General features: G+C 60.9%; 52 protein-coding genes, 1 tRNA gene and 2 pseudogenes (2 of these 55 only partly in view). 22 read left to right on the forward strand and 33 right to left on the reverse strand.

The annotated features are described in order from the left end of the window. The 3 genes in view from CAG25_RS06095 to zwf are tightly spaced (at most 17 nt apart) and all read right to left on the reverse strand, a layout consistent with a single transcriptional unit that may run on beyond the window. Positions 1–574, reverse strand: partial view of a bifunctional 4-hydroxy-2-oxoglutarate aldolase/2-dehydro-3-deoxy-phosphogluconate aldolase gene (locus CAG25_RS06095; protein ID WP_064598929.1) — the 5' portion only. Its footprint begins 92 nt before the window's first position; the window shows 574 of its 666 coding nt (coding positions 1–574); the start codon lies at positions 572–574; its stop codon lies off the left edge, out of view. A gap of 17 nt (positions 575–591) precedes the next feature. Beyond that, positions 592–1,305, reverse strand: a complete 714-nt coding sequence (pgl, locus tag CAG25_RS06100) for a 6-phosphogluconolactonase (protein WP_085610783.1) — start codon at positions 1,303–1,305, stop codon at positions 592–594. Further along, positions 1,292–2,758, reverse strand: coding sequence for a glucose-6-phosphate dehydrogenase (gene zwf, locus CAG25_RS06105; protein WP_085610784.1), 1,467 nt, complete (start codon positions 2,756–2,758; stop codon positions 1,292–1,294). The genes pgl and zwf overlap by 14 nt, the downstream gene beginning before the upstream one ends. A gap of 226 nt (positions 2,759–2,984) precedes the next feature. Between zwf and CAG25_RS06110 the strand changes: the two genes are divergently transcribed. After that, entirely contained in the window at positions 2,985–3,845 is an 861-nt protein-coding gene (locus CAG25_RS06110) for a MurR/RpiR family transcriptional regulator (protein ID WP_169842436.1), read from the forward strand. A gap of 137 nt (positions 3,846–3,982) precedes the next feature. Here the strand turns inward: CAG25_RS06110 and CAG25_RS06115 are convergent, their stop codons facing one another. The 11 genes from CAG25_RS06115 to edd all read right to left on the reverse strand — a co-directional run bounded on the left by CAG25_RS06115 (position 3,983) and on the right by edd (position 17,318). Next, positions 3,983–4,837, reverse strand: coding sequence for a D-hexose-6-phosphate mutarotase (locus CAG25_RS06115; protein WP_085610785.1), 855 nt, complete (start codon positions 4,835–4,837; stop codon positions 3,983–3,985). A 116-nt stretch (positions 4,838–4,953) separates the two neighbouring features. Then, entirely contained in the window at positions 4,954–6,300 is a 1,347-nt protein-coding gene (locus CAG25_RS06120; protein ID WP_085610786.1) for a carbohydrate porin, read from the reverse strand. A gap of 132 nt (positions 6,301–6,432) precedes the next feature. Then, on the reverse strand, positions 6,433–7,593 hold the full coding sequence (locus tag CAG25_RS06125; protein ID WP_085610787.1) for an ABC transporter ATP-binding protein: 1,161 nt from the start codon (positions 7,591–7,593) through the stop codon (positions 6,433–6,435). A gap of 2 nt (positions 7,594–7,595) precedes the next feature. Then, a complete protein-coding gene (locus tag CAG25_RS06130; RefSeq protein WP_007951164.1) occupies positions 7,596–8,441 on the reverse strand; it encodes a carbohydrate ABC transporter permease in 846 nt (281 codons plus the stop codon). Next, the gene (locus CAG25_RS06135) at positions 8,434–9,342 is read right to left on the reverse strand and encodes a carbohydrate ABC transporter permease (protein WP_011335609.1); all 909 of its coding nucleotides are present in this window, start codon (positions 9,340–9,342) and stop codon (positions 8,434–8,436) included. Before CAG25_RS06135 ends, CAG25_RS06130 begins: the two co-directional genes overlap by 8 nt. A gap of 142 nt (positions 9,343–9,484) precedes the next feature. Then, positions 9,485–10,786: an ABC transporter substrate-binding protein gene (locus tag CAG25_RS06140; RefSeq protein WP_085610788.1), complete on the reverse strand. Its 1,302-nt coding sequence runs from the start codon at positions 10,784–10,786 to the stop codon at positions 9,485–9,487. Between the two features lie 118 nt (positions 10,787–10,904). Then, positions 10,905–12,164, reverse strand: coding sequence for an AGE family epimerase/isomerase (locus CAG25_RS06145; RefSeq protein ID WP_085610789.1), 1,260 nt, complete (start codon positions 12,162–12,164; stop codon positions 10,905–10,907). Between the two features lie 104 nt (positions 12,165–12,268). Continuing rightward, positions 12,269–13,696: an ATP-binding protein gene (locus CAG25_RS06150; protein WP_178076449.1), complete on the reverse strand. Its 1,428-nt coding sequence runs from the start codon at positions 13,694–13,696 to the stop codon at positions 12,269–12,271. A gap of 31 nt (positions 13,697–13,727) precedes the next feature. Then, a complete protein-coding gene (locus tag CAG25_RS06155; protein ID WP_085610791.1) occupies positions 13,728–14,459 on the reverse strand; it encodes a response regulator in 732 nt (243 codons plus the stop codon). Positions 14,460–14,538: 79 nt separating this feature from the next. Then, positions 14,539–15,495 (reverse strand): glucokinase, encoded by a 957-nt coding sequence (locus CAG25_RS06160; RefSeq protein WP_085610792.1) that lies wholly within the window; start codon positions 15,493–15,495, stop codon positions 14,539–14,541. Then, on the reverse strand, positions 15,492–17,318 hold the full coding sequence (edd, locus tag CAG25_RS06165) for a phosphogluconate dehydratase (RefSeq protein ID WP_085610793.1): 1,827 nt from the start codon (positions 17,316–17,318) through the stop codon (positions 15,492–15,494). The genes CAG25_RS06160 and edd overlap by 4 nt, the downstream gene beginning before the upstream one ends. 220 nt (positions 17,319–17,538) lie before the next feature. Here edd and gap point away from each other — a divergent pair, with 220 nt between their 5' ends. From gap to CAG25_RS06205, 9 genes and pseudogenes are all read left to right on the forward strand, one after another. Further along, positions 17,539–18,540: a type I glyceraldehyde-3-phosphate dehydrogenase gene (gene gap, locus CAG25_RS06170; RefSeq protein ID WP_064598953.1), complete on the forward strand. Its 1,002-nt coding sequence runs from the start codon at positions 17,539–17,541 to the stop codon at positions 18,538–18,540. 189 nt (positions 18,541–18,729) lie between these two features. After that, positions 18,730–19,248 carry an RNA polymerase sigma factor gene (locus CAG25_RS06175; protein WP_085610794.1) on the forward strand — a complete coding sequence of 173 codons (519 nt, stop codon included), beginning with the start codon at positions 18,730–18,732 and terminating at the stop codon, positions 19,246–19,248. A gap of 124 nt (positions 19,249–19,372) precedes the next feature. Further along, entirely contained in the window at positions 19,373–20,338 is a 966-nt protein-coding gene (locus CAG25_RS06180; protein WP_085610795.1) for a FecR domain-containing protein, read from the forward strand. A gap of 122 nt (positions 20,339–20,460) precedes the next feature. Beyond that, the gene (locus tag CAG25_RS06185) at positions 20,461–23,046 is read left to right on the forward strand and encodes a TonB-dependent receptor (RefSeq protein WP_085610796.1); all 2,586 of its coding nucleotides are present in this window, start codon (positions 20,461–20,463) and stop codon (positions 23,044–23,046) included. Between the two features lie 111 nt (positions 23,047–23,157). Continuing rightward, positions 23,158–23,754, forward strand: coding sequence for a biliverdin-producing heme oxygenase (locus CAG25_RS06190; RefSeq protein ID WP_085610797.1), 597 nt, complete (start codon positions 23,158–23,160; stop codon positions 23,752–23,754). Positions 23,755–23,916: 162 nt separating this feature from the next. Next, on the forward strand, positions 23,917–24,312 hold the full coding sequence (locus CAG25_RS06195; RefSeq protein WP_085610798.1) for a YbaN family protein: 396 nt from the start codon (positions 23,917–23,919) through the stop codon (positions 24,310–24,312). A gap of 453 nt (positions 24,313–24,765) precedes the next feature. Continuing rightward, positions 24,766–25,773 (forward strand): annotated as a pseudogene (locus tag CAG25_RS29060) (HAMP domain-containing protein); the annotation flags it as partial. Between the two features lie 102 nt (positions 25,774–25,875). After that, positions 25,876–26,631 carry a methyl-accepting chemotaxis protein gene (locus tag CAG25_RS29065; RefSeq protein WP_371320921.1) on the forward strand — a complete coding sequence of 252 codons (756 nt, stop codon included), beginning with the start codon at positions 25,876–25,878 and terminating at the stop codon, positions 26,629–26,631. 107 nt (positions 26,632–26,738) lie between these two features. Then, complete coding sequence (locus CAG25_RS06205) at positions 26,739–28,088, forward strand: CoA transferase (RefSeq protein ID WP_085610799.1); 1,350 nt, start codon at positions 26,739–26,741, stop codon at positions 28,086–28,088. 13 nt (positions 28,089–28,101) lie between these two features. On the opposite strand, the gene CAG25_RS06210 is transcribed toward CAG25_RS06205, so the two are convergent. Together CAG25_RS06210 and arcD (CAG25_RS06215) are read right to left on the reverse strand one after the other, a co-directional pair. Continuing rightward, positions 28,102–28,953, reverse strand: coding sequence for a DNA-3-methyladenine glycosylase (locus tag CAG25_RS06210; RefSeq protein WP_085610800.1), 852 nt, complete (start codon positions 28,951–28,953; stop codon positions 28,102–28,104). Next, on the reverse strand, positions 28,950–30,377 hold the full coding sequence (gene arcD, locus CAG25_RS06215; RefSeq protein ID WP_064598968.1) for an arginine-ornithine antiporter: 1,428 nt from the start codon (positions 30,375–30,377) through the stop codon (positions 28,950–28,952). The genes CAG25_RS06210 and arcD (CAG25_RS06215) overlap by 4 nt, the downstream gene beginning before the upstream one ends. A 449-nt stretch (positions 30,378–30,826) precedes the next feature. On the opposite strand from arcD (CAG25_RS06215), the gene arcD (CAG25_RS06220) reads away from it, so the two are divergent. From arcD (CAG25_RS06220) to CAG25_RS06245, 6 genes are all read left to right on the forward strand, one after another. Continuing rightward, the gene (gene arcD, locus CAG25_RS06220; RefSeq protein WP_039766045.1) at positions 30,827–32,254 is read left to right on the forward strand and encodes an arginine-ornithine antiporter; all 1,428 of its coding nucleotides are present in this window, start codon (positions 30,827–30,829) and stop codon (positions 32,252–32,254) included. Positions 32,255–32,288: 34 nt separating this feature from the next. Beyond that, entirely contained in the window at positions 32,289–33,545 is a 1,257-nt protein-coding gene (arcA, locus tag CAG25_RS06225) for an arginine deiminase (protein WP_064598972.1), read from the forward strand. A gap of 69 nt (positions 33,546–33,614) precedes the next feature. After that, a complete protein-coding gene (locus CAG25_RS06230) occupies positions 33,615–34,625 on the forward strand; it encodes an ornithine carbamoyltransferase (RefSeq protein WP_039766039.1) in 1,011 nt (336 codons plus the stop codon). Positions 34,626–34,805: 180 nt separating this feature from the next. After that, the gene (gene arcC / locus CAG25_RS06235) at positions 34,806–35,735 is read left to right on the forward strand and encodes a carbamate kinase (RefSeq protein ID WP_085610801.1); all 930 of its coding nucleotides are present in this window, start codon (positions 34,806–34,808) and stop codon (positions 35,733–35,735) included. A 62-nt stretch (positions 35,736–35,797) separates the two neighbouring features. Beyond that, on the forward strand, positions 35,798–36,160 hold the full coding sequence (locus CAG25_RS06240) for a DUF5064 family protein (protein ID WP_039766036.1): 363 nt from the start codon (positions 35,798–35,800) through the stop codon (positions 36,158–36,160). A 139-nt stretch (positions 36,161–36,299) separates the two neighbouring features. Continuing rightward, on the forward strand, positions 36,300–37,808 hold the full coding sequence (locus CAG25_RS06245; protein ID WP_064598978.1) for a sigma-54-dependent transcriptional regulator: 1,509 nt from the start codon (positions 36,300–36,302) through the stop codon (positions 37,806–37,808). A gap of 20 nt (positions 37,809–37,828) precedes the next feature. Here the strand turns inward: CAG25_RS06245 and CAG25_RS28780 are convergent. Beyond that, positions 37,829–37,915: pseudogene (locus CAG25_RS28780) on the reverse strand (metal ABC transporter ATP-binding protein); the annotation flags it as partial. Positions 37,916–38,244: 329 nt separating this feature from the next. Here CAG25_RS28780 and gcvH point away from each other — a divergent pair. The 6 genes from gcvH (at position 38,245) to CAG25_RS06275 (ending at position 45,495) form a co-directional block, all read left to right on the forward strand. After that, complete coding sequence (gcvH, locus tag CAG25_RS06250; protein ID WP_074688335.1) at positions 38,245–38,628, forward strand: glycine cleavage system protein GcvH; 384 nt, start codon at positions 38,245–38,247, stop codon at positions 38,626–38,628. Between the two features lie 10 nt (positions 38,629–38,638). Next, positions 38,639–41,491, forward strand: coding sequence for an aminomethyl-transferring glycine dehydrogenase (gene gcvP, locus CAG25_RS06255; protein ID WP_085610802.1), 2,853 nt, complete (start codon positions 38,639–38,641; stop codon positions 41,489–41,491). A 206-nt stretch (positions 41,492–41,697) separates the two neighbouring features. Next, entirely contained in the window at positions 41,698–43,074 is a 1,377-nt protein-coding gene (locus CAG25_RS06260) for an L-serine ammonia-lyase (RefSeq protein WP_085610803.1), read from the forward strand. A 93-nt stretch (positions 43,075–43,167) separates the two neighbouring features. Then, a complete protein-coding gene (gene gcvT, locus CAG25_RS06265; protein WP_085610804.1) occupies positions 43,168–44,292 on the forward strand; it encodes a glycine cleavage system aminomethyltransferase GcvT in 1,125 nt (374 codons plus the stop codon). Positions 44,293–44,696: 404 nt separating this feature from the next. Further along, positions 44,697–44,909 carry a cold-shock protein gene (locus CAG25_RS06270; protein WP_003237709.1) on the forward strand — a complete coding sequence of 71 codons (213 nt, stop codon included), beginning with the start codon at positions 44,697–44,699 and terminating at the stop codon, positions 44,907–44,909. Positions 44,910–45,006: 97 nt separating this feature from the next. Next, the gene (locus tag CAG25_RS06275; protein ID WP_085610805.1) at positions 45,007–45,495 is read left to right on the forward strand and encodes an RDD family protein; all 489 of its coding nucleotides are present in this window, start codon (positions 45,007–45,009) and stop codon (positions 45,493–45,495) included. 58 nt (positions 45,496–45,553) lie between these two features. Here CAG25_RS06275 and nadA read toward each other — a convergent pair whose 3' ends face one another. The 16 genes from nadA to aspS all read right to left on the reverse strand — a co-directional run. After that, positions 45,554–46,612 carry a quinolinate synthase NadA gene (nadA, locus tag CAG25_RS06280; RefSeq protein ID WP_064383746.1) on the reverse strand — a complete coding sequence of 353 codons (1,059 nt, stop codon included), beginning with the start codon at positions 46,610–46,612 and terminating at the stop codon, positions 45,554–45,556. A gap of 270 nt (positions 46,613–46,882) precedes the next feature. Next, positions 46,883–46,958 (reverse strand) — tRNA-Lys (locus tag CAG25_RS06285). A gap of 62 nt (positions 46,959–47,020) precedes the next feature. Further along, positions 47,021–47,713, reverse strand: a complete 693-nt coding sequence (queC, locus tag CAG25_RS06290; protein WP_007951197.1) for a 7-cyano-7-deazaguanine synthase QueC — start codon at positions 47,711–47,713, stop codon at positions 47,021–47,023. Between the two features lies 1 nt (position 47,714). Beyond that, entirely contained in the window at positions 47,715–48,362 is a 648-nt protein-coding gene (gene queE / locus CAG25_RS06295; RefSeq protein ID WP_085610806.1) for a 7-carboxy-7-deazaguanine synthase QueE, read from the reverse strand. 164 nt (positions 48,363–48,526) lie between these two features. Continuing rightward, positions 48,527–49,366, reverse strand: coding sequence for a tol-pal system protein YbgF (gene ybgF / locus CAG25_RS06300; protein ID WP_085610807.1), 840 nt, complete (start codon positions 49,364–49,366; stop codon positions 48,527–48,529). Positions 49,367–49,372: 6 nt separating this feature from the next. After that, positions 49,373–49,870: a peptidoglycan-associated lipoprotein Pal gene (pal, locus tag CAG25_RS06305; protein ID WP_003178634.1), complete on the reverse strand. Its 498-nt coding sequence runs from the start codon at positions 49,868–49,870 to the stop codon at positions 49,373–49,375. A 52-nt stretch (positions 49,871–49,922) separates the two neighbouring features. Next, positions 49,923–51,203: a Tol-Pal system beta propeller repeat protein TolB gene (gene tolB, locus CAG25_RS06310; RefSeq protein WP_166742344.1), complete on the reverse strand. Its 1,281-nt coding sequence runs from the start codon at positions 51,201–51,203 to the stop codon at positions 49,923–49,925. A 17-nt stretch (positions 51,204–51,220) separates the two neighbouring features. After that, complete coding sequence (tolA, locus tag CAG25_RS06315) at positions 51,221–52,300, reverse strand: cell envelope integrity protein TolA (RefSeq protein ID WP_064383749.1); 1,080 nt, start codon at positions 52,298–52,300, stop codon at positions 51,221–51,223. Then, entirely contained in the window at positions 52,300–52,752 is a 453-nt protein-coding gene (gene tolR / locus CAG25_RS06320; RefSeq protein WP_162130475.1) for a protein TolR, read from the reverse strand. The genes tolA and tolR overlap by 1 nt, the downstream gene beginning before the upstream one ends. 23 nt (positions 52,753–52,775) lie before the next feature. Further along, the gene (gene tolQ / locus CAG25_RS06325) at positions 52,776–53,471 is read right to left on the reverse strand and encodes a protein TolQ (RefSeq protein ID WP_039766018.1); all 696 of its coding nucleotides are present in this window, start codon (positions 53,469–53,471) and stop codon (positions 52,776–52,778) included. Continuing rightward, on the reverse strand, positions 53,461–53,928 hold the full coding sequence (ybgC, locus tag CAG25_RS06330) for a tol-pal system-associated acyl-CoA thioesterase (protein ID WP_007951203.1): 468 nt from the start codon (positions 53,926–53,928) through the stop codon (positions 53,461–53,463). The genes tolQ and ybgC overlap by 11 nt, the downstream gene beginning before the upstream one ends. A 127-nt stretch (positions 53,929–54,055) precedes the next feature. Further along, complete coding sequence (ruvB, locus tag CAG25_RS06335; protein ID WP_085610808.1) at positions 54,056–55,117, reverse strand: Holliday junction branch migration DNA helicase RuvB; 1,062 nt, start codon at positions 55,115–55,117, stop codon at positions 54,056–54,058. Beyond that, positions 55,118–55,726, reverse strand: coding sequence for a Holliday junction branch migration protein RuvA (ruvA, locus tag CAG25_RS06340; protein WP_007951205.1), 609 nt, complete (start codon positions 55,724–55,726; stop codon positions 55,118–55,120). A gap of 114 nt (positions 55,727–55,840) precedes the next feature. Beyond that, positions 55,841–56,368: a crossover junction endodeoxyribonuclease RuvC gene (gene ruvC, locus CAG25_RS06345; RefSeq protein WP_007962095.1), complete on the reverse strand. Its 528-nt coding sequence runs from the start codon at positions 56,366–56,368 to the stop codon at positions 55,841–55,843. Positions 56,369–56,525: 157 nt separating this feature from the next. Continuing rightward, complete coding sequence (locus CAG25_RS06350) at positions 56,526–57,272, reverse strand: YebC/PmpR family DNA-binding transcriptional regulator (RefSeq protein WP_003227527.1); 747 nt, start codon at positions 57,270–57,272, stop codon at positions 56,526–56,528. 125 nt (positions 57,273–57,397) lie between these two features. Next, on the reverse strand, positions 57,398–57,671 hold the 3' end of the coding sequence (gene aspS, locus CAG25_RS06355; RefSeq protein WP_064599001.1) for an aspartate--tRNA ligase. Its footprint extends 1,502 nt past the window's final position; 274 of the gene's 1,776 nt are visible here — the last part of the coding sequence; the start codon falls outside the window, past its right edge; its stop codon occupies positions 57,398–57,400.

Below are 57,671 nucleotides of genomic sequence, written 5' to 3' on the forward strand. Positions count from 1 at the left end.
CGCCCACGCACATGACGTTTTTCAGCGCCATGTAGCTCTTGATGTTGGCCGGGCCGACGCCGCCGGTCGGGCAGAATTTCACTTCGCCAAACGGGCCGCCGAGGGCCTTGATTGCCGCTACGCCACCGCTGACTTCAGCCGGGAACAGCTTGAAGCGGCGATAACCCAGGCCATAACCTTCCATGATGCCGGAGGCATTGCTGATGCCCGGCAGCAGCGGGATCGGGCTTTCGACACTGGCTTCCAGCAGGTCACGGGTGATGCCCGGGGTGACGATGAATTGCGAACCGGCGGCTTCGGCCGCGGCCAGCATGTTGCGGTCGAGCACGGTGCCGGCACCGGTCACCAGTTCCGGGCGCTGTTCGCGCAGGATCTGGATCGCCTTGAGGCCGAACTGCGAACGCAGGGTCACTTCCAGCGCGGTCAGACCGCCGGCAGCCAGAGCGTCGGCCAACGGCAGCACGTCCTGTTCACGGGCGATGGTGATCACCGGCAGGATCCGCGCCTTGGCGCAGAGACTGTCGATCAGGGCAACTTTGTCCGCCATGGAAACGGTCGGGGATGGAATTGTCATAGCGGCTGTTCCTTGGCTCATGGGCACCAGTAAATCTCTAACGTAGGTTGCAGAAACGCGCGAACCGGCATGGCGGCGACGTCGTTGGATGCCAGTGCGGCATTCAGGGTGGTCAGTTTCGACTGACCGGAAATCGACAGAATCTTGTGCCGCGCCGAGGCCAGCAGCGCCCGGCTCATGGTCAGGCGCTGGCGTGGCACGCTTGGCGCCAGCATCGGCCAGCAGCGACGGGTGCCGTCGGCTTGCAGGGCTTCGGCCAGGTTCGGGCTGTCCGGGAACAGCGACGCGGTGTGACCGTCATCGCCCATGCCCAGTACCAGCACGTCGATGGGCGGCAATTCGGCGAGCAAACGATCAGCCTGGTCCGCAGCCTGCTCGACGTTGGCCGCCGCACTGTAAAGGCTGAGGAACTGCGCCTTGGCCGCCGGGCCCTTGAGCAGATATTGCTTGAGCAGACCGGCGTTGCTGTCGGCATGTTCGACCGGCACCCAGCGCTCGTCGGCCAGGGTCACGACGACCTTCGACCAGTCCAGTTCCTGCTTGGCCAGGTGCTGGAAAAACGCCACCGGGCTACGACCGCCGGACACCACCAGCACGGCGTTGCCACGCGCGGCCAAAGCCTCGCTCAACTGCTTGGCGACATTCAGCGCCAGGCCTTCGGCGAGCAGCACCGGGCTCTTGAATTCGCGGGCATTCACGCCCTCGGGCAGTTTCACATCAGATATCGCCATACCACGACCTCCCGTCCCGCGTGATCAATGCAATGGAGCTCATCGGCCCCCACGACCCGGCCGCATACGGCTTGGGCGCGTCACCGGATTTTTTCCACCCGGCGATCAGCTGGTCACACCATTTCCACGCGGCTTCGATTTCATCTTTACGGACAAACAGGTTCTGATTGCCGTTCATCACTTCCAGCAACAAACGCTCGTAGGCATCGGGGATCCGAGCGCTGCGCCAGGTGTCGGAAAAATTCAGTTGCAGCGGACCGCTGCGCAGTTGCATGCCCTTGTCCAGGCCTTGCTCCTTGGTCATGACCCGCAAGGAAATGCCTTCGTCCGGTTGCAGGCGGATGATCAGTTTGTTGCTGATCTGCAGGCGCTGTTCGGGGGCGAAGATGTAGTGCGACGGTTCCTTGAAGTGGATGACAATCTGCGACAGTTTCTGCGGCATGCGCTTGCCGGTGCGCAGGTAGAACGGCACGCCGGCCCAGCGCCAGTTGCGGATGTCGGCACGCAGGGCAACGAAGGTTTCGGTGTCGCTCTGGGCGTTGGAATTCGGTTCTTCGAGGTAGCCCGGCACGGACTTGCCTTCGCTGTGCCCGGCGATGTACTGGCCGCGCACCACCTGCGTGGTGAGGCCTTCCGGGCTGATCGGCGCCAGGGCCTTGAGCACCTTGACCTTCTCGTCGCGGATGCTATCGGCGGACAGGTCGGCCGGCGGATCCATGGCGATCAGGCAGAGCAGTTGCAGCAGGTGGTTCTGGATCATGTCCCGCAGTTGGCCGGCCTTGTCGAAGTAACCCCAGCGGCCTTCGATGCCGACCTTTTCGGCCACGGTGATTTCCACGTGGGAGATGTAGTTCTGGTTCCACTGGGTTTCGAACAGGCTGTTGGCGAAACGCAGGGCGATCAGGTTCTGGACGGTTTCTTTGCCCAGGTAGTGGTCGATGCGGTAGGTGCGGTTCTCCGGGAAGAACTGCGCCACGGCGTCGTTGACCTTGCGCGAGGATTCGAGGTCGGAGCCGATCGGTTTTTCCAGCACCACGCGGGTGTTTTCCGCCAGACCGACGTTCGCCAGGTTCTCGCAGATCGCGCCGTACACCGCCGCCGGAGTGGCGAAGTAGGCAATCATGCGCTGCGTGCTGCCGGCCAGTTCGGCCAGCGCCACATAATCTTCAGCCTTGAGGAAGTCGACGTGCAGATAAGTCAGGCGCGTCAGAAAGCGCTCGGCCACGGCCTCGTCCAGTTCCTTGCCCACGTAACGGCGCAGCTCGGCGGCGATGAACGCCAGGTGCTGCTGCTCGCTGCCCGCCTCACGGGCCAGTGCGATAATGCGCGTGTCCTCGTGCAGCAGGCCGGCGCCATCAAGGTGATAAAGGGCAGGAAACAGCTTGCGCAGGGCCAGATCGCCCAAGGCGCCGAACAAGGCGAAGGTGCACGGTTCAACCGTAATCGAAGGCATGATGTTTGTTCTTTTATCAAGTTAAGCTACAAATACCTTTTTTCAAGGCATCACTCAAGGGAAAATGTAGTAATAACCACAACATTTTCGCAAAATACAGATTCCGAGTGGTGGTCGGTCGGAGCCATCAGTAGGATAGGCCACCGTCACGGGCCACATCAAAGGCCCAATTTGCATAGCCGCGCGCTTATCGGCGCCGGTGAATCTAGGAATTCTTATGGACCGCGTGCGAAATTTACTGGAACAGATCCAGAGTCGCCTTGAAGAGCTGAACAAGGCCGAACGCAAAGTCGCCGAAGTGATCCTGCTCAACCCACAGCAGGCCACCCGCTTCAGCATCGCCGCCCTCGCCCAGGCAGCGTCGGTCAGTGAACCGACGGTCAACCGTTTCTGCCGTTCGTTCGGCGTCAGCGGCTACCCCGAACTCAAGTTGCAACTGGCGCAGAGCCTGGCCAGCGGCGCGGCCTATGTCAGCCGCGCAGTGGAAGCTGACGACAATCCCGAGGCCTACACGCAGAAGATTTTCGGCAGTGCGATCGCCTCGCTGGACAGCGCGTGCCAGGCACTGGACCCGAACCTTATCAGCCGCGCCGTCGACCTGTTGATCCAGGCCCGGCAGATTCACTTCTTCGGCCTCGGTGCTTCGGCTCCGGTGGCGCTGGATGCGCAGCATAAATTCTTCCGCTTCAACCTGGCGGTGACTGCTCACGCCGATGTGCTGATGCAACGGATGATTGCTTCGGTGGCGCACACCGGCGAGCTGTTCGTGATCATTTCCTACACCGGCCGCACCCGCGAACTGGTGGAGGTGGCGCGCATCGCCCGCGAGAACGGCGCTTCGGTACTGGGCCTGACGGCAGAGAATTCGCCGCTGGCCAAGGCCAGTACGCTGAGCCTGAATATTCCGCTGCCGGAAGACACCGACATCTATATGCCGATGACTTCGCGGATCATTCAGTTGACCGTGCTGGATGTGCTGGCGACGGGGATGACGCTGCGTCGCGGGGTGGATTTCCAGCCGCATCTGCGCAAGATCAAAGAGAGCTTGAATGCGAGCCGGTATCCGGTGGGTGACGAGTTCAACTGATCCGAATTTTGGGCTGAATTGTCCGGCCTATTCGCGAGCAAGCCCGCTCCCACATTCGACTGTATTTCTCCAGATGGAATGCAGTCACCTGTGGGAGCGGGCTTGCTCGCGAAGGCGTCAGCCAACTCACCGCAAATCTAGGCCGCAGCCCACGCCTGCAAACTCAAATGCGCCTTCTCCCCCGGCGCCAGATGCAGGCTGTCGGTGCCACCCGCCGCCGCTTCAACACACACAAACTCCGAGATCTCATCCCAGGTCACGCCCAGCAACGGCCGCGCGCCCGGATGCCACACCACGGTGTCCGCGCTGTCACCGGTATCGATGCACAACTCGCGCTGCCAGGCGTGATCCTTGAGCTGTAATTCGCCGTCGTGCTGGAACACTCGCTGACAGCCACCATCGACCCGCAACTCGCCTTCCTGCTGGCAAACCTCACGGTTCAACTGGTCGTAACCCTGCGCCCCTTCGAGCCCAGACAGCGCTATCTCACTCACGTCACCAATACGCCAGTACGCGTGCAAAGCCTGGCTCAACTGGCACGGCATGTCGTCCTGATGCTCGGTGCTCAGGCGCAATTCCATGCGTTCGCCCAGGTGTGCGTGCAGGTCCACCTGCCAGTCGCACAGCTGCAATTGCCAATGCAGGCGCACGCCGTCCTCGGCGCTGCTGCTGTCGAGCAGTTTCCAGTCCAGCAGGCGTGCCCAGCCATGGGATGGCCATGCGTTTTCGCTCGGGTGACGGCCATACCATGGCCAGCACACCGGCACGCCGCCACGAATCGCGCCGACATGCGGCCATTTCGCCGCGCACCACAACCACGGCTTTTGCCCGCGCGGTTGAAAATGCAGCAATTGCGCGCCCTGGCGACTGAACACCGCCTGACACAGCGGATGATCGATCACCAGCACATCGCGCATCTGATAGCGCTCCCAGGCGAACACCGGACGTTCGCGCAAGGATTTGAAGAAGCGTTGCAGCGGATGCTCATGCATGGGCCACGGTTCCAGATTCAACTTTCATGGGCTGCGACACCCCTGTCCAAAAAAAAGCGGACAGCCTTGGCTGTCCGCAAATATGCGCACATAGAGAGGAGCTTATCGCAGACGCGTCAGAACGTAGACTGAATTTTCAGGCCAGCGACCAAAGCGTTATCCACTTCATCCACACCGCCCGGATGAGTGATGTATTGCAGGTTCGGGCGCACGGTCAGCCAGTTGGTCACGTGGAAGCCGTAGTTGATCTCGTAGTTGTATTCGGTTTCACGAATCGGCGAGAACACCGGATTGTCGTAATCCGAAACGCCATTGGAGACGTTAAGCAGTTCGGCGTTTTTCTTCACGTCATCGTTGACGTGAATACGCGCAGCACCGATACCGAAGTCATCCTTCGGACGCGCATCGAACAGACCTTTGTACACAAACATCACGGACTGATAGTTGTCGATGAAGTTGGTGTCCTTGTCGTGGAACGTGGCGTTGGCGGCGATGCTCAGACCACGGCTCTTGTCACCGTTGTGGCTGGTGAGTTGTTGCTGTGCAACGAACCAGTAACCGTGCTTGCTGCTGTGGGTACGGTAGGCATCACCGGTGGTCGCCGCGTCGAAACCGTTGACGTCTTCGCGAACGTCGTCGGCATCGGCCGTGCTCTTGTAATAACCGACACGGTATTCGCCCGGCAGGCTGTTCGGGTTAGGCAACCAGACCAGTTCCACTGGCAATACGGTGCCTTTGGTGCCACTGCCGCTCAACTTGAAGCCGTTGCCATGTTCCAGCTGCGACGGGTTCTGGTTGTACGCACCGATCTGCGCGTAGAGCTCGTCGTTGATGTTGTATTTGACGCGAATGGCCGCCTGGCTGACCGGCCAGTTGTACCAGATGTTGGTCGCCCAGTTACCCACTTGCGAGCCGCAGAACGCCAGGTTCTGGAACTCGCACGGGAAGGTGTTGAAGTCTTCGCCTTCGCCGAAGTAACCGGCCTTGACGTCGAGTTTGTTGTCGAAGAACTGGTGTTTGATCCACAACTGGGTCAGCCGCACCATGTGGCCACGACCGTAGACTTCCTGCGAGGAGCTGAGTGTGCCGGCACGCGGATCGCCAACACGGTCGTTGGAAATGTTTTCGCCATTACGGTTGGTCAGCTGGATCTTGGCCTGGGTGTTGTCCCAGCCCCACAGTTTTTGCAGGTCCAGCGCCACGCCCAGACCGAACTGGTCGGAGTAGCGCGCCGTCTTGTCGTTGTTGTAGCCGCCGTGAAGGTTGCCGCCCACCTCACCGACGTAGTCCATCTTGATGTCGATGCCCTGCTCGATCAGCTTGGTCCGCTCGCCACCCCAGTCCCCGGTCAACCACTCCGAATCGGAGCTGAACGCGTCAGCCGCGTGGACGCTGCCGGCCAGCATCATTGCCGCAACTGCTGACAACTGGCCGATTCGCTGAGCGTTGTTGTTCTTCTTCATCCCTACATCCTCGTTTTATTGTTATTAACTGTTCTTCTTATTTAACGCGGTTTACATCTGATGCGGCGCGCGACAGGCCACGCACCGCGTGCTCCCTGCGGGAACGGGCCTGCCCGCTCCCGCCTGTGTTCATCAGCGACCCTTGAACTGGGCCACGTTGGCGCTGTGCGGTTCGGCTTTCGGCAGGCCCGCAATCCCCAGGCGTTCGCCGGACTGGGCGTCGAACAGCAGCACTTTCGACGGATCGAACTGCAGGGTCAGGGTTTCGCCCACCTGCGGTGCCACGTCCGGCGCCAGACGGCAGCAGACCTTGGTGTCGTTGAGGTTGACGAACACCAGGGTGTCCGGACCGGTCGGCTCGGTGACCTGCACTTCAGCCTTGATGCTCGGCAGGCCATTGCCCTCGCCGTTCGCCAGCGCGATCTGCTCCGGGCGCAGGCCGAGGATCACTTCGCGGTCTTCGAGACCGGCGTCCTGCATTGCCATCGGCAATTCGCACCGGGCCTGGCCGCTGTCGAGCAGCGCCACCAGACGGCCGTCCTTGCGTTGCAGGCGCAGTGGAATGAAGTTCATCGGCGGCGAACCGATGAAGCTCGCCACGAACAGGTTGGCCGGGTCGTTGTAGATCTCTTTCGGCGTACCGAACTGCTGGATGATCCCGTCCTTCATCACCGCCACTTTATCGCCCAGGGTCATTGCTTCGATCTGGTCGTGTGTCACGTAGACCGTGGTGGTTTTCAGGCGCTGGTGCATCAGTTTCATTTCGGTACGCATCTCGACGCGCAGCTTGGCGTCGAGGTTGGACAGCGGTTCGTCGAACAGGTAGATCTTCGGACGACGCGCCAGCGCACGACCCATCGCCACGCGCTGCTGCTGACCGCCGGAGAGCTGGCCCGGCTTGCGATTGAGCAGGTGCTCGATCTGCAACAGCTTGGCCACGCGGGCGACTTCTTCGTCGATCGCCGACTGGCTCATCTTGCGGATCTTCAGACCGAACTCGATGTTCTCGCGCACGCTCATGGTCGGGTACAGCGCGTAGGACTGGAACACCATGGCGATGTCGCGATCCTTGGGGCTCATGCCGCTGACGTCCTGGTCACCGATCATGATCGCACCGCCGGTGATGGTTTCCAGGCCGGCGATGCAGTTCATCAGGGTCGACTTGCCGCAGCCCGAAGGCCCGACGAGGATCAGAAACTCACCGTCCTTGATCGACAGTTCGATGTTCTTCAGGGTGTCCGGCAGGCCGGCACCGTAGGTCTTGTTTACATTGCGAAGTTCGAGCGTAGCCATGATTACCCCTTGACTGCGCCGGCCGTCAGCCCGCGCACGAAATACTTGCCTGCGACCACATAGACCAGCAGGGTCGGCAGCCCGGCGATCATCGCCGCCGCCATGTCCACGTTGTATTCCTTGGCCCCGGTGCTGGTGTTGACCAGGTTGTTCAGCGCCACCGTGATCGGTTGCGAATCACCACTGGAGAACACCACGCCGAACAGGAAGTCGTTCCAGATCTGGGTGAACTGCCAGATCAGGCAGACCATGATGATCGGCGTCGACATCGGCAGGATGATCTGGCGGAAGATCGTGAAGAAGCCCGCGCCATCGAGACGCGCCGCCTTGATCAGCGCATCCGGAATGCTCACGTAGTAGTTACGGAAAAACAGCGTGGTGAACGCCAGACCGTAGACCACATGGATGAACACCAGGCCGGTGGTGGTACTCGCCAGGCCCATTTTGCCGAGGGTGAACGAGGCCGGCAGCAGCACGGTCTGGAACGGCAGAAAGCAGCCGAACAGCAACAGGCCGAAGAACAGCTGCGAACCGCGAAAGCGCCAGAACGACAGCACGTAGCCGTTCAATGCACCGATGGCGGTGGAGATGATCACGGCCGGCACGGTGATCTTGATCGAGTTCCAGAAGTAGCCGTCAACGGTGGCCCAGGCTTTCACCCAGCCAATGCCGCTGACCACGGTCGGCCAGCTCAGCAGGTTGCCGGTGGAGATGTCTTCCGGGGTCTTGAAGCTGGTCAACAGCATGACCACCAGCGGTACCAGGTACAGCAGGACCGCGAGGATCAGCACCGCGTAGATCGCGATGCGACTCAGGCTGATGGCAGGTTTCGAAGCGAGACTAGTCATGACGCTTGGTCCTCAGCTCGGAGTACAGGTAAGGCACGATGATCGCGAGGATCGCACCGAGCATCAGGATTGCACTGGCCGAGCCCATGCCCATCTGTCCACGGCTGAAGGTGAACGAGTACATGAACATCGCCGGCAAATCGGAGGAATACCCCGGGCCGCCGGCCGTCATGGCCGCCACCAGGTCGAAGCTCTTGATCGCGATGTGCGCCAGAATCATCACCGCACTGAAGAACACCGGACGCAGGCTTGGCAGCACCACTTTCCAGTAGATGCGCGGCATGCTCGCGCCGTCGATCTGGGCAGCGCGGATGATCGATTGATCGACGCCACGCAGACCGGCGAGGAACATCGCCATGATGAAGCCCGAGGCTTGCCAGACCGCCGCGATCACCAGGCAGTACACCACGCGATCCGGGTCGATCAGCCAGTCGAGACGGAAGCCTTCCCAGCCCCAGTCCCGCAGCAATTTGTCCAGGCCCATGCCCGGGTTGAGCAGCCATTTCCACGCAGTACCGGTGACGATCATCGAGAGCGCCATCGGGTACAGGTAAATGGTGCGGATAAAGCCTTCGCGACGGATGCGCTGGTCGAGGAACACTGCCAGCAGCACGCCGATCACCAGGGTGATGCCGATGAACATGCCGCCGAACACGGCCAGGTTCTTGCTCGCCACCCACCAGCGGTCGTTGTCGAACAGGCGCTCGTATTGCGCCAGCCCTGCCCACTTGTAGTTCGGCAGGAAGGTCGACGTGGTGAACGACAGGACAAACGTCCAGAGGATATAGCCATAGAAGCCCACCAGAACGATGAACATGCTAGGCGCCAGCACCAGTTTCGGTAGCCAGCGCTGCAATGCGTCGAACGGCGAGGCCTTGCTGAACACAGCAACAGAACTCATGGGAAGATCCAGTAGAAGGATTAAGAATTACGGATGCGATCCCTGTGGGAGCCAGCCTGCTGGCGATTGCGTTGTGTCAGTTCACACTTTCGGTGGCTGACGGTCCGCTATCACGAGCAGGCTCGCTCCTACAGGCCAAGCATTACTTGGCAGCCTTGATGGCAGTGCCGAGTTTCTTGGCAGCGTCGGCCGGGTCGGCTTTCGGGTCGTTGATGAAGTTGGTCACGACATCAAAGAACGCACCCTGCACGGCCAGCGTGGTCGCCATGTTGTGCGCCATGCTCGGTTGCAGGCCGCCGCTCTTGGCGTCTGCCAGGAAGTCCTTGGCAGCGGTCTGGGCGCAGGAATCGAAACCGTACTTGCCCATGTCGGCGAGCATGTCGTTGCGCACCGGAATCGAGCCCTTGTTGATGCTGAAGACTTTCTGGAAGTTTTCACCCAGCACGACTTTGGCGATGTCCTGCTGACCGGCCGCGGTGCCCGCGTCCTTCTGCTTGAACACGGCCAGCGAGTCGATGTTGTAGGTGAACGCCTTGTCGGTGCCCGGGAACGCTACGCACTCGTAGTCCTTGCCGGCGACTTTCTTGGCGGCGGTCCATTCGGACTTGGCCCAGTCACCCATGATCTGCATGCCGGCCTTGCCGTTGATGACCTTGGCCGCTTCCAGGTTCCAGTCCTGGCCTTTGCCGTCCTGGTCCATGTAGGTCGCGACTTTCTTCAGCTCGGTCAGGGCCTTGACCATTTCCGGGCCGGTCAGGGCAGCGTTGTCCAGGTCGACCAGGGCTTTCTTGTAACCATCAACGCCCATCACCGACAGCACGACCGCTTCGAACACGGTGCTGTCCTGCCAAGGCTGACCGCCGTGGGCCAGCGGGATGAAGCCCGCAGCTTTCAGCTTGTCGCCGGCGGCGTAGAATTCTTCGAGGGTGGTCGGGGCTTTTTCGATACCGGCTTTCTTGAAGACTTCCGGGTTGATCCACAGCCAGTTCACGCGGTGAATGTTCACCGGCACGGCCACGTAATCACCTTCGAACTTCACGGTGTCGGAGACTTTCTTGTCGAGCAGGCTGTCCCACTTCTCGGACTTGGAAACGTCCTTCAGCACGTCAGTGTCGAGCAGACCGGTCGACGCCCATTCCTGGATGTCCGGGCCCTTGATCTGGGCAACGCCTGGCGGGTTGCCGGCTACTGCGCGGCTTTTCAGCACGGTCATGGCCGTTGCACCGCCACCGCCGGCGACAGCGCCGTCTTTCCAGGTGAAACCGTCTTTCTCGACTTGTGCCTTGAGCACATCGACGGCAGCTTTTTCGCCACCGGACGTCCACCAATGCACGACTTCCACCGAACCTTTGGATTCGGCAGCGGAAACACTCAGGGGCAGCACAGCGAGCGGGAACAGGGAGGCGACAGAAATGACAGTAGCGAGGCGAGAAATCGCATTCATCTGAGATGTACCTTTCTTGTTGTTATGCATGCAAGTCTGGTGCTTGCGCTGCACACGAGTTTAAACAGAGCGTTTCCCCCCGCAGGTAACGAAGGGACGCGCGAATGTCACCACATGGTTACACAGGAACGCTTCGAGACAGGTGTGCCAGAGCACTGGCCATGCTCGGTGCCAGCGGCAGACGCGGAATCAGAACAGCCTGCCAGGCGTGGTACAGATCCGGTTTGCCCGCCCAGATATCGGCACTTGGACGGTTTTGCGGGTCGAGTTCGTGATGCCAGCTGCCGTCGCAGCGGTCGATGAAATACGTTTCGCAAAATTCCCAGAACAGGCGATACCAGGTTTCGTACTGCGCATCGCCGGTGCGTTTGAGCAAGGCACTGGCGGCAGCGCTGGCCTCGGCGTGGGTCCAGTGCAGGCGATGACGCACCACCGCTTTGTTGTTCCAGTCGAGGGTATAGACGATGCCCGGCGCACCATCGACATCCCAGCCATGGCGGCAGTTTTGTTCGAACAGCTTTTGCGCATCGGTGGCCAGCCAGCCGGGCGTGAGCATGCCGGCCTGAACCCGCGCGGCTTCGAGGTGCAGCAACAGCCGCGCCCACTCGAAACCATGGCCCGGCGTGGTGCCGTAGGGACGGAAACCGTCGGCGGGATTGTCGTGGTTGTAGTCGCGCAGCGGTTGCCAGTCGCGGTCGAAATGCTCGATCACCAGGTAATCGTTGGCGGCAGCGTGCCCGTGAATCACCCGCTCGACGATGCGTTGCGCACGCACCAGCCAGCGCGGGTCTTCGGTGACATCGGCCAAGGCAAGGAAGGCTTCGGTGGCGTGCATGTTGCTGTTGGCGCCGCGATAGGCTTCCTCTTCACGCCAGTCGCGATTGAAGAACTCGCGCATGGCGCCCTCTTCTTCGCTCCAGAAATAGGTGTCGATGATGTCGATGGCGTCATCCAGTAATGCCTGCGCACCGGGGCGTTGCGCAACCACCGCCGAACTCGCCGCGAGGGCAACGAAAGCATGCAGATAAGCGTTCTTGCCGGTGTTGCCGTCACGGTGTTCGGCGACGGCGAACCAGCCGCCGTGCAGCGCATCGCGCAACGGGCCGCGCAGGGCTGCAATGCCGTGATCGACCAGCTCGGCGAATCCCGGCAGGCCCTGAATGTGGGCCATGGCGAAGCTGTGGGTCATGCGTGCGGTGTTCATGGTTTCGGCTTGCGCGCCGGCCTGGAGCTGGCCGCGCTCATCGAGATTGCCAAACCCTTCGGGCAGCCGTGAAGCCTTGGCAAATGCCAGCAGGCGCAGGCCTTCATCGGCGAGCCATTGCTGGTGGGCAGGGGCGTTCAGCCAACTGCTGAAGCCCGGATTGAAATGATCCATGGGTGGCCTTTTTTGTTGTTATGACTGCGGGCAGTCTAAACAACGGGCCGGGAGGGGCTTGTAACGAAGGGGGCGGGTTTTGTCACCGACTAGTGACAATCAGATCAATCCGCCGAACGCGGCAATTGCAGGGTCACGCGCAATCCGCCTTCGCGCAGGTTCTGCAGCGTCACTTCACCGCCATGGCTATGGGCAATGTTGCGGGCGATCCCCAAACCGAGACCGTAACCCTGCTGCTGTCCCGCCAAGCGGAAGTGCGGCTCGAACACCTGCTCCAGCCGCTGCTCCGGCACGCCCGGCCCTTCATCGTCGACATGCAGCACAAACGCACGATCATCGTCATCGATGTGCAGGTGGGCGTTCTGCCCGTACTTCAACGCGTTGTCGATCAGGTTGCCGATGCAACGCTTGAGCGCCAGCGGCTTGCCCGGATACGCCGCCAACGCCCGCCCCTGCTGCGTCACGCGACCATTGCCGGCCGGCGCCAGATAGGGTTCCACCAGGCAGTCGAGCACATGGTTCAGATCAACCGGCTCGATGTTTTCGTGGATGTCGGTGTCCTTCACGCATTGCAGCGCGCCTTTGACCAGCAGCTCCAGTTCGTCCAGATCGCGGCCGAACTTGGTTTGCAGCTTCTCGTCTTCCAGCAGTTCGACCCGCAGGCGCAGTCGCGTAATCGGTGTACGCAGGTCATGGGAAATCGCGCTGAACAACTGGCTGCGCTCGGTCAGGTAACGGCTGATCCGCTCGCGCATGGTGTTGAAGGCGCGACCCACTTCGACCACTTCGCTGCCGCCGCCCTCGGCCACCGGCTCGACATCGGCGCCCAGCGACAAATCCCGCGCGGCCCGTGCCAGACGCTTGAGCGGCCGGCTCTGCCAGTGCACCAGCAGGCCGATGAACAGCAACAGAAAACCGCTTGTGAAGACGATGAACCACACCTGCTGGGTCGGCAGGCCTTGCTCTTCGAGACTGGTGTAGGGCTCGGGCAACAGCGAGGCGATGTACAGCCACTCACCCGGCGCCAACTGAATCTGGGTCACCAGCACCGGTGGATTCACCGGTTCCAGCGTCAGCGCGTAATGCGCCCAGGAACGCGGCAACTCATCGAGCTTCAACCCGGCGTTGAAGATCCGTAGGTCATCGGGGCTGACGAAGGTCACCAGAATGTCGGTGTCCTGGCCCAGCAACTGACGCAGCACTTCATCCACCGCTTTCAGCACCGCCGCCTTGCGCGGCGTCACCGGCAGCACTTCCATGCCCAGCGGTTTGTCATTCAGCGTCACCACAAAACGCGTGCCGCCCATGCTGCGCAATTGGTCGAGCACCAGAGGCCGATAGGCCACCGGCAACGAGCGGAAATAACTGACGCTGGCGGTCATCGAATGGGCGAGGCTGCGGGCGCTGGTGACCAGCCCTTCGAGCTGGGTCGCACGCAATTGGGACACCCAGATCACGCTGGACAGGGTCTGGGCGAACAACACCGCGAGCAGCGTCAGCAGCAGCATTCGCCCAAGCAGCGAACGCGGCATCGGCACTTTGCGCGCGGTGGTGCGCAGGAACTCAATGACCATTGCCGGCAACCACATTGGCTGCCAGTTGGTAGCCGCTGCCGCGCACGGTGCGGATCAGGCGTGGCGGTTTTTCGGTGTCGCGCAGACGCTGGCGCAGGCGGCTGACGGCCATGTCGACGATGCGGTCGAGGGGCATCAGGTCGCGGCCACGGGTGGCGTTGCCGATGGTGTCGCGGTCGAGGATTTCCTGGGGATGATCGAGGAACAGTTTCAACAGGGCGAAGTCGGCGCCGGACAGAATCACTTCCTCGCCGTCGGCGTGAAACAGCCGATGGCTGACCATGTCCAGCCGCCATTCATCGAACGCCAGCACTTCACTGCCGCCACGTTCCTGGCCGAATTGGGCGCGGCGCAGCAGGGCCTTGATCCGGGCTTGCAGTTCGCGGGGGCTGAAAGGTTTGCCGAGGTAATCGTCGGCGCCGAGCTCCAGGCCGATGACCCGGTCGGCTTCGTCGGAACTGGCGGTGAGCACGATGATCGGCACCTGGGCCTGACGCGGATGCTGGCGCACCCAGCGGCACAGGCTGAAGCCGTCTTCATCGGGCAGCATCACATCGAGGATCACCAGATCGCTCGGCGCTTCATTGAGCGCCTGACGGAAACCGGCGCCATCCGCCGTGGCCCGTACCTGAAAACCCGCGCGGGTCAGGTAGGTTTCCAGCAACTCGCGTATCTCCTGGTCGTCATCGACCAACAAAATCGACTTGTTGACTGAGCTCACTTCGAAGGCATCCTTGTTGTTGGAATTGGGCGGATTATGCCTGATGTGTTGATTGTTCCCACGCTCGGCGTGGGAATGATCATTTACCGGATTGTTCGAGCGCCACTCCTGCACCGACGAGCCCCGAGTACGGCGCTGTCACCAACCACACCGGAATTCCCTTGAAGTAATCGCTCATGCAGCCCTTGTCGGCGAAGCTGCGGGCGAAACCGCTTTCGAGGAAGAAATCGGCAAAGCGCGGAATCACGCCGCCCACGATGTACACCCCGCCACGGCCGCCGGTGGTCAGCACGTTGTTGCCGGCCACGCGACCGAGCCAGCAGCAGAACTGCTCCAGCACTTCCAGGGCAATCGGGTCGCCTGCAAGACCTGCCGCAGTGATGGCTTCCGGTGTGTCGAGTTTCGGTTCATGACCATCCACCGCGCAGATCGCCCGGTACACCCGCGGCAAGCCGCCGCCGCTCAACGCGGTTTCCGCGCTGACGTGGCCGATCTCGTTGTGGATGTGCTGCCAGAGCTGGGTTTCACGCGGACTGCTCAGCGGCAGATCGACGTGACCGCCCTCTCCCGGCAACGCGGCAAACCTCCCTTCACCGAGATCGAGCAAGGTGCCGACACCCAGGCCAGTGCCCGGGCCGATCACCACTGCCGGGCGCAATGGCTCAGGCGTGCCTTCGCAGACCACGCGGAATTCGCCGGGCTGCAAACGGGTCATGCCCAGGGCCATGGCCGAGAAGTCATTGATCAGCAACAGCTGATCGACCTGCAAGGTCTGGCAGAACGCCTTGCGGCTCAGGCGCCAGTGGTTGTTGGTGAACTTGAATTCATCACCGCTCACCGGCCCCGCCACCGACAGGCACACCGAACCGATGGCGCCCGGCGCCAGACCGAGCCCGCTCAGGTAGAGGCCGATCGCCTCTTCCGGGCTGGCATGGTCGGCCGTGGCCAGCACCTGAACCGATTCGAGCTGCTGATCTTTCCACAACGCAAACCGCGCGTTGGTGCCTCCGATGTCACCGACCAAAGCCAGTTTCAATTAAGCGTCTCCAGGGCAGAAGTGAAGGCGCTGGCGCCCTGCTCCGCCGAGCTGAAGGCCAAACGCATGAAGCCAAACAGTTCGCGCCCGCTGCCGATGTTGTTGCCCAACAGGCCTTTGGCGGGTTCGCGCGCTGCGAATTCGGCGGCGTCCACCTTGAGTTCCAAAGTGCCTTTGACGCCATCGACGCGGATGATATCGCCCTCTTGCACGCGCGCCAAAGCGCCGCCGACATAAGCCTCGGGACTGACGTGAATCGCCGCCGGGATTTTCCCCGACGCGCCGGACATGCGCCCGTCCGTCACCAGCGCCACCTTGAAGCCGCGATCCTGCAGCACACCAAGGAACGGCGTCATCTTGTGCAGCTCCGGCATGCCGTTGGAGCGCGGGCCCTGGAAGCGCATCACCGCGACGAAATCCTTCTCCAGCAGACCGGCCTTGAAGGCGTCGGCCAGATCCTGCTGATCCTGGAACACCATGGCCGGTGCTTCGACGATCTGGTTTTCCAGCGCCACGGCGGACACCTTCATCACGCCGCGACCGAGGTTGCCTTCCATCACGCGCAAGCCGCCCTCTGCCGAGAACGCACGGGCCACCGGGCGCAGGATGTTTTCGTCGAGGCTGTCGGTCGGGCCTTCGCGCCACACCAGCTTGCCGTTATCGAGGAACGGCTCCTTGGTGTACTGGCTCAAGCCGTGGCCGAGCACGGTGTTGACGTCTTCGTGCAGCAGACCGGCTTCGAGCAGTTCGCGGATCAGGAACGACATGCCGCCCGCCGCCTGGAAGTGGTTGATGTCAGCCTTGCCGTTCGGATAGACGTGGCTCAGGGTCGGCACGACTTCGGAGAGGTCGGCCATGTCCTGCCAGGTCAGTTGAATGCCTGCCGCCATGGCGATGGCCGGCATGTGCAGGGTGTGGTTGGTCGAGCCGCCGGTGGCGTGCAGCGCGACGATCGAGTTGACCAGCGCCTTCTCGTCGACGATTTCGCCGATCGGCAGGAAGTTGCCATTCTGTTTGGTCAGGCGCGTGACCTGATGCGCGGCTTCGCGGGTCAGGGCCTCACGCAGCGGCGTGTTCGGGTTGACGAACGATGCGCCCGGCAAGTGCAGGCCCATCACTTCCATCAGTAACTGGTTGGTGTTGGCGGTGCCGTAGAAGGTGCAGGTGCCCGGGCTGTGGTAGGACTTCATCTCCGATTCCAGCAGCTCTTCGCGGGTTGCCTTGCCTTCGGCGTACTTCTGCCGCACGTCGGCTTTTTCCTTGTTGGAAATCCCCGAGACCATCGGCCCGCCCGGGACGAAAATCGTCGGCAAGTGACCGAAACGCAGGGCGCCCATCATCAGGCCCGGCACGATCTTGTCGCAGATGCCGAGCATCAGCGCGCCGTCGAACATGTTGTGGGACAGCGCCACCGCCGTCGACATCGCGATCACTTCGCGGCTCGGCAGGCTCAGCTCCATCCCCGGCTCACCCTGGGTCACGCCGTCGCACATGGCAGGCGTGCCGCCGGCGAACTGGCCGACCGAGCCGATTTCGCGCAGGGCGTTCTTGATCTGTTCCGGGAAGACTTCGTACGGCTGATGCGCCGAGAGCATGTCGTTATATGACGAAACAATTGCGATGTTCGCCGAGTTCATCATCCGCAGGCTGTGCTTGTCTTCGCTGCCACACCCGGCCACGCCGTGGGCGAAGTTGGCGCATTGCAGCTTGCCGCGCATCGGCCCGTCGGTGGCGGCGCCGCGAATCAGTGCAAGGTAAGCCTGACGCGTGGCGCGGCTGCGGGCGATAAGCCGTTCGGTGACCTCAAGAACGCGGGGATGCATGTGTAGAACTCCAGGCTAACGGATGTGGCGACCTGATTGTCTATGCTGATCAAAAGCCCGTTCGCGTGGGATGACGAACGGTTTTCTTGATCATTCGGACCAGTTGATTCAGGTCACTCGTTGTAGATAAAACAAAATATTGCCACTAAAAAGGCTTGTTTTCTATTTTTATGCGAATAATCTTGTAATTCCAACAACAAAACGACGGCGGCGCTGTTCAATGACTCTTCGAATCGCAATCAATGGTTTTGGCCGCATCGGCCGTAATGTCCTGCGCGCACTGTATACCCAAGGCTATCGTCAGGATTTGCAGATCGTCGCCATCAACGATCTGGGCGACAGCGCGATCAATGCGCATCTGCTCAAGTACGACACCGTTCATGGCACATTCGACGCCGAAGTGGCTCATGACAACGAGAGCCTGACCGTCAACGGCGACCGCATTTCGGTCAGCGCCATCCGCAACCCGGCCGACCTGCCCTGGGCCGCGGAAAAGATTGATGTGGTGTTCGAATGCACCGGTCTGTTCACCGACCGGGCCAAAGCCGCTGCGCATATTACCGCCGGCGCACGCAAAGTGATTATCTCGGCCCCGGCCAAAGGTGCCGATGCCACCGTCGTTTATGGCGTGAACCACGACATTCTGCGCCAGTCGCACCAAATCATTTCCAACGCCTCATGCACCACCAACTGCCTGGCCCCGGTGGCCCAGGTGCTGCACCGCGAACTGGGCATCGAAAGCGGCCTGATGACCACGATTCACGCCTACACCAACGACCAGAACCTGACCGACGTTTATCACACCGACCCGTACCGCGCCCGCTCCGCCACCCAGAACATGATCCCGAGCAAGACCGGCGCTGCTGAAGCCGTGGGCCTGGTGCTGCCGGAACTGGCCGGCAAACTGACCGGCATGGCCGTGCGCGTGCCGGTAATCAACGTGTCGCTGGTTGACCTGACTGTACAGTTGAAGCGCGAAGCCTCGGCCGATGAAGTCAACGCATTGATGAAAGCGGCGAGCCAGCATTCGAAGATCCTCGGCTACAACACCCTGCCGCTGGTATCGAGCGATTTCAACCACAACCCCCTGTCGTCGATCTTCGACGCCAACCACACCAAATCCACCGGTAAACTGCTGAAAGTGCTGGCCTGGTATGACAACGAGTGGGGCTTCTCCAACCGGATGCTCGATAACTGCCTGGCGCTGTGCAACGCGGAATAAAACGCCTAACCCCTGTGGGAGCGGGCTTGCTCGCGAATGCGGTGGGTCAGTCGACATATTTATTGCCTGACACGACGCTTTCGCGAGCAAGCCCGCTCCCACAGGGTTGATTTCAATCTGAAATCAACACTTGACCGCTCGGGCGGATGATAAGCATTATCATTCGCTCGAAATGGATCAGGTCCTCCCGTGAGTCAATCACACTTCAATCACGTCTTCCTCGCCCAGCGCACATCGCTGCTGCGGACCCTGGAACGGATGGTCAACAACCACAGCACCGCCGAAGACCTGTTGCAGGAAACCTACCTGCGCGTCACCCGGGCGCTGAGCGAACGGGCCATCGATCACCTTGAACCCTTTGTCTTCCAGACCGCGCGCAACCTGGCGCTGGATCATCTGCGTGCGCGCAAGATTCATTCGCGCACCATGGTCGACGACGTGCCGCAAGACGTGGTGCACAGCGTCGCCGCCCCCGCCAGCAGTGCCGAAGACGCCGCTCACGCCGAACAATTGCTGGAGCGCCTGAACGTGAGCCTCGGTGAACTCAGCCCCCGCCAACAGCAAATCTTCATCCTCAGCCGCCTGCACGGGCACAGCTATCAGGAAATCGCCGCAGAACTGAACGTGTCCCTCAGCACGGTGCAGAAAGAACTCAAACTGATCATGACCATCTGCATCGGTGTCGCCGAACGCTTGAACAACGACTGATGCCGTAGGGCTTTTCTGTAAACCTCAGGATCGACTGCACTGATCATCGGGCTTTGTTACCCTTGCCCGACTTTTACGCTTCACTAAAAAAACAGCCGTGCACAGACACTGCCGAGGAAACACCGTGACGGACACCCACCGCTCCCCTTCGCCTTCATCGGCGCAGGACGCCGCCAGCGCAATGGACCAGGCTCTGGACTGGCTCATCGTGCTCGGCAGTCCGGACGAGGAGCAGACCCGGCAATTCCATGCCTGGCTGGCGGCCGATCCGTTGAATGCCGAGGCGTTCGCCAAGGCCCAGGCAATCTGGGACGGCCCGCAGATCGCCCAGTGCGCACAGAACCTCGCGGCCAAACCGAAGAAAGTCACCGTCCTCACTCGTTTGCGCCCGCACTGGAAGCCGCTGGCCACCGCCGCCGCTCTGCTGCTCGGGCTGTTCAGTTTCAGCAACCTGCCGATGCGTCTGCAGGCCGATCACCTGACCGTGGTCGGCGAGCGTCAGCGCCTGCAGCTTGAGGACGGTTCGAAAGTCCTGCTCAACACCAATTCCGCGTTCTCCAGCACGATCAACGATCAGCAGCGAGTCGCGCGGCTGTATCAGGGCGAAGCGTTTTTCGAGATCCCGGCCAGCCGCAGCCAGCCGCTGGAAATCGACGCCGGCCCGGTGAAAGCCAGCGTACGCGACACCGCGTTTGCCGTGCGTTATCTGGACGGCGTGGCGCAGGTGCGGGTGCAGCGCGGCGATGTCGATCTGCGCGCGACCCGTGACGATGCCCGTGTGCGGCTGTCCGCCGGGGAAAGCATCCGCATCGGCCCGAACGGTTTCGACCGCCCGGCCAAGGTCGACGCCGCCACCGATCTGGCGTGGGTGCAGGGTCGGCTGATCTTCGAAAACTGCCCGCTGAACCAGGTGCTGGCCGAACTGCGCCGCTACTACCCGGGCTTCATCATCAACACCAACGAGCAGTTGGCCGACGTCGCCGTCACTGGCAATTACCGTCTCGACCAGCCGCTGGATGTGGTGCGTTCGCTCGCTCATATCACCTCGGCCAGGCTTCGGGAATTCCCGGCGCTGGTGATCCTGAACTAAATGAGAATTATTTTTACTCGATAGCCAAAGCTCGTTCGTCTCGTTATAGCCAATGCAATTGATTCGCATCTCGCGAGATCAATCAGCACCTATAAAGATTCGTGCGACACGGAGCGCTATCGATGTCCTCACGCCTTACCCGCCAGACTTCTTCCCCTTCCCGCGTGCTGTCGCTGCTGACCGCCGCCATCCTGATGGCCGGCACCGCGCCGCTGATGGCCGCCACCGAACAGCCGACGCGCAACATGGGCGACTACTCGTTCGCCATCGGCCAGCAGCCGCTGGTGTCTGCGCTCAATGCGTTCACCGCCGTCACGGGCTGGCAGGTCGGTTTGCCGGCGCAACTGGGTCAGGACGTGTCGTCGCCGGGCGTGCGCGGTTCGCTGCCACCGGAAAAAGCCTTGGAGCGCCTGTTGATGGGGACCAACCTGAGCTTCCGTAAACTGAGCAACAACAACGTTGTGCTGGAAAAACGCGCCAGCGGCGGCGCACTCAACCTCGATCAGGTGACCATCAGTGCCACCCGTCAGGAACAGTCGGTGAGCAGCGTGCCTGCCACCGTCAGCGTGCAGACCCGCGAGGATCTGGATCGCAACAACGTCAACACCATCAAGGATCTGGTGCGCTACGAGCCGGGCGTGTCCGTCGGCGGCGCTGGCCAGCGCGGCGGGATCAGCAGCTACAACATTCGCGGTATCGACGGCGACCGGATTCTGACTCAGGTCGACGGCGTCGAAGTGCCGGACGGTTTCTTCAACGGCCCGTACGCCAAGACCCAGCGCAATTACGTTGACCCGGAAATCGTCAAACGCGTCGAAATCCTCCGTGGCCCGGCCTCGGTGCTGTACGGCAGCAACGCCATCGGCGGCGCCGTCAGCTACTACACCCTCGACCCGGACGACATCATCAAGCCCGGCAAAGATGTCGGTGCCCGCCTGAAAACCGGCTACAGCTCCGCCGACGAGAGCTGGCTGAAATCCGCCACCATCGCCGGTCGCGCCGATCAGTTCGACGGCTTGCTGCACTACAGCCAGCGCGACGGTCATGAAACCGATTCCTACGGCAGCAACAACGGCACGGGCCTGGAGCGCACCGCCGCCAACCCGGAAGACGTGAAAGCCACCAATGTGCTGGCCAAGATCGGCTGGAACTACAACGAAGGTTCGCGCCTGGGCCTGACCTACGAAAAGTACAAGGATGATCGCGACACCGATCAGAAAAGTGCTTACGGCGGCCCGTACTTCAACGGTGCCCCGACGATCCCGGACAGCGTGCTGCCCGGCGGCATGTACCAGTGGCGCACCGGCAACGACACCATCACCCGCGAGCGTTTCGGCCTGGAGCACAGCTTCGAGTTGAACAGCCTGCTGGCGGACAACGTGAAGTGGAGCCTCAACCACCAGACCGCCAAGACCGATCAGAGCACCGACGAGTTCTACTACCCGATCACCCGCAAAGTGCTGCGTACCCGCGACACGATTTACGAAGAGAAACAGTGGGTCTTCGACGCGCAACTGGACAAGGCATTCGCCATCGGTGACACCGATCATGTGCTGACTTACGGCACCACCATCAAGCAGCAGAAAGTCACCGGATCGCGCAGCGGCGACGGCAAGTGCCTGGCGGTCGGTCGCGGCTGCACCGCCATCGGCGCGACCAGCGCAGCGGATGTGCTGAAGAAGTCCAGCGACTTCCCGGACCCGACCATCAACACCTACAGCCTGTTCGCCCAGGATCAGATCAGCTGGAACAACTGGACCTTCCTGCCGGGCCTGCGCTACGACTACACCCAGCTCAAGCCGCACATCACCCAGGAATTCCTCAACACCGTGGCCGCCGACGGCCAGGGCACGGTCAGCGATTCGAACAAGACCTGGCACAAAGTCTCGCCGAAATTCGGCCTGACCTACGCCCTGACCGAGAACTACACCTGGTACGGCCAGTACGCCGAAGGCTTCCGCACACCGACCGCGAAAGCGCTGTACGGCCGCTTCGAGAACAGCACCACCGGCTACAACGTGGCGCCGAACCCGGACCTGGAACCGGAAAAAAGCAAAAGCTATGAAACCGGCCTGCGCGGCAACTTCGAGCAAGGCTCGTTCGACGTGGCGGTGTTCTATAACAAGTACCGCGACTTCATCAACGAAGACGCTGTCACCCCTGGCTACGACGAGTTGACCTTCCAGTCGAGCAACATCAAGCACGCCACCATCAAGGGTGCCGAAGTCAAAGGTCGCCTGAATCTCGATTCCTTCGGCGCGCCGCAAGGCCTGTACACCCAAGGCTCGATTGCCTACGCCTACGGACGCAACAACGACAACGGCGAGCCGTTGAACAGCGTCAACCCGCTGACCGGCGTGTTCGGCCTCGGTTACGACCAGGACAACTACGGCGGCCTGCTGAGCTGGACCGTGGTCAAGAAGAAGGATCGCGTCGACGACAGCAACTTCAAGTCGCCGGACGGTGTGAGCAGTCAATTCAAGTCGCCGGGCTTCGGCATTCTCGATCTGGCCGGTTATTACAAGGTCACCGACGACGTCACCGTCAGCGGCGGCATCTACAACCTGACCGACAAGAAGTACTGGCTGTGGGATGACGTGCGCGGTTACGACAGCGTCGGCGAAGCTTCGGTGACACAACCGGCCAACCTTGATCGCCTGACCCAGCCGGGTCGCAATTTCGCGATCAACCTGGTCTGGGATATCTGATCCGGATGACCTCACGGCGCGCATGCATTGCCGCGCCGTGAGGTTTTTTTACTCTCCGGCGCTTGCCCGTACGTCTCGTTATCAAGCGCCTCTTCTTTTCAAGGACATCTCATGAGCACCCCGGAAAAAGCCCTGCGTTCGCAACGCCTGAACCAGATCACCCACGAGCCGCACAGCAAGCTCGATGCGCTGGTCAAGGCGCACGCACCGTTCGAGGCCCGCGCCAATTTCGCCCGTTTCGTGGTCGCGCAGTACCTGTTCCAGTCGGAACTGGTGTCGCTGTACAACGATGCCGAACTGACCGCCATCGTCCCTGACCTGCCGGCCCGCTGCCGCGCCGAAGCTGCCAGGGCCGACCTCGCCGACCTCGACACCGAAGTGCCTGCGCCAGTCGCCGGCGCCGTGAAAAACCCGAGCAAGGCCCGCGCCCTGGGCTGGATCTTCGTCTCCGAGGGCTCCAAGCTCGGCGCCGCGTTCCTGATCAAACGCGCTGTCGCGCTGGACCTGAGCGAAACCTTCGGCGCCCGTCACCTGGGCGAGCCTGAAGGTGGTCGCGCTGAAGGCTGGAAGCGCTTTGTGCGCACCCTCGATTCGCTGCAATTCAGTGCTGAAGAAGAAGCGGAAGTGGAGCAAGGCGCGATTGATGCGTTCAACCGCTTCACCGTGCTGCTGGAACAGGCTTACGCCACAGAAGCCGAGCCGGCCTGAGCCACATCGACTGCCCATTGTGGGAGCTAGCCTGCTAGCGATTGCGGCCTGACATTCAATTCAGATGTCGACTGATATACCGCCATCGCGAGCAGGCTCGCTCCCACATGGGAACCGAGCAAGTCTGTAGAATCCCCGTTTCGCCTCACGCACTTCGAGCCCATGCCCCAACCCGCCGCCTCCCGACTCGCCCGCCTGCTGTTCGGCCTGCTCGCCTATGTCAGCCTCGGCATCGGTCTGATCGCCATCGTCGTGCCCGGCCTGCCGACCACCGAGTTCATCCTGCTCGCCGCCTGGGCCGCGACCCGCAGTTCGCCGCGCCTGAGTGCCTGGCTGGAAAACCATCGACTGTTCGGGCCGATCCTGAGCAACTGGCGCAACGGCAAGATCATCGCCCGCAAGGCCAAGGTCAGCGCCACGGTCAGCATGCTGCTGTGCGCCACGCTGATGTTAATGATGCTCGATCACGGCTGGCCAACCTATCTGGCCATTGCGGGGATGACCCTGGGCAACCTGTGGATCTGGTCGCGACCGGAAGCGTTGCCGAAGATTTCCTGATTTTTCCCTTGTTTTCAGGGTATTTACCCGCGCAAACGTTTAGCCGTGACCACTCGTCGGCTGGTAATTCATGCCTCTGCGCCTCGCGCCGATGAGCATTGAATGGCGCTGAATGGATTTGGCGAACCGGGCACCTTCCTGCCCCTCAGCCAACAGCTCATCCATTCGCGAGAACGTCCCATGTTCGACTCCCTGTCCATCCGCCTGAAAATCGTCCTGCTCTCCGGCCTGTGCCTGCTCGGTGTGGTGGCGCTGATCGTTGGCATCAACATTTACCAGACCAACCAGAACGACGAACTGGTCAGTGCTTCCAGCAGCAAGATGCTCACCGCCAGCGTGCAGGACCTGCTGCAGGCCAAGGCCGCCGAGCAAGCGGTGCGGGTGCAGAAAACCTTCGGCGAGAGCCTGTTGGTGATCACCGCCCTGGCGGACCAGATCAAGGACATGCGAGTGATGGCCGCCAAGCGTTCGCTGGACGCCGGCGCCCTGCGTGAAGAGTTGAACCTGAGCCTGAAAACCGCCTTCGAGCGCAACAGCAAGGTGCTTGGCATCTGGCTGGCGTTCGAACCCAACGGACTGGACGGCAAGGACAGCGAATTCGCCAACGATGCCGCGCATCAGTCCAATGAAGCGGGACGTTTCGCCAGTTACTGGAGCCGTGCTGCGGGTCCGTCGTTGAACACGATCATGGTCGAAGACGACATGAACAAGACCACCCTCAGCGTCAGCGGCACGCCTTACAACAGCTGGTACACCTGCCCTCGCGACAACAAACGTACCTGTCTGCTTGATCCTTACGCTGACACCGTGGGCGGCAAGGAAATGCTCATGACCACCATTTCCGTGCCCCTGCTGGTGGACGGCAAGGCCATCGGCGTGGTCGGTGTCGACATTGCCCTCGACGCCCTGCAAGCGGCGGCCGTGGACTCTCAGCGTGACCTGTTCAACAGCGCCGGGCACATGCTGATCGTCTCCGGCAGCGGCGTGCTCGGTGCCTACAGCGCCGATGCCGGCAAGGTCGGCAAGAGCATCGGCGACACCCTCGGCGCCGAGGGCAAGGACGTGCTGCAACTGCTGAGTGCCGGCACACCGAAGATTCTCGAACGGGGCGACCTGATCCGCGCCGTGTATCCGGTCAACCCGATTGCCGACTCCAAGGCCTGGGGTGTGGTCATCGACCTGCCGAAACAAGTGCTGCTGGCCGACTCGGTCAAGCTCCAGGCAGTGCTCGACGACGCGCAGCAAACCGGCACCATTACCGCCCTCGCAGTTGCAGTGATCGCCGGCCTGATCGGCCTGCTGCTGATCTGGCTCACCGCCTCCGGCGTGACCCGTCCGATCAACAGCGTCGCCGAGATGCTGAAGAACATCGCCAGCGGCGAAGGCGACCTGACTCAGCGTCTGAACTACACCAAGCAGGATGAACTGGGCGAACTGGTGAACTGGTTCAACCGCTTCCTCGACAAGCTGCAACCGACCATCGCCCAGATCAAACAGAGCATCACCGAGGCTCGCGGCACCGCCGATCAATCGTCGGAAATCGCCCGCCAGACCAGCGAAGGCATGCAGGTGCAGTTCCGCGAGATCGATCAGGTAGCGACCGCCTCCAACGAAATGAGCGCCACCGCCCACGACGTCGCCAACAGCGCCTCGAACGCTGCCAACGCCGCGAAAGGCGCCGACCAGTCGGCCAAGGACGGCATGTCGATCATCGAGCGCAGCACCCGTGACATCAATCAGCTGGCCGACGAAGTCAGCAAAGCGGTGACCGAGGTCGAAGAGCTGGCGGTGAACAGCGAGCAGATCGGTTCGGTGCTGGAGGTGATCCGCAGCATTGCCGAGCAGACCAACCTGCTGGCGCTGAACGCCGCGATCGAAGCGGCCCGTGCCGGCGAAAGCGGTCGTGGTTTTGCCGTGGTGGCCGACGAAGTCCGTAACCTCGCCAAGCGCACCCAGGATTCGGTGGAAGAAATCCGCGTGGTGATCGAACGCATCCAGACCGGCACCCGTGGCGTGGTCGCGACCATGCATTCGAGCCAGACCCAGGCTCACAACAACGCCGGGCAGATCCGCCAGGCCGTGGATGCCCTCGGCAAGATCAGCGACGCGGTCACCGTGATCAGCGACATGAACCTGCAAATCGCCAGCGCCGCCGAACAGCAAAGCGCCGTGGCCGAAGAGGTCAACCGCAACGTCTCGGCGATCCGCACCGTCACTGAAACCCTGACCGAACAGGCCACCGAATCGGCGGCGATCAGCAGCCAGCTCAATGCATTGGCCAGCCAGCAGATGAAATTGATGGATCAGTTCCGCGTCTGAAAATCACCACTGCCCGCTCCCACAGGGGCCAGTGCTTGTACCAGAGCTTTCATCTGCCCAAACTTTGTTTTGCACTATCATCGCCCTCTCGTCCCGGAGGGCCTTCGATGACTGATCTGCTCACGTCCATTCAAGCCGCGCTCGGCTTGTCCCGCATGCCGATTCCGTTCACCGGCGAGGGCGCACTGCCCTCGGCGTTTGCCGTCACCGACCTTGCCTGCGCAAGCATTGCTGCTGCCGGGCAAGCGGTCGCCGAACTTCTTCAGCAGCAAACCGGGCGTTTGCCCGCCATTGAAGTCGACCGCCGCCTCGCCTCTTTCTGGTTCGCCACCTCGCTGCGGCCGATCGGCTGGGAAGCGCCGCCGCTGTGGGATCCGGTCGCCGGCGACTACGCAACCCGAGACGGCTGGATCCGCCTGCACACCAACGCCCCGCATCACCGCACCGCCGCTGAAAGTGTACTCGGCACCTGTGTCGACCGCGCGGCCATGGCAGCAAAAGTCGCGCAATGGGCCAGTGCCGATCTGGAGCAAGCGGTGGTCGAGGCCAAGGGCTGCGCCGCCGAAATGCGCAGTTGGGAACAGTGGCAGCAACATCCGCAAGGGTTGGCGGTGAATGCCGAACCCTTGGTGCATTTCAGTGATGGAGAAGAACAAGACAGTCAGCCATGGCAAGGCTCGGTGGCGCGGCCATTGGCGGGGCTCAAGGTGCTTGATCTGACCCGCGTACTGGCCGGCCCAACCGCCAGCCGCTTCCTCGCGGGGCTGGGCGCCAACGTGCTGCGCATCGATCCGCCGACCTGGAACGAACCCGGTGTGGTGCCGGAAGTGACCCTCGGCAAACGCTGTGCGCGACTGGATCTGCATGCTCCGGCAGATCGCGCAGTGTTCGAAAGTCTGCTCAAGGATGCCGACATTCTGTTGCACGGCTATCGCGCCGACGCCCTTGAACATCTCGGCTTCGGCGTCGACCGCCGCCGGCAACTGGCACCGGGGCTGATCGACGTCTGCCTGAACGCCTACGGCTGGAGCGGCCCGTGGCAGAATCGGCGCGGCTTCGACAGTCTGGTGCAGATGAGCAGCGGGATTGCCGAGGCCGGGCAACGCTGGAAGCAGGCTGACAAACCGACGCCGTTGCCAGTGCAGGCGCTGGACCATGCGACGGGGTATCTGATGGCGGCGAGTGTGATTCGGTTGCTGGCTGAACGGTTACGCAGTGGTCGAGGTGGATCGGCGCGGTTGTCGCTGGCGCGGACGGCGAAGTTGTTGGTTGAGCATGGGGCTGGGACGGACGAAGTGTTGCGTCCGGAAAATCCACAAGATCAAAGCTCGCTGGTGGAGCAGACACCGTGGGGACCGGCGCATCGGCTTCAAGCGCCGCTTCGTATCGCTGGAACGCCGTTGCAGTGGACTTTGCCGGCGACCGAGTTGGGCTCACATCCAGCGCAATGGTTTTGAAGGCATGCGGATATCAATCCGCACGACTCAAAGACGCCCACAACACCTGCGCCGCATACCCCCGAAACGGCCGCCAGGCCTCTGCCCGAACAGACAACTCCCGCGCCGTCATCCGCACGCCTTCCAGCACTTCCAGCGCCCGCAGCAACCCCACATCCCCGGTCGGAAACCCGTCCATGTCCCGCAACTGCCGCAGGGCAATGTACTGCGCCGTCCAGTCGCTAATCCCTTGCAGCGCCAGCAACCGCGCCGTCCCGGAGGCAAACAGCAGCGGATCCTCCAGCGACGCCTGCGCCACCCCGGACAAGGTGCGCCCGCGACTTTTCGGCATGCCCAGCGCCGCCAGATCAGCGTTCGCCAAAACCTTTGCCTGAGGAAAGACGTGAGTCAGGCCGGGCACTGAAGAACGCAAAGGCTCGCCATACTGCGCCACCAGTTTTCCCGCAAGCCGAATCGCCGCGACCACGGTGATCTGTTGCCCCAGTACCGCCCGAAACGCCAGTTCCAGACCATCCCACGCCCCCGGCACCCGCAACCCCGGCCGCTCGGCGATCAGCCGCGCCAACAGTGGATCTGCCGCCAGATGCCGCTGCATCGTGGGTAGATCCGCATCCAGATCAAACATCCGTCGCAAGCGCGCAACAATCTCGGGCAGCGCCGACGGATCCGGGAAATCCAGCTCCACCTCCAGCGCATCAGCGTCACCGGGCCAGACCGAAACCGTGCCGTGAAACCCGTTCAACCCGATGCTGCGCGAATACACGCCATCGACCACCGTCTCCATTCCCGCCACCGCGCGCGCTGCAAGAAATCCAAGCATCGCCGGCCAGTCGCAGGATCCCTGATAGTCGAGCCGTAACCTCACAACGACAGCACACCGCTATACAACCCGTAAGCCGCGAGCCCGGCCCCGGCGATCACGCAGGTGAAAATCCCCTTCTCGAGCGTGGTGAACAACGGCTCGCCCTGCTCATGCTTGGCCTTGGCGAACAGGATCACCCCCGGCGCATATAGCAGCGCCGACAGCAGCAGGTACTTCACCCCGCCGGCATACAACAGCCACACCGCGTAACACAGCGCGATGCCGCCGATCAGCAGATCCTTGGTGCGTTCGGCAGAGGCATGTTCATAGGTTTCTCCCCGCCCGCTCAACAGCACCGCATAGGCTGCCGACCACAGGTACGGCACCAGAATCATCGACGAGGCGAGGTAAATCAGACTGGTATAGGTGCCGGCGGAAAACAGCGTGATCAGCAGGAAAATCTGGATCATCACGTTGGTCAGCCACAACGCGTTGACCGGCACATGGTTGGCGTTTTCCTTTTTCAGGAACGCCGGCATCGTATTGTCCTTGGCGGTGGCGAACAGGATCTCCGCGCACAACAGCGCCCACGACAGCAACGCACCGAGCAACGAAATGGCCAGGCCCACGCTGATCAGCAACGCGCCCCATGGCCCGACGATGTGTTCCAGCACCGCGGCCAGTGACGGGTTCTGCAAGGTCGCCAGTTCCGGCTGACTCATGATCCCCAGCGACAACACATTGACCAGCACCAGCAACGCCAGCACACCGATAAAACCAATCACTGTGGCGCGGCCCACATCCGTGCGCTTCTCCGCCCGGGCCGAGTAAACGCTGGCGCCTTCGATACCAATGAACACGAACACGGTGACCAGCATCATGTTGCGCACCTGATCCATCACCCCGCCGAAATTCGGGTTGCTGCGGCCCCAGATGTCGCGGGTAAAAATCTCGGCCTTGAACGCCACGGCGGCAATGACCACGAACATGATCAACGGAATGATCTTGGCCACGGTGGTCAACTGATTGATCAGCGCCGCCTCCTTGATCCCGCGCATCACCAGAAAATGCACGGCCCACAGCAACACCGAGGCGCAACCGATGGCGATCGGCGTATTGCCTTGGCCGAACACCGGAAAGAAGTAGCCGAGGGTGCTGAACAGCAACACGAAATACCCGACGTTGCCCAGCCAGGCACTGATCCAGTAACCCCACGCCGAAGAAAAGCCCATGTAGTCGCCGAACCCGGCCTTGGCGTAGGCATACACGCCGGAGTCCAGTTCCGGTTTGCGATTGGCCAGGGTCTGGAACACGAAGGCCAGGGTGAGCATGCCGATCGCCGTGATGCCCCAGCCGATCAGGATGGCGCCGGCATCGGCACGAGCTGCCATGTTCTGCGGCAGGGAAAAAATCCCCCCGCCAATCATCGAACCCACCACCAGGGCGATCAGTGCGCCAAGGCGCAGCTTTTGCGTCGGTTGCGACATTCCAGCGTCTCCAGGTTCCCGAGGTCGGCATTGGCCGCCCATGGTCATGTAACCGGTATTAACCAAACGGTTAGAGCGTAAGTACGTTTATTGAATAACGCCAATTAACGTCTTTTTATATATAGCGGATGGCACTAATGCGTAGCACGGATAGGCAGTTTTGTGTGCGAATCCTGATAATTCGATTCTGTACTGAAAACAGAGGCGAAAAATTTGCCAAACCTTGAAAACGGACTAGCGTGATAACTCGAAAGTAATAGGAAAAGTTCCCAACTAAATATGCCAAAAGCCTCTGGGACAGGCCTTACAGGCAGAAGCCTTATGCCATCAGACGTTTCATAAGTCATTCATTAACAATGGAATGTGACCATGCACTGATCTAAGTCAGCTGTTTGAATAGCTAACAGAACTACGCTGTGAACTCTTCTCTCCTGCAATGGAGTCATGCAATGTCTGAAGCTCCCGGAAAACTGCGACTAGGTGCACTGGTTGCATTGGTAGTCGGCTCAATGATCGGTGGCGGGATATTCTCTTTGCCACAAAACATGGCCGCCAGTGCCGACGTCGGCGCGGTACTGATCGGCTGGGCCATCACCGCTGTCGGCATGCTCACCCTCGCTTTCGTCTTTCAAACCCTCGCCAATCGCAAGCCTGACCTGGACGGCGGTGTCTACGCCTACGCCAAGGCCGGTTTCGGCGATTACATGGGTTTCTCCTCGGCCTGGGGTTACTGGATCAGTGCCTGGCTGGGCAACGTCGGTTACTTCGTTCTGCTGTTCAGCACCCTCGGGTATTTCTTTCCGGTTTTTGGGGAAGGCAACACCGTTGCTGCTGTGATCGGCGCCTCTGTGCTGTTGTGGGGCGTGCACTTTCTGGTGCTGCGCGGGATCAAGGAGGCGGCGTTCATCAACCTGGTGACCACCGTCGCCAAGGTCGTGCCGCTGCTGCTGTTCGTGCTGATCGCGATCTTCGCCTTCAAACTGGACATCTTCACCGCTGACATCTGGGGCGTGAAAAACCCGGATCTGGGCAGCGTGATGAACCAGGTGCGCAACATGATGCTGGTCACCGTGTGGGTGTTCATCGGCATCGAAGGCGCGAGCATCTTCTCGGCCCGGGCGGAAAAACGTTCGGACGTCGGCAAGGCGACCGTGATCGGTTTCATCACCGTGCTGCTGTTCCTGGTGCTGGTGAACGTGTTGTCGCTGGGCATCATGACCCAGCCGGAACTGGCCAAACTGCAGAACCCGTCGATGGCCGCGGTGCTGGAGCATGTGGTCGGTCACTGGGGCGCGGTGCTGATCAGCGTCGGTCTGATCATCTCGCTGCTGGGGGCGCTGCTGTCGTGGGTGCTGCTGTGTGCGGAGATCATGTTCGCCGCCGCCAAGGACCACACCATGCCGGAGTTCCTGCGCAAGGAGAACGCCAACCACGTGCCGGTCAACGCCCTGTGGCTGACCAACGCGATGGTGCAGCTGTTCCTGATCATCACTCTGTTTTCGGCCAGCACTTACCTGTCGCTGATCTACCTCGCCACTTCGATGATTCTGGTGCCGTACCTGTGGTCGGCGGCCTACGCCCTGCTGCTGGCGGTGCGCGGCGAAAGCTACGAAGGCTTCGCGGCCGAACGGCGCAAGGACCTGATCATCGGCGGCATAGCCCTGATCTATGCGGTGTGGCTGCTCTACGCCGGTGGCGTGAAGTACCTGCTGCTGTCGGCCCTGCTCTATGCCCCCGGCGCGATCCTGTTCGCCAAGGCCAAGCTCGAACTCAAACAACCGGTTTTCACCAACGTCGAGAAGCTGATTTTCGCCGCAGTGGTCGTGGGCGCCCTCGTGGCCGCCTACGGACTGTATGACGGCTTCCTGACTCTGTAATTGCCCAACGTTTTCACTCTGGAGGATCACTGAAATGACCACGGAAAAAGTCAAGTACGGCGTCCATTCCGAAGCCGGCAAACTGCGCAAAGTCATGGTTTGCTCCCCAGGTCTGGCCCATCAGCGGCTGACCCCGAACAACTGCGATGAACTGCTGTTCGACGACGTGCTGTGGGTCGCCCAGGCCAAGCGCGACCACTTCGACTTCGTGACCAAGATGCGTGAGCGCGGGATCGACGTGCTGGAAATGCACAACCTGCTGACCGACATCGTCGCCATCCCTGAAGCGCTGGACTGGATCCTCGAACGCAAGGTCACCGCCGATTCGGTGGGCCTGGGCCTGATCAACGAAGTCAAATCCTGGCTGAAAAGCCTGGAGCCGCGACACATCGCCGAATTCCTGATTGGCGGTGTGTCCGCCGATGACCTGCCGGACAGCTTCGGTGGCAAGACCATCCAGATGTTCCGCGACTTCCTCGGCCACTCCAGTTTCATTCTGCCGCCGCTGCCGAACACTCAGTTCACCCGCGACACCACCTGCTGGATCTACGGTGGCGTGACGCTGAACCCGATGTACTGGCCGGCGCGTCGTCAGGAAACCCTGCTGACCACCGCCATCTACAAATTCCATCCGCAATTCACCAACGCCGATTTCGAAATCTGGTACGGCGATCCGGACAAGGATCACGGCAGCTCGACCCTCGAAGGCGGCGACGTGATGCCGATCGGCAACGGCGTGGTGCTGATCGGTATGGGCGAGCGCTCGTCGCGTCAGGCCATCGGCCAACTGGCGCTGAACCTGTTCAAGAACAAAGCCGTGGAAAAAGTCATCGTTGCCGGCCTGCCGAAGTCCCGCGCCGCGATGCACCTGGATACCGTGTTCAGCTTCTGCGACCGCGACCTCGTCACGATCTTCCCGGAAGTGGTCAACCAGATCGTCGCCTTCACCCTGCGCCCTGACGAAAGCAAACAGGGCGGCATCGACATCCGTCGCGAAGAAGGCACGTTCCTCGACGTCGTGGCCAAAGCCCTCAACCTGCCGAAACTGCGCGTCGTCGAAACCGGCGGCAACAGCTTCGCCGCCGAACGCGAGCAATGGGACGACGGCAACAACGTGGTGGCCGTGGAGCCGGGCGTGGTCATCGGCTACGACCGCAACACCTACACCAACACCCTGCTGCGCAAGGCGGGCGTGGAGGTCATCACCATCAGCGCCGGCGAACTCGGTCGTGGCCGCGGCGGCGGCCACTGCATGACTTGCCCGATCATCCGCGACCCTATCGATTACTAAACGACCATCTCCCCGGCCGCACCTATCCCGTAGTGGCCGGGCCGATTACCGAATCCAAGGAGAATCATCATGGCGTTCAACATTCACAACCGTAACCTGCTCAGCCTGGAACACCACACCCCACGCGAGCTGCGTTACCTGCTAGACCTGTCCCGCGACCTCAAGCGCGCCAAATACACCGGCACCGAGCAGCAACACCTGAAGGGCAACAACATCGCCCTGATCTTCGAAAAAACCTCGACCCGCACCCGTTGCGCGTTCGAAGTCGCCGCTTATGACCAGGGCGCCAACGTCACCTACATCGATCCGAATTCCTCGCAGATCGGCCACAAGGAAAGCATGAAGGACACCGCCCGCGTGCTGGGTCGCATGTACGACGCCATCGAGTACCGTGGCTTCAAGCAGGAAATCGTCGAAGAACTGGCCAAGTTCGCCGGCGTGCCGGTGTTCAACGGCCTGACCGATGAATATCACCCGACCCAGATGATCGCCGACGTGCTGACCATGCGTGAGCACGCCGACAAGCCGATCCACGAGATCAGCTACGCCTACCTGGGCGACGCGCGTAACAACATGGGCAATTCGCTGCTGCTGGTGGGCTCCAAACTCGGCATGGACGTGCGCATCTGCGCGCCGAAGGCCCTGTGGCCGCACGACGACCTGGTGGATCGCTGCAAAAAATACGCAGAGGAAAGCGGCGCCCGCATCACCCTCACCGAAGATCCGAAAGCGGCGGTCAAAGGCGTCGACTTCATCCACACCGACGTCTGGGTATCGATGGGCGAGCCGGTGGAAGCCTGGGCCGAGCGTATCCAGCAACTGCTGCCGTATCAGGTCAACGCCGAGCTGATGAAAGCCACCGGCAACCCGCGCACCAAGTTCATGCACTGCCTGCCGGCGTTCCACAACAGCGATACCAAGGTCGGCAAACAGATCGCCGAACAGTATCCGCACCTGAAAAACGGCATCGAAGTGACCGACGACGTGTTCGAGTCGCCAGCCTGCATCGCCTTCGAGCAAGCGGAAAACCGCATGCACACCATCAAGGCGATTCTGGTGTCGACTTTGGCTGATCTGTAACCCACTGAGGGAACCGCCTCCCCATGTGGGAGCGGGCTTGCTCGCGAAAGCGGAGTGTCATTCAACAGTGATGTCTACTGATCTGACGCCTTCGCGAGCAAGCCCGCTCCCACAAAGGATCCTGGTTTCAACATGGACACGAGTCGTTTGCCATTCCTCTGTACAAGAAGGACATGCACCATGCGTATCGTCGTAGCCCTGGGCGGTAACGCCCTGCTCCGCCGTGGCGAGCCGATGACCGCTGACAACCAGCGCGCCAACATCCGCATCGCCACCGAGCAAATCGCCAAGATCCATCCCGGCAATCAACTGGTCATCGCCCACGGCAATGGTCCGCAAGTCGGCCTGCTGTCGTTGCAGGCAGCGGCCTACACCTCCGTCACCCCTTACCCGCTGGACGTGCTCGGTGCCGAAACCGAAGGCATGATCGGCTACATCATCGAACAGGAACTGGGCAACCTGCTGGACTTCGAAGTCCCGTTCGCGACCCTGCTCACCCAGGTCGAAGTCGACGCCAACGACCCGGCCTTCAAGAACCCGACCAAACCGATCGGCCCGGTCTACGAGAAGGCCGAAGCAGAAAAACTCGCCGCTGAAAAAGGCTGGGCCATCGCCCCGGACGGCGACAAGTTCCGCCGCGTGGTGGCCAGCCCACGGCCCAAACGCATCTTCGAAATCCGCCCGATCAAGTGGCTGCTGGACAAGGGCAGCATCGTGATCTGCGCCGGCGGTGGCGGGATTCCGACCATGTACGACGAGAAGCGCAATCTCAAAGGCATTGAAGCGGTGATCGACAAGGATCTGTGCTCGGCACTGCTGGCCGAACAGCTGGAGGCGGATTTGCTGGTGATCGCCACGGACGTCAACGCCGCGTATATCGACTTCAAGAAACCCACCGAGAAAGCCATCGCCCAGGCCCACCCGGACGAACTCGAACGCCTGGGCTTCGCCGCCGGCTCCATGGGGCCGAAGGTGCAGGCAGCCTGTGAATTCGCGCGCCATACTGGCAAGGTCGCGGTGATCGGTTCGCTCTCGGACATCGAAGCCATCGTCCAGGGCACCGCCGGTACGCGGGTCAGCACAGCAGCGCCGGGCATCACCTACCGATAAAAAGAAACTCCGGGGGCAGACCTCAGGTCTGCCCTTCTCCCATGCCTTGAAAGGAGAAACCCATGGCCCAGTTCGAACCCGGTCATTTGCATATCGAGCGGCACGCGTTGACTGACGACGACGTCAATTACAACGTGCACCTCGACTATGAAGTGTTCACCGACCCTCAGAAAGGCAAAGGGATACAGTTCACCCTGCATGGCAGCATGCAGGGCAAAGAGGTCAACGAACCGTTCTTTCTGCCCAAGGAGGAAGCCTACAACTTCGCTCGCAACGTGACGCAGATTGCCGAAAAGTACGGCATTCCCAAGAGCCACAGCCAGATCGGCTCGGTGCACAAGCATTACGACCTGATGTTTGAGGACATCCGCAAGCAGCTGAATATGCAGTCCGGGGATCCGGTCAATCCGGAGCATTTCGAGTAACCCCTTTCTACTGATCGTTCCCACGTCGAGGCGTCGAACCGTCCGCGTGGGAACGATCAGCGCAGGACGCGGATTTCACCATTTCCCCGCCCCAAGGCATACTTGCCCCCCTCCGCACTCCAGAACCCAGAACCGCCCCATGCGTATCCACGTCAGCTTCATCGACCGCGTCGGCATCACCCAGGAAGTCCTGGCTATCCTCGGCGGGCGCAATCTCAATCTGGATGCAGTGGAGATGATCCCGCCCAACGTCTACATCGACGCCCCGACCCTGAGCCCGCAAGTGCTCGAAGAACTGAAAGATGCGCTGTTTCGCGTGCGTGGTGTAGAAGCAGTGACCGTGGTCGACATCCTCCCCGGCCAGCGCCGGCACTTGCAGCTCGACGCATTGCTCGCGGCAATGACCGATCCGGTACTGGCGCTGGACAGCGCCGGCAAGGTGCTGCTGGCCAACCCGGCACTGATCGCCCTGTACGGCCGTGAGCCGGCGGGTGAAAGCGTTTCGGAACTGTTCAACGATCCGGGCCTGCTCGAAACCCTGCTCGAACAAGGCTTCCGTCTGCCGCTGCGGGAAATCACCGTCAACGGCCAGACGCTGTTGCTGGATGCCACGCCAATCACCGACGCCGGCGCCCTGCTCACGCTGTATCAACCCAACCGCATCGGCGAACAACTGTCGGCGCTGCATCACGACCATGCCGAAGGTTTCGATGCGCTGCTCGGTGAATCGCCGCCAATCCGCACCCTCAAGGCCCGCGCCCAACGGGTAGCGGCCCTCGATGCGCCGCTGTTGATCCAGGGTGAAACCGGCACCGGCAAGGAACTGGTGGCCCGCGCCTGTCACGCCATCAGCGCCCGACACAACGCGCCCTTCCTCGCACTGAACTGCGCGGCCCTGCCGGAGAACCTCGCCGAGAGCGAGCTATTCGGCTACGCCCCCGGCGCCTTCACCGGCGCACAACGCGGCGGCAAACCGGGGCTGATGGAGCTGGCCAACCAGGGCACGGTGTTCCTCGACGAGATAGGCGAGATGTCACCGTACTTGCAGGCCAAGCTGCTGCGTTTTCTCAATGACGGCAGCTTCCGTCGGGTCGGCGGCGATCGTGAGGTAAAGGTCAACGTGCGGATTCTCAGCGCGACCCACCGCGACCTGGAGAAAATGGTCAGCGAAGGCCTGTTCCGCGAAGACCTGTTCTACCGCCTCAACGTGCTCAACGTCGAAGTGCCGCCACTGCGCGAACGCGGTCAGGACATTCTGTTGCTGGCGCGCTATTTCATGCAGCAGGCCTGCGCGCAGATCCAGCGCCCGGTCTGCCGCCTCGCCCCGGGCACTTACCCGGCGCTGCTCGGCAACCGCTGGCCGGGCAACGTGCGGCAATTGCAGAACGTGATCTTCCGCGCCGCCGCGATCTGCGAAAGCAGCCTGGTGGACATCGGCGACCTCGACATCGCCGGCACCTCCGTGGCACGCCAGACCGACACCGACGTCGACAGCCTCGAAGAAGCCGTTGAAGCCTTCGAGAAATCGCTGCTGGAAAAGCTCTACGTCAGCTACCCCTCGACCCGCCAACTGGCCAGCCGCCTGCAGACCTCGCACACCGCAATCGCGCATCGGCTGCGCAAGTACGGCATCCCCAACAAACCCTGAACCGGACTCGGTCAAAAATGTGGGAGCGGGCTTGCTCGCGAATGCGGTGTGTCATTCAACATTGATGTCGACTGATCTAACGCCTTCGCGAGCAAGCCCGCTCCCACAGGGGGTCATGTGGTGAATTAAAAATCCGTTCAAAAGCGACCTCCATCTGTACTGAAAGCGCTACACCGGAACGATATCGATACACACTCCTCCGATCACCGCTGTGCAAGGCTTTGATCCGCTTCAGCTTTTTTCTTCGCCCCAAGCTGTAGCGATTTCGCTACACACCTTCCCCTCAAAGCCTAGCAAATAAATATCAACTAATTGATTTATAACGATATTTTTACGTTGGCCGCGTTCTTGCTAAGCAACCGTTCATAAAATCAGGGCATTGCCGCCCGAGTATTCCACCGCGTCCACCAGACGAGTCTGGCCCCTAGGAGATTCCATGAGCGAGTTGCGTTTTACTGAAGATCACGAATGGCTGCGCGCCGAAGCCGATGGTTCTGTCACCGTTGGCATCACCGCTTTCGCGCAGAACGCCCTGGGCGACGTGGTGTTCGTGCAACTGCCTGAATTGCAGGCGTACGACAAAGGCGCCGAAGCCGCCACCGTGGAATCGGTAAAAGCCGCCAGCGGCGTTTACATGCCGCTGGACGGTGAAGTCCTGGCCACCAACCCGGCCCTGGAAGACAGCCCTGAGCTGGTCAACGAAGATCCGCTGGGCGAAGGCTGGTTCTTCCGCTTCAAGCCGGCCGACGCTTCGGCCGTCGCCAAGCTGCTGGATCAGGACGCCTACGACCGTCTGATCAAAGCCCAAGCCGAAGCCTGAGGAACCTGACATGACCCAAGTAAATCTCGGCACCGCCAACGAATTCATCGCCCGTCACATCGGCCCGCGCGCCGGTGACGAGCAAGCCATGCTCAACAGCCTCGGCTTCGACTCGCTCGAAGCCCTGAGCGCCAGCGTCATCCCGGAAAGCATCAAGGGCACCAGCGTGCTCGGCCTCGACGACGGCCTGAGCGAAGCCGATGCCCTGGCAATGATCAAAGGCATCGCCGGCAAGAACCAACTGTTCAAGACCTACATCGGCCAGGGTTACTACAACTGCCACACGCCATCGCCGATCCTGCGCAACCTGCTGGAAAACCCGGCCTGGTACACCGCCTACACCCCGTACCAGCCGGAAATCTCTCAGGGCCGTCTCGAAGCGCTGCTGAATTTCCAGACCCTGATCAGCGACCTTACCGGCCTGCCGATCGCCAACGCCTCCCTGCTCGACGAAGCCACCGCCGCTGCCGAAGCCATGACCTTCTGCAAACGCCTGAGCAAGAACAAGGGCAGCCACCAGTTCTTCGCCTCGATCCACAGCCACCCGCAAACCCTCGACGTGCTGCGCACCCGTGCCGAGCCACTGGGCATCGACGTGGTCGTGGGCGATGAGCGTGAGCTGACCGACGTGACGCCGTTCTTCGGCGCACTGCTGCAATACCCGGCCAGCAACGGTGATGTGTTCGACTACCGCGAACTGACCGAACGCTTCCACGCTGCCAACGCCCTGGTGGCCGTAGCCGCTGACCTGCTGGCCCTGACACTGCTGACCCCGCCGGGCGAATTCGGCGCCGACGTGGCCATCGGCAGCGCGCAACGCTTCGGTGTGCCGCTGGGCTTCGGTGGCCCACACGCGGCTTACTTCTCCACCAAAGATGCGTTCAAGCGCGACATGCCCGGCCGTCTGGTCGGTGTCTCGGTTGACCGCTTCGGCAAACCGGCCCTGCGTCTGGCGATGCAGACCCGCGAGCAACACATCCGCCGCGAGAAAGCCACGTCGAACATCTGCACCGCACAAGTGCTGCTGGCCAACATCGCCAGCATGTACGCCGTCTACCACGGCCCGAAAGGCCTGACCCAGATCGCCAACCGTGTGCATCACCTGACCGCGATTCTGGCCAAGGGCCTGAGCGCACTGGGCGTGACCGTCGAGCAAACCAGCTTCTTCGACACCCTGACCCTGGCCACCGGCGCACAAACCGCCGCGCTGCATGACAAGGCTCGCGCTCAACAGATCAACCTGCGTGTGATCGATGCCCAGCGTCTGGGCCTGTCGGTCGACGAAACCACCACCCAGGCCGACATCGAAACCCTGTGGGGCCTGTTCGCCGACGGCAAGACCCTGCCGGATTTCGCTGCTCTGGCCGCTGCCGCGCAAAGCACCATTCCAGCCGCACTGGTGCGTCAGTCGCCGATCCTCAGCCACCCGGTGTTCAACCGCTATCACTCGGAAACCGAGCTGATGCGCTACCTGCGCAAACTGGCGGACAAGGACCTGGCACTGGATCGCACCATGATTCCGCTGGGCTCGTGCACCATGAAACTCAACGCCGCCAGCGAAATGATCCCGGTGACCTGGGCCGAATTCGGCGCCCTGCACCCGTTCGCCCCGGCCGAGCAAAGCGTTGGTTACCAGCAACTGACCGACGAACTGGAAGCGATGCTCTGCGCCGCCACCGGTTACGACTCGATCTCGCTGCAACCGAATGCTGGTTCCCAGGGTGAGTACGCAGGTCTGCTGGCGATTCGCGCCTATCACCAGAGCCGTGGCGAAGACCGTCGCGACATCTGCCTGATCCCGTCGTCCGCCCACGGCACCAACCCGGCGACCGCCAACATGGCCGGCATGCGTGTGGTCGTGACCGCGTGCGACGCCCGTGGCAACGTGGACATCGAAGACCTGCGCGCCAAGGCCATCGAGCACCGCGAACACCTCGCGGCGCTGATGATCACTTACCCGTCGACCCACGGCGTGTTCGAAGAAGGCATCCGCGAAATCTGCGGCATCATTCATGACAACGCCGGCCAGGTGTACATCGACGGCGCCAACATGAACGCGATGGTCGGCCTCTGTGCACCGGGCAAGTTCGGCGGCGACGTCTCGCACCTGAACCTGCACAAGACTTTCTGCATCCCGCACGGCGGTGGTGGTCCGGGCGTCGGCCCGATCGGCGTGAAATCGCACCTGACTCCGTTCCTGCCGGGCCATGGCCACATGGAACGCAAGGAAGGCGCGGTCTGCGCAGCACCGTTCGGCAGCGCGAGCATTCTGCCGATCACCTGGATGTACATTCGCATGATGGGTGGCGCCGGTCTGAAGCGCGCTTCGCAGCTGGCAATCCTCAATGCCAACTACATTTCCCGTCGCCTGGAAGAGCACTACCCAGTGCTGTACACCGGCAGCAACGGTCTGGTGGCGCACGAGTGCATCCTGGATCTGCGCCCGCTGAAAGACAGCAGCGGCATCAGCGTCGATGACGTCGCCAAGCGTCTGATCGACTTCGGCTTCCACGCCCCGACCATGTCGTTCCCGGTGGCCGGCACGCTGATGATCGAGCCGACCGAAAGCGAATCCAAGGAAGAACTGGACCGCTTCTGCGACGCCATGATCCGCATCCGCGAAGAAATCCGCGCGGTGGAAAACGGCACGCTCGACAAGGACGACAACCCACTGAAGAACGCTCCGCACACCGCAGCGGAACTGGTTGGCGAGTGGACTCACCCGTACAGCCGCGAACAAGCGGTGTACCCGGTGGCGTCGTTGATCGAAGGCAAGTACTGGCCGCCGGTCGGTCGCGTCGACAACGTGTTCGGCGACCGCAACCTGGTCTGCGCCTGCCCGTCGATCGAAAGCTACGCTTAAACGAATAGGGGGGCAGGTTTACCTGCCCCGATTTCAGCATCACCACAGATCCCCCTGTGGGAGCGGGCTTGCTCGCGAATGCGGTGTGTCAGGCAACATTGATGGCGACTGATTCACCGCATTCGCGAGCAAGCCCGCTCCCACAAGGAAATGCATCAAGCCTGATATTCCGCCAATTCCTATAACAAGAAACCGGAGAACAACTCATGTCGTTAAGCGTGTTCGACCTGTTCAAGATTGGCATCGGCCCCTCCAGCTCCCACACCGTCGGCCCGATGCGCGCAGCTGCGCGCTTCGTCGAAGGCCTGCGCCGGGAAAACCTGTTGTCGGCCACCACCAGCGTCAGGGTCGAGTTGTACGGATCCCTCGGCGCCACCGGCAAGGGCCACGGCAGCGACAAGGCCGTGCTGCTGGGCCTGGAAGGTGAACACCCGGACACCGTGGATACCGAAACCGTCGCCGCCCGTCTCTCGGAGATTCGTGGCAACGGGCGTTTGAACCTGCTCGGTGAACACAGCATTGCGTTCAACGAGAAAGAACACCTGGCAATGATCCGCAAACCGTTGGCCTATCACCCCAACGGCATGATCTTCCGTGCCTTCGATGCGGCGGGATTGCAGATCCGCAGCCGCGAGTACTACTCGGTCGGCGGTGGTTTCGTGGTCGACGAAGATGCGGCTGGCGCCGACCGTATCGTCGAAGACGCCACCCCGCTGACCTTCCCGTTCAAGAGTGCCAAGGACTTGCTCGGTCACTGCGCCACCTATGGTCTGCCGATCAGCCAGGTGATGCTGACCAACGAAAGCGCCTGGCGCCCGGAAGCGGAAACCCGCGCCGGTCTGCTGAAAATCTGGCAAGTGATGCAGGACTGCGTGGCCGCCGGCTGTCGCAACGAAGGCATCCTGCCAGGTGGTCTGAAGGTCAAGCGGCGGGCGGCGGCGCTGCACCGGCAACTGTGCAAGAACCCGGAGTCGTCGCTGCGCGATCCGCTGTCGGTGCTGGACTGGGTCAATCTCTACGCCCTCGCCGTCAACGAAGAAAACGCCAACGGCGGGCGCGTAGTCACGGCACCGACCAATGGCGCAGCGGGGATCATTCCTGCGGTGCTGCATTACTACATGCGCTTTATTCCCGGCGCGAACGATGACGGCGTGGTGCGTTTTCTGCTGACCGCGGCGGCCATCGGCATTCTGTACAAAGAAAATGCCTCGATTTCCGGCGCAGAAGTCGGCTGTCAGGGCGAAGTCGGCGTGGCCTGCTCGATGGCGGCCGGCGCGCTGTGCGAAGTCCTCGGCGGCAGCGTGCAGCAAGTGGAAAACGCCGCTGAAATCGGCATGGAACACAACCTCGGCCTGACCTGCGATCCGATCGGCGGGCTGGTGCAGGTGCCGTGCATCGAGCGCAACGCCATGGGCTCGGTCAAGGCGATCAACGCCGTGCGCATGGCCATGCGCGGAGACGGGCAGCACTTCGTCTCCCTCGACAAGGTCATCCGCACCATGCGCCAGACCGGCGCCGACATGAAAAGCAAATACAAGGAGACCGCCCGTGGCGGTCTGGCGGTCAACATTATCGAGTGCTGATCGCGCCATAAACTCGCTCTCCCTTTAGGAGAGAACACAAAACTGGCCCCCTCTCCCTCCGGGAGAGGGTTGGTGTGAATCAAGGAGTCACGCATGTCCACCGAACAACTGTCGAAAACCCCGCTGCACGCTCTGCACCTCGAACTCGGCGCCCGCATGGTGCCGTTCGCCGGCTACGACATGCCGGTGCAATACCCGCTGGGCGTGATGAAGGAACACCAGCACACCCGTGAGCAGGCCGGGCTGTTCGATGTCTCGCACATGGGCCAGATCCGCCTGACCGGCGCCAATGCCGCCAAAGCCCTGGAAACCCTGGTGCCGGTGGACATCATCGACCTGCCGGTGGGCATGCAGCGCTACGCGATGTTCACCAACGAAACCGGCGGTATCCTCGATGACCTGATGGTCGCCAACCTCGGCAATGACGAGCTGTTCCTGGTGGTCAACGCCGCATGCAAGGACCAGGACCTGGCCCATCTGCAAAAACACATCGGCGATCAATGCAAGATTGAACAACTGTTCGAAGAACGCGCCCTGCTCGCCCTGCAAGGCCCGGCTGCCGTGACCGTGCTGGCACGCCTGGCGCCGGAAGTGGCGAAAATGACTTTCATGCAATTCACCCGCGTGAAGCTGCTGGGCGTTGACTGCTTTGTCAGCCGTTCGGGCTACACCGGTGAAGACGGTTTCGAAATCTCGGTTCCGGCAGCCGACGCGGAAAAACTCGCCCGCGCCCTGCTGGCCGAACCGGAAGTCGCCGCCATCGGCCTTGGCGCCCGTGACTCGCTGCGCCTGGAAGCCGGCCTGTGCCTGTACGGCCACGACATGAACACCGAGACCACGCCGATCGAAGCCAGCCTGCTGTGGGCAATCTCCAAACCTCGGCGTGCCGACGGTGCGCGTGCCGGTGGTTTCCCGGGTGCAGAACAGGTCTTCGCTCAGCAGCAGAACGGCGTTCAGCGCAAACGCGTCGGCCTGCTGCCGCAAGAGCGTACGCCGGTCCGTGAAGGTGCAGAGATCGTCAACGAAGCGGGCGAGATCATCGGCAGCGTGTGCAGCGGCGGGTTCGGCCCGACCCTGGGCGGCCCGTTGGCCATGGGTTACCTGGACAGCGCCTACGTCGCACTCGATACGCCCGTTTGGGCAATTGTTCGTGGGAAAAAGGTGCCATTGCTTGTAAGCAAAATGCCATTTGTTCCACAACGCTACTATCGTGGTTGATCGACTGTTTCTATAAGTAACGCGATTGCGTTATGCGTGCACTAATGTGTAACGCAATCGCCATAAAACAGTGCACTCGACTTACATACGATTCGAATTTGAACTTGGCTTATAACGTTCGAAAACAATTGAACAAGCTAATCGTATAAGCCGTACTAGTGAATCGACTAAGTGCCAGCAAGCGCAGGAAAACCGGGGCCTTCGCGGGGCTTGTTTTTTCTCCCGTAGTTGGCGTAGAGTTTGTCCACTGTGTTTGCATGGGTCAGCTTGGAATCGTGACCTGGGCAGTAGCCTACAAGTTAGCTACATCCCGTTCGACGTCTTCTTACTCTCCTGCAACCAGCCCCAGTACTCTTTCATGAGAAGGAGACTGTCATCAATTTTTGCGTCAAAGGAAATAAGAAATGTCCACACGTCAGAGCGGTACCGTCAAGTGGTTTAACGACGAGAAAGGTTTTGGTTTTATCACTCCAGAAAGCGGTCCGGATCTGTTCGTGCATTTCCGCGCCATTCAGGGCAACGGCTTCAAGAGCCTGAAAGAAGGCCAGAAAGTGACCTTCGTTGCTGTGCAGGGCCAGAAAGGCATGCAGGCTGACGAAGTACAAGCCGAAGGCTGATCTTCTGTTACGAAAAAGCCCCTGATATTGATATCAGGGGCTTTTTTGTGGGCGCAAATCCGTAAAATGGCGCTTCACTTTCCGTCCAGAGGCTGCCATGTCGAAACACCTGCTCACCCCCCAGGGCGATTTCCCCGCCGTCGGCCTGGGTCGTCGTCTGGCAGCGATGTTCTATGACTTTTTGCTGTGCACCGCTCTGCTGATCGTGACCGGTTTTGTTTACAAGCTGATCCAGGCGGCAATCATCGGCGAAGAGCGCCTGCGCGTCATGACCGACGCCGGGCAGCTGGATGGCGATCCGCTGTACTCCACGGTGTTGCTGTTGGTGCTGTTTGGCTTCTTTGCCAAATTCTGGACCCACGCCGGGCAGACCCTGGGCATGCAGGTCTGGGGCATTCGCGTGCAGAACGCCGATGGCACTGCGATCAGCCTGTGGCAGGCGTTGCTGCGGTTCATGGTGTCGATGGCGTCGTGGCTGTGCCTGGGCCTGGGTTTCTTCTGGTCGCTGCTCGATAAGCAGAAGCGCGCCTGGCATGACATCTACTCCGACACGCAGCTCGTGCGAATTCCGAAGAAAACCAAATAATCCTCCAGATGCAAAAACGCCCCGATCCAATCGGGGCGTTTTTGTTTGCGTCGCAAGGTCAGGCGTTGCCGGCCAGCTTCATCCGCGCGGCCTGAGTGAAATCGAGCATGCGCTTGAGCGGGCGGATCGCCTGAGGAATGAGAGCCGGGTCGACAAAGATCTCGTTCGAGCCGTCCTTCAGGCACTTCAGCGTGCGCTCAAGGGTGTTCATGGCCATCCACGGGCAATGTGCGCAACTGCGGCATGCCGCGCCGTTACCGGCGGTTGGTGCCTCGATGAAGACCTTGTCCGGGCACAGCTGCTGCATCTTGTAGAAGATACCGCGATCGGTGGCGACGATCAGGGTCTTGTTCGGCAGCGATTGAGCGGCGGCAATCAGCTGACTGGTAGAACCGACGGCGTCCGCCAACTCGATCACCGAGGTCGGCGACTCCGGATGCACCAGAATGGCGGCGTCCGGGTACAGCGCTTTCATGTCTTCCAGCTGCTTGGACTTGAACTCCTCATGGACGATGCATGCACCATCCCAGAGCAGCATGTCGGCGCCGGTCTGACGCTGGATGTAGGTGCCCAGGTGCTTGTCCGGACCCCAGATAATGGTTTCGCCGTTGTCCATCAGGCTTTCGACGATTTCCAGCGCGCAGCTGGAGGTCACGACCCAGTCAGCCCGGGCTTTGACGGCGGCCGAGGTGTTGGCATACACCACCACGGTGCGTTCAGGATGCTGATCGCAGAACGCCGAGAACTCATCCACCGGGCAACCCAGATCCAGCGAGCAGGTGGCTTCCAGGGTCGGCATCAACACACGTTTTTCAGGGTTGAGAATCTTCGCGGTCTCGCCCATGAATTTCACGCCGGCAACCACCACCGTCTTGGCCGGATGGGCATTGCCGAAGCGGGCCATTTCCAGGGAGTCGGAAACACAACCGCCGGTTTCTTCGGCGAGGGCCTGGATGATCGGATCGCAATAAAAGTGGGCAACCAGCACCGCGTCCTGAGCCTTGAGCTCGGCGGCGATGGCGGAACGGTAATAAGCCTCCTCCTCGGCTGTCAGCGGCTTGGGCTGCTTGGCGTCGAGATGGGCTTGTACCAGAAGGCGTTCGGAAATCTGCGTCATGTTCGCAAGACCTGCAGGCGCATTCGCGCGAAAGTCGAGTATACACCCGGCTCCGGACCGCTTGAGGGTACCGCCGGGAAAGTGAGTATTATCAGGCACGGACAGCAATGAAGCTGCGCAAGGCTACAGAATATCCCGTTGATACAAAAGATGATTCTGACCTGTGTCACGGAGGGAAGAAACGAAGGGAGGAATGCCCGAATCGCAGGCAAAAAAAAATCCGGAAATCCTCACTTTCGTGGGCCTTCCAGACTTTTAAAACAGCAAAAATGGTGGGTCGTGTGGGATTCGAACCTACGACCAATTGGTTAAAAGCCAACTGCTCTACCAACTGAGCTAACGACCCGCTGTGTGGTGGCGCGTATAATACTGATTTTTAAGGACTATTCAACACCTAATTTAAAAAAATCAAAAATAAGGTGTCGGGTCGCTGATTCCGGCCGCCGCGAAGCCTTCTGCACGCAGTCGGCAGCTGTCGCATTTGCCGCAAGCGCGGCCATCATCGTCCGCCTGATAGCAGGAAACGGTCAGCCCGTAATCTACTCCAAGCTTCACGCCTGCCTGGACGATCTGCGCCTTGCTCAGGTTCTGCAGCGGTGCCTGGATGCGGAAACCATTGCCTTCCACACCGGCCTTGGTTGCCAGATTGGCCATGCGCTCGAACGACTCGATGAACTCGGGACGGCAATCCGGGTAACCGGAATAGTCCACTGCGTTGACGCCGATAAAGATGTCGCGGGCGCCGAGCACTTCAGCCCAGCCCAAGGCCAGCGACAGGAAAACCGTGTTGCGCGCCGGCACATAAGTCACCGGAATGCCTTCGCCCAGCTCTTCCGGGATATCGATGCTAGTGTCGGTCAGGGCCGAACCACCCATGCCGTTCAGGTTCAGGCCGATCACCTTGTGCTCGACAACGCCCAGGTCGCGGGCAACGCGAGCAGCAGCATGCAGCTCGGCGTGGGAACGCTGACCATAATCGAAACTCATGGTGTAGCAGGCGTAACCTTCAGCGCGGGCCATGGCCACGACCGTGGCCGAGTCCAGACCACCCGACAGCAGGATTACCGCACGTTTTTGGCTAGTGTTCAGTTGTTCAGTCATCTCAGCGCCCCGGCTCATCATTCCATAGATATTTATGCAGCTGCAGTTGCAGGCGCACTGGCAGGTTATCCGCCACCACCCAGTCCGCCAGATCCCGAGCGTTCAGGTCATGGTGGCTTGGGGAAAACAGCACTTCACCTGCACGTCTCTCAAGACCGTACTGAATCAGCTTCGATACTGCCCAGTCATAGTCCTCACGCGAGCAGATGACAAACTTCACCTGATCGTTGGGCGTCAGCAGTTCGATGTTCTCGTAACGGTTGCGATGGGCTTCTTTGGAGTCTGGCGTTTTCAGATCGACAACCCGACTGACCCGCGGATCGACCGCCGAGATGTCGAGGGCGCCGCTGGTTTCCAGCGAGACTTCGTAGCCGGCATCGCACAACTGTTTGAGCAAAGGGATGGCATTGGGCTGTGCCAGCGGCTCACCGCCCGTGACACAGACGTAGCGCGGGCGAAAGCCGGCCACTTGCTCGAGGATGTCGTCGAGGGTACGGATCGTGCCACCGCTGAACGCGTAGGCGCTGTCGCAGTATTGGCAACGCAATGGGCAACCGGTCAGGCGCACAAAAATAGTGGGCAGCCCGGCAGTCCGCGTTTCCCCCTGCAATGAGTAGAAAACTTCGGTGATTCTCAATGTGTCTTGCATAGTCGCCACGGGCGTAACAGCTAAACAGGCTGTCCGCCTCCGTCAGGCACTTCAGGCAACCCCGCCAACGCGTAGATCACCAGAAGCGTGTTTCATAAAAGGGCGTGAATTCTAACGAAGAAACCCGCGACAAGCGCGGGTTTCTTCCAAACGGGTCAAAGCTGTTACATGCGTTGCAGATCGCGCTGGGCCAACTGCGCGGCGGACGTGCCCGGATACTGGGCCACCACCTGCTGCAGAATGCCTTTGACCTTGTCGGTATGACCGAGGCGGCGCTCTACGTCAGCCAGCTTGTACAGCGAATCCGGCACTTTGGCGTGCTTGGGATACAACTGCGAAACCTTGGCGAAAGCCTGACCTGCACCTTGCAGATCGCCTTTGGCCAGGTTCACTTCACCCAGCCAGTACTGGGCGTTGCCCGCGTATTGGCTGTTCGGGTATTTACGCAGGAAAGCGGCAAACGCCTGGCTGGCCTTGTCGAAATCCTTGGCTTTGATCAGGTCGAAAGCTGCATCGTAATACAGCTTTTCCTTGGCCGGATCAGCCGGCTCGCCACCCGCGGCAGGTGCCTGGGCGGCCGCAGCGGCCCCGGCTCCAGCGGCGGCACCGGCAGCAGCACTTGCATCGCCACCGGCAGAAGAATTCTCGGGAGTCGCGGCTGGTGCAACGCCGGATCCTATGCGCCGATCAAGATCCTGGTATCGCTCCAGGGATTCCTGCTTCATGCGCGCAACCTGATTCTGCAGTTCTTCGATCACGCCTTGCTGGCGAGATATCTGATCCTGCATTTGTTGCAGTTGGTTGAACAGCATGCCTTGTGCCGAGGCAGGGGCCGAAGCCGCTCCCCCGGCATAGGCGCCGTTCGTACCGTAACCCGCAGGCGGATAACTGCTCCCGCTATTGTTATAACCGGAGTTGTCATCGACCACAGGAACCGCAGCCCACGCCGCAAGCGGCGCGAGGCTGAGAGCCAGAACAGTTACAGCACGACGGCACGTTCGCATATCGAATTACTTACGCAGTTCGACGCGACGGTTTTGAGCCCAGGACTGCTCGTCGTTGCCGGTAGCAACTGGACGCTCTTCGCCGTAGGAAACCAGTTCCAGCTGAGCTGGGGAAACACCTTGCAGTACCAGGTAGCGCTGAACGGCTTTCGCACGACGCTCGCCCAGTGCCATGTTGTACTCACGAGTACCACGTTCGTCGGTGTTGCCTTCCAGAACAACGCGAGCGCCGTTTGCTTTCAGGTCTTTGGCGTGAACGTCCAGAGCGCGCATGGCTTCTGGCTTCAGGTCCGAGCTGTCGTATTCGAAGTAGAAGGTGGTGATTGCGCGCAGAGCAGCTTCTTCGCTCAGGGAACCGTCAACTGCACCAGTATTTGCGCCGTAACCAGCGTTTGGATCAACAGCGCCTTCACCGGCGTTGTCGCCGCCTTTGGACGAGCAACCTACAGCTACAGCCATGGCCAGAGCCAGCGCAGCAAATTTACCAAACTTCAGCATTTCCATCGTGAAACTCCTAATGAACCCCAGTGTGTTAAGTAAAACGTAAAGCGCCGCGTCAGTTCAGGTAAGGGGACCAGGACGGTTCTCTGACTTCGCCTTGAGCGGTAGGAAGCGGGAGCCTCACGCGTCCATTAATGGACACGAGCATCAAGACTCCCCGGCCCTGCTGGCGGGTGGCGTAGATTACCATGGTGCCGTTGGGCGCAACAGTAGGCGACTCGTCCAGAGTGCTATCAGTGAGGATTTTTACACTTCCGCGCTGCAAATCCTGAGCCGCCACTTTGAAATTGGTGAAACCGTCCTGACGATGGATCATCACCAGGGTCTTTTCATCCGCCGAAAGCTTGGGGTTGGCGTTGTAGTTGCCCACGAACGTCACACGCTCGGCACCGCCACCGCCAGCACTGGTCTTGTAGATCTGCGGTTTGCCGCCACGGTCGGAGGTGAAGTAGATGGTCGAACCATCCTTGCCCCAGTACGGTTCGGTATTGATGCCAGGGCCTGCGGTTACGCGGGTGATCTGACGCGAACCGAGGTTCATCACGTAGATGTCCGGGTTACCGTCTTTCGACAGCACGAACGCCAGGCGATTGCCATCCGGCGACCAGGCTGGCGCGCCATTCAGGCCTTCGAAGTTGGTGATCTGCTCGCGGCGACCGGTGTCGATGTTCTGCATGAAGATGCGCGGACGCTTCTGCTCGAACGACACGTACGCGATACGTTTGCCGTCCGGTGCAAAACGCGGCGACAGGATCGGCTCGCGCGATTGCAGCAGGGTCACGGCGCGGGCGCCGTCATAGTCAGAGCGCTGCAGGGTGTAGCGGGTGTTCTTCTCGGAGAAACGCTCGGCCGTGACGTACAGCAGGCGAGTCGAGAATGCACCTTTGATACCGGTCAGTTTTTCGAACGACTGATCGGAGATGTAGTGCGCCATGTCGCGCAGCTGTTCGGTGGTACCGGACACGCTGCCGTCAGCCACTTTCTGCTCGGTGGCGACGTTGAACAGAGCCCACTGCACCTGCAGACGGCCACCGGCCGGCACGATGCTGCCGACCATCATGTATTGCGCGCCCACCGCCTTCCAGTCACGGAAGATGATTTCGCTCGGCTGGCTTGGCTGGCTGATCATGTTTTGCTTTGGAATCGGCGAGTAATAGCCCGAGTTGCGCAAATCGTTACCAATGATTTCAGCCATGTCATCCGGCAGGACGGCACCGCCCTGGAAACCGAACGGTACGACGGCGATCGGAGTTGCCCGATCGCTGCCGCTGGTGACCAGAATGTTCTTTTCATCCGCCATCGCGATCCCTGCCATGCAGCAGATCACGACCAGCATTCCTCGAAGAAGGTTTCTCACAAGGCTAGATCCTCAGGTGTGAATGTCATCTTGAATGAACGATACGGAGCGAAATCGCTCGGCTTCATTCCCTGCATTTCCGTCAAACGTCCAATATTCTTGACCGCTGCCACTGCCGACGCATCGAACGGACCGTCGCCACTGGACTTGGCCACGCTGACCGAAGTCACCGTACCGTCCGGCAACATGCCGATCTGCAGCACAACCGTCATGCCTTTGCGTGCCGAAGGTGGACGTGCCCAGCCTTCCGCTGCCCGCGCACGAATCAGGTCATCGAAACTGCCCGCGACTTCATCGCCCTGCTCATCGGCCAAGGCCTGCTGGCGCTGCGGCGTGTCGGAAAGCAAATCTGCCAGGGCCTGAGCCTTTTTGTCTTCGGCGGATTTACGTGCCGCTTCCTGCGCTTTCTTCTTCGCAGCATCGGCAGCAGCTTTCTTCTTCGCGTCTTCGGCGACTTTCTTCTTCGCCTCTTCAGCTTCAGCTTTCTTCTTGGCGTCTTCGGCGGCTTTCTTTTTCGCGTCTTCGACGATCTTCTTCTTGGCTTCTTCAGCGGCGGCTTTCTTGGCCTCTTCTTCAGCAGCCTTTTTGGCTTCTTCTTCGGCTTTCTTCTTGGCTATATCAGCCAATTGTTTCTCTTCTGCCTTCTTGGCTTCGGCGGCTTTCTTGGCGTCGTCGGCTTTCTTGGCTTCATCAGCCTTCTTCGCCTCGTCCGCTTTCTTCGCCTCATCGGCCTTCTTGGCTTCCTCGGCCTTTTGAGCCGCTTCTTCTTTCTTTTGTTCCGCAGCCTTCACCGCTTCCTGCTCGACCTTTTTCTGCTCCATCTGCTCGACTTCGGTCTGGCGCGCGGCGGATTTCTTCGCCTCACCCGCAATCTTCTGATTGGTCTGGGTCGTTGCCTGACTTTTCGATTTCAGCTGGTACAGGGTCGCCTGAACAATCGGCTTGGCTGGCGGCAGCTCCGGGGTCAGGGCGAAACTGACAAACAGCATGCCGAACACCAGCACGTGCAAGCCAATCGCCCAGACACTAGGCCAGAAGTAGCTTTCCGAGGCGGACGGCTCTCGCTGTTGCTGCATCAGGGCGCCTCGGTGATCAAGCCAACGTTACCGACCCCGGCTTTCTGCAACCCGCCCATGGCGCCCATGACGGAGCCATAATCGACGGACTTGTCGCCACGGATGAAGACCTGGGTACGCTTGCCGCCTTCAGTGCCGGCGCGAATGATCTTGGTCACCGCGTCGGTCATCTGTGGCAGGGTCATGGCCCGGTCCTGCTGCTTCTCGGTGTCGACTTCGCTGCCAAGGTTCCAGTAGTAGGTCTTGTCCGACTTGATCGAAATGGTCAGCACCTGGGTGTTGTTGTCCTGCGGCAAGGCTTCGCTGGAAACCTTGGGCAGATCCACTTTCACGCCCTGATTGAGCATCGGCGCAGTCACCATGAAGATGACCAGCAGCACCAGCATCACGTCGATGTAAGGCACTACGTTCATCTCGGCGACCGGCTTGCGCTTGTGTCGGGCTCGAGTGATTAAAGCCATCGGGAAATACCTGCTTATTCTTCGCTGGTGTGCACTTTGCGGTGCAGGATCGCCTGGAACTCATCGGCGAAGGTGTAGTAGCGGCTCAGCAAGGTTTCGCTGCGGGCAGAGAAACGGTTGTAAGCGATAACGGCCGGGATCGCGGCGAACAGACCGATCGCGGTGGCGATCAGGGCTTCGGCGATGCCGGGTGCCACGGTGGCCAGAGTGGCCTGCTGGGCGCTGGCCAGACCACGGAAGGAGTTCATGATCCCCCACACGGTACCGAACAGACCGATGTACGGGCTGACGGAACCGACGGTGGCGAGGAACGGCAGGCTCTGCTCGAGCTTTTCTTCTTCGCGGGAGATGGCGACGCGCATGGCACGGGCCACACCTTCCATCACCGCTTCAGGATCGACGCCTGGCTGCTGACGCAGACGGGAGAACTCCTTGAAGCCGGCACGGAAGATCTGCTCGACACCCGAATCCGGATCCGGGTTGCTGCCGGCCTGACGGTAGAGTTTGGACAGGTCGATACCCGACCAGAAGCGCTCCTCGAAGCTCTCGAGGGCACGTCGACCGGCGCGTATCAGATTGCTGCGCTGAAAGATCATGATCCATGAGGTCACCGATGCGGCCACCAGAGTCAACATTACCAACTGCACCACGATGCTGGCATTGCTGACCAGGCTCCACATGGAGGAATGGTCGACGACGTTAGCTTCCACGCTTTATCTCCTGCTTTGAGTGTGTACCCGTGCCGACCGCGTCGGCAAAGGCCGCACGCAGGTCTTCGGGAAGGGCCCGGGGTTTCAAACTGTTAGTGCGCACACAGGCCACCAGAAACTGCCCTTCGCAGAGCAGCACATTATCCGTTGCCCGCCTGACCTGCTGTCGGAAGCGCAGGCTGGCACGGTTCAATTCGATTACATCAGCGCTTACCAGAAGCTCGTCGTCCAGTCGCGCCGGCGCGTGATAACGCGCTTCGCTGGAATGCACGACGAACAACAGGTCCTCCCCGGCCAGCGCCGACTGAGCAAAGCCCAGCTCCCGGAGCCGTTCGGTTCGAGCCCGTTCCATAAACTTGAGGTAATTAACGTAATACACGATGCCGCCCGCATCGGTGTCCTCGTAATAAACGCGACAACGATGTGCGAACGGCTCAAGCCCGTTTTGCGCGCGCATACTCTAGTGCTTACTCCTCGGGTTGCCAATCCAGCCAGGCAACTGTTTTTCATTGTTGGAAGGCTTTATCGCAAAAGTACCGTCCTGTGACAGTACAAACGCTGAATAAATCGACAATAAATGTGTATCAATCGTCCACGGCATCGAGAAACTCGTCTGCCACGGGCATTTCGCCCATTCGTGTCGGAATGTTTAAACCAAAATGCAGGTACGCGTGGCGGGTCACCACCCTGCCCCGCGGCGTACGCATGATGTAGCCCTGCTGAATCAGGTACGGCTCGAGCACGTCTTCGATGGTGTGGCGCTCTTCGCTGATCGCCGCCGCCAGACTGTCGATGCCCACCGGACCGCCGTCAAACTTCTCGATCATGGTCAACAGCAGACGCCGGTCCTGATGATCGAAACCATGCTCGTCGACGTCCAGCAGGTTCAGCGCCAGATCTGCGACGGACTTGGTGATGTGGCCCTTGGCCCGGACTTCGGCGAAATCCCGCACCCGGCGCAGCAGACGGTTGGCGATCCGCGGCGTGCCACGGGCGCGGCGGGCAATCTCGAAAGATCCTTCCGGATCCAGCGGCAAACCGAGGATATTCGCCGAACGGCTGACAATCGTCGCCAGGTCAGCGGTGCTGTAGAACTCGAGGCGCTGGACGATACCGAAACGGTCACGCAAAGGGTTGGTCAGCATGCCCGCCCGCGTGGTTGCACCGACCAGGGTGAACGGTGGCAGATCGAGTTTGATCGAACGCGCCGCCGGCCCTTCACCGATCATGATGTCGAGCTGGAAATCTTCCATCGCCGGGTACAGTACTTCTTCGACGATCGGCGACAGACGATGGATTTCATCGATGAACAGCACGTCGTGCGGCTCAAGATTGGTCAACAGCGCCGCCAGATCCCCCGGACGCTCCAGCACCGGACCGGAAGTGCTCTTGATCGACACGCCCATCTCCTGGGCAATGATGTTGGCCAGCGTGGTTTTACCCAGCCCCGGCGGACCGAAGATCAGGGTGTGGTCGAGGGATTCGCTACGGCCACGGGCGGCCTGGATAAACAGTTCCATCTGCTCGCGAACGGTCGGCTGGCCGATGTATTCGGCCAGGCTGACGGGACGTATCGCCCGATCCTGGACTTCTTCGCGCTCACGCGGACTGTGCGTGGCCGCGATCAGACGATCAGCTTCAATCACTTAAATCATTCCCTTCAGGGCGCGTCGAATCATGTCTTCGCTGCTCAGGCCTTTCTCTTTGATCGCGGAAATCGCCTTGCTCGCTTCCTGCGGCTTGTAGCCCAGGGAAATCAGCGCGCTGACCGCATCGTTCTCGGCGGTGTTGACCGGCGCCGGGCCGTCCGGCTGGTTCGGCACCAGGGCGAACATGGCCGGCGAGGTTTCCCAGGCCTTGAAGCGATCCTTCAGTTCGACCAGCAGACGCTCGGCGGTTTTCTTGCCCACGCCCGGCACCTTGGTCAGCGCCGAAGTGTCCTGTGATTGCACGCAGCGGATCAGTTCGTCGACTTCCAGACTCGACATCAAGGCCAGGGCCAGTTTCGGTCCAACACCATTGAGACGGATCAACTCGCGAAAAAAGTCTCGCTCACGCTTGCCGGCAAAACCATAGAGTAACTGCGCGTCTTCGCGTACGACCAAATGGGTGTGCAAGGTCAGCGGTTCACCGACCGACGGCAGACGATAAAGGGTGGTCATGGGCACTTCCAGCTCATACCCGAGGCCGTTTACATCCAGAATCAGGTGCGGCGGCTGTTTCTCAGCCAGAGTGCCGCGCAAGCGTCCAATCACGTTTCAGATCCTTGAGCGTTGGCCAGCCGTGGGCTGGCGACCGACAGAGCATGGATTCACGGCCGACAACCCAGGCACGAAATCCACATTCCGTAAAAATGACTGCTGATGCTATCAGAGACGCAGGCGCCCGCCACGACTGCGTGCCGTTCCCAAGCCGTGCGGCAACAGACTGGAGCGCGTGTGAGCGTGACAAATGGCAATCGCCAGGGCATCCGATGCATCGATTTGCGGTTTGCTGGTCAGCTTGAGCATGTGCATGACCATCATCTGCACCTGCTCTTTATTAGCGGCACCCGTGCCGACCACGGCCTGCTTGACCTGGGTGGCCGTGTACTCGGCGATTTCCAGGCATTCTTCGGCGCCGGCAACGATAGCGGCCCCCCGGGCCTGCCCGAGCTTCAGCGCCGAATCGGCGTTTTTCGCCATGAACACCTTTTCGATGCCCATGGTGACCGGACCGTAGGTCTGGATGATTTCGCGCACGCCGCGATAAACGATCTGCAGACGTTCATGCAACTCGCCAGCGCCGGTACGAATGCAGCCCGATGCCACGTAGATGCAGCCGCCGCGTCCGGTATCGCGAACAATCCCGTAACCGGTGATACGCGAGCCGGGGTCGATACCAAGAATTAAAGTCATAACGCCTGCGGGTTCGGTAAAAACACAAAAATCAAAACATCAAATAACCAATGCGGGAGCGGGCTTGCTCGCGAAGGCGGCGTATCAGCAAGCATCAATGCTGGAGACACCCCGCCTTCGCGAGCAAGCCCGCTCCCACCGTGAAGCCTAGCCGCTCTTAGCCTAACTGAGCGGCCACGTCTTCCGGAATGTCCGCATTGGAATAGACGTTTTGCACGTCATCCAGATCCTCAAGCATATCGATGAGCTTGAGCACCTTCTCGGCGCCCTCCAGGTCCAGTTCGGCGCTGGTGGTCGGCTGCATGACGATTTCCGCGTCATCACCCTTGAAGCCAGCAGCTTCCAGGGCATTGCGCACTGCGTAGAAACTGGTGAACGAGGTGAACACGTCGATCGAGCCGTCTTCGTGGCTGACCACGTCGTCGGCATCGGCTTCAAGTGCCGCTTCTGTCAGTGCGTCTTCGTCGACACCCGGTGCAAAGCTGATCTGGCCCTTGCGTTCGAACAGATACGCCACCGAACCGTCGGTACCGAGGTTGCCGCCACACTTGCTGAACGCGTGGCGCACTGCCGCTGCGGTACGGTTGCGGTTGTCGGTCATGCACTCGACCATCACCGCCACGCCACCCGGGCCGTAACCTTCGTAGGTCAGTTCTTCAACGTTGTCGGCCTCGGTCGCGCCGGCGCCACGGGCCACGGCACGGTCGATGATGTCCCGGCTCATGTTGGCGCCCAGCGCCTTGTCCAGCGCCAGACGCAGACGCGGGTTGGAGCCCGGATCGCCGCCGCCCTGACGGGCCGCCACGGTCAGTTCGCGGATCCACTTGGTGAAGATCTTGCCTCTCTTGGCATCCTGGCGTTCTTTGCGGTGCTTGATGTTCGCCCACTTGGAATGACCTGCCATAACTCGCTCCGAATTCTCTTGGACCAATGCCCGCCATGCATTCGCATCGGCCAGCAAAAAAATCTTGTTTTCAATCACTGCAGAAAGAAAAAAGGCGCATCCGACGATGCGCCTTCAGGCCCGTCTTACTCGGCCTTTGGCGTTTCGCGCAAACGAATGTGCAATTCGCGCAATGCCTTGGCATCCACTACACCCGGCGCCTGCGTCATCACGTCGGCAGCACTCTGGGTTTTCGGGAAGGCGATCACTTCACGGATCGACTGGGCGCCGGTCATCAGCATCACCAGACGGTCCAGACCGAAGGCCAGACCACCGTGCGGCGGCGCACCGTATTTCAGGGCGTCGAGCAGGAAGCCGAACTTCTCTTCCTGTTCCGCTTCGTTGATGCCCAGCAGACGG

The sequence above is a fragment of the Pseudomonas sp. B16(2017) genome, assembly GCF_002113205.1.
GTDB lineage: Bacteria > Pseudomonadota > Gammaproteobacteria > Pseudomonadales > Pseudomonadaceae > Aquipseudomonas > Aquipseudomonas pharyngis.

Bases quoted from the DNA above. Each gene is read 5' to 3' on its own strand.
- pgl (WP_085610783.1), bottom strand. From the start codon at position 1,305: ATGGCGATATCTGATGTGAAACTGCCCGAGGGCGTGAATGCCCGCGAA.
- zwf (WP_085610784.1), bottom strand. From the start codon at position 2,758: ATGCCTTCGATTACGGTTGAACCGTGCACCTTCGCCTTGTTCGGCGCC.
- CAG25_RS06115 (WP_085610785.1), bottom strand. From the start codon at position 4,837: ATGCATGAGCATCCGCTGCAACGCTTCTTCAAATCCTTGCGCGAACGT.
- CAG25_RS06120 (WP_085610786.1), bottom strand. From the start codon at position 6,300: ATGAAGAAGAACAACAACGCTCAGCGAATCGGCCAGTTGTCAGCAGTT.
- CAG25_RS06125 (WP_085610787.1), bottom strand. From the start codon at position 7,593: ATGGCTACGCTCGAACTTCGCAATGTAAACAAGACCTACGGTGCCGGC.
- CAG25_RS06130 (WP_007951164.1), bottom strand. From the start codon at position 8,441: ATGACTAGTCTCGCTTCGAAACCTGCCATCAGCCTGAGTCGCATCGCG.
- CAG25_RS06135 (WP_011335609.1), bottom strand. From the start codon at position 9,342: ATGAGTTCTGTTGCTGTGTTCAGCAAGGCCTCGCCGTTCGACGCATTG.
- CAG25_RS06140 (WP_085610788.1), bottom strand. From the start codon at position 10,786: ATGAATGCGATTTCTCGCCTCGCTACTGTCATTTCTGTCGCCTCCCTG.
- CAG25_RS06145 (WP_085610789.1), bottom strand. From the start codon at position 12,164: ATGGATCATTTCAATCCGGGCTTCAGCAGTTGGCTGAACGCCCCTGCC.
- CAG25_RS06150 (WP_178076449.1), bottom strand. From the start codon at position 13,696: ATGCCGCGTTCGCTGCTTGGGCGAATGCTGCTGCTGACGCTGCTCGCG.
- edd (WP_085610793.1), bottom strand. From the start codon at position 17,318: ATGCATCCCCGCGTTCTTGAGGTCACCGAACGGCTTATCGCCCGCAGC.
- gap (WP_064598953.1), top strand. From the start codon at position 17,539: ATGACTCTTCGAATCGCAATCAATGGTTTTGGCCGCATCGGCCGTAAT.
- CAG25_RS06185 (WP_085610796.1), top strand. From the start codon at position 20,461: ATGTCCTCACGCCTTACCCGCCAGACTTCTTCCCCTTCCCGCGTGCTG.
- CAG25_RS06190 (WP_085610797.1), top strand. From the start codon at position 23,158: ATGAGCACCCCGGAAAAAGCCCTGCGTTCGCAACGCCTGAACCAGATC.
- CAG25_RS06195 (WP_085610798.1), top strand. From the start codon at position 23,917: ATGCCCCAACCCGCCGCCTCCCGACTCGCCCGCCTGCTGTTCGGCCTG.
- CAG25_RS29065 (WP_371320921.1), top strand. From the start codon at position 25,876: ATGCAGGTGCAGTTCCGCGAGATCGATCAGGTAGCGACCGCCTCCAAC.
- CAG25_RS06205 (WP_085610799.1), top strand. From the start codon at position 26,739: ATGACTGATCTGCTCACGTCCATTCAAGCCGCGCTCGGCTTGTCCCGC.
- arcD (WP_064598968.1), bottom strand. From the start codon at position 30,377: ATGTCGCAACCGACGCAAAAGCTGCGCCTTGGCGCACTGATCGCCCTG.
- arcD (WP_039766045.1), top strand. From the start codon at position 30,827: ATGTCTGAAGCTCCCGGAAAACTGCGACTAGGTGCACTGGTTGCATTG.
- arcA (WP_064598972.1), top strand. From the start codon at position 32,289: ATGACCACGGAAAAAGTCAAGTACGGCGTCCATTCCGAAGCCGGCAAA.
- CAG25_RS06230 (WP_039766039.1), top strand. From the start codon at position 33,615: ATGGCGTTCAACATTCACAACCGTAACCTGCTCAGCCTGGAACACCAC.
- arcC (WP_085610801.1), top strand. From the start codon at position 34,806: ATGCGTATCGTCGTAGCCCTGGGCGGTAACGCCCTGCTCCGCCGTGGC.
- CAG25_RS06240 (WP_039766036.1), top strand. From the start codon at position 35,798: ATGGCCCAGTTCGAACCCGGTCATTTGCATATCGAGCGGCACGCGTTG.
- CAG25_RS06245 (WP_064598978.1), top strand. From the start codon at position 36,300: ATGCGTATCCACGTCAGCTTCATCGACCGCGTCGGCATCACCCAGGAA.
- gcvH (WP_074688335.1), top strand. From the start codon at position 38,245: ATGAGCGAGTTGCGTTTTACTGAAGATCACGAATGGCTGCGCGCCGAA.
- gcvP (WP_085610802.1), top strand. From the start codon at position 38,639: ATGACCCAAGTAAATCTCGGCACCGCCAACGAATTCATCGCCCGTCAC.
- CAG25_RS06260 (WP_085610803.1), top strand. From the start codon at position 41,698: ATGTCGTTAAGCGTGTTCGACCTGTTCAAGATTGGCATCGGCCCCTCC.
- gcvT (WP_085610804.1), top strand. From the start codon at position 43,168: ATGTCCACCGAACAACTGTCGAAAACCCCGCTGCACGCTCTGCACCTC.
- CAG25_RS06270 (WP_003237709.1), top strand. From the start codon at position 44,697: ATGTCCACACGTCAGAGCGGTACCGTCAAGTGGTTTAACGACGAGAAA.
- CAG25_RS06275 (WP_085610805.1), top strand. From the start codon at position 45,007: ATGTCGAAACACCTGCTCACCCCCCAGGGCGATTTCCCCGCCGTCGGC.
- nadA (WP_064383746.1), bottom strand. From the start codon at position 46,612: ATGACGCAGATTTCCGAACGCCTTCTGGTACAAGCCCATCTCGACGCC.
- queC (WP_007951197.1), bottom strand. From the start codon at position 47,713: ATGACTGAACAACTGAACACTAGCCAAAAACGTGCGGTAATCCTGCTG.
- queE (WP_085610806.1), bottom strand. From the start codon at position 48,362: ATGCAAGACACATTGAGAATCACCGAAGTTTTCTACTCATTGCAGGGG.
- ybgF (WP_085610807.1), bottom strand. From the start codon at position 49,366: ATGCGAACGTGCCGTCGTGCTGTAACTGTTCTGGCTCTCAGCCTCGCG.
- pal (WP_003178634.1), bottom strand. From the start codon at position 49,870: ATGGAAATGCTGAAGTTTGGTAAATTTGCTGCGCTGGCTCTGGCCATG.
- tolB (WP_166742344.1), bottom strand. From the start codon at position 51,203: ATGCTGGTCGTGATCTGCTGCATGGCAGGGATCGCGATGGCGGATGAA.
- tolA (WP_064383749.1), bottom strand. From the start codon at position 52,300: ATGCAGCAACAGCGAGAGCCGTCCGCCTCGGAAAGCTACTTCTGGCCT.
- ybgC (WP_007951203.1), bottom strand. From the start codon at position 53,928: ATGCGCGCGCAAAACGGGCTTGAGCCGTTCGCACATCGTTGTCGCGTT.
- ruvC (WP_007962095.1), bottom strand. From the start codon at position 56,368: ATGACTTTAATTCTTGGTATCGACCCCGGCTCGCGTATCACCGGTTAC.
- CAG25_RS06350 (WP_003227527.1), bottom strand. From the start codon at position 57,272: ATGGCAGGTCATTCCAAGTGGGCGAACATCAAGCACCGCAAAGAACGC.